Genomic DNA, 54424 nt, shown 5'->3' on the forward strand with positions numbered 1-54424 from the left:
AAAATTTATCGAAGGTATAATAACTAATTTATGTCATATACCCTATCACAACATAAGATTTACCTTAGTAACTAGAGAGTAAAGCTCTGGCTACTAAGGTAAAATATAAACTGGAATGTCCCCTATAAAATAGACAGACATGTCACATCTTGCTTTTACTGTTGCATTTAAAGACCTAATTTACTCCTTTTTATAATTAGATCACAATATAACATTATTTTAGTGAGTTAGGCACTAAGATAAATACTCTATAAGAATATAGATTAAATATATTTCATGGGGTGCATATGTCTAACTTAGATTAAGAGGGTAAACTACAAAAAGTGGAGATTCACTCACAGGGTTTTAATTTTTGATGCTGTTACTATTATACATATATCAAAAGAATTTGTAAATTTATATGATTATTTGTAGTAATAAAGTAGCTATAAGGCCCTAATATAGGGTTCTATGTGGTGGTGGAGAAGGAGAGATTCGAACTCTCGGTAGAATTGCTCCTACGTGCCCTTAGCAGGGGCATGGATTCGGCCACTCTCCCACTTCTCCATTTGAAGAACGTAATTATAGTAATAATTTCATAATACTTAGCTTAAAAAGTTAAAATATGTCATTATAAATATAAAAGAACAGGATAATTACGATTAAAGTTGTTCTAAAATCCTTTGTACTACATCAGCAGGATTTTTAGACTGATAAATAGGACGACCGACAACTATAAAGTCAACACGAGCTTCTTTTGCAAATGCAACGTCAGCTACTCTCTTTTGATCTCCAGCATCTTCACCAAATGGTCTTATGCCAGGAGTTAGAGTCATAAACTCTTTAGAAGTAATATCTTTGACTGAAGCTGATTCGTAAGCCGAGCATACAACACCATCAAGCCCACTGTCCATTGCATCTTTTGAAAACTGGTCAGCTTTGTCTGCAATACCTTTTTCATATACATCTTGAAATTCATCTTCACTAAACGATGTAAGAGCTGTTACAGCTAAAACTATAGGACGAGACTTATATGAGCTCAAACGCTCCATTACAGTCTGCATAGCTCTCTTACCTGCACTAGCATGAACATTAAACATATCAACACCGAGTCCCATTATTGATTCAGCAGAATCAGCCATAGTATTTGGAATATCATAAAGTTTTAGGTCTAAAAATATTTTAAAGTCAGGGTTGATTTGTTTGATAGCTTTGAGAAAATCTTCGCCATCACGTATGTACGTACGAAGCCCGACTTTTAGCCAGACATCGTGTTCTTTAATCTTCTCAATTAAAGCTAGATTTTCTTCTTGTGTAGATAAATCAAGTGCAACACATAATTCCATAATTTTCTCTCTATTTTTTAATTACAAAATTATAACATTTCTAATCTTTTAAAGACTAGCACTCAACCATTGATTCTATTTTAGCAACTATAGCTGGATCTTCAAGTGTTGATATATCTTGAGTAATCTCTTCACCCTTAGCAATAGCTCTTAGAATACGACGCATAATTTTACCTGAACGAGTTTTTGGTAAACCTGGTACAAAAACTATATGATCGCACATAGCTATGGTTCCAATCTCTTGTTTTATAATATTATTGATAGCTTTTACTTCCTCAGCTGTATCTGTAATATGATCATCGGACTTAAGTACAATGTATGCAAAGATACATTCACCTTTAAGACCATGTGGTTTTCCCACAACTGCAACCTCTGCCACATTTTCATCTTCATTTATAACTGCTTCAACTTCAGCAGTTCCCATACGGTGACCGGAGACATTTATAACATCATCTGTACGACCCGTAATCGTGATATATCCATCTTCGTCATATCTTGCACCGTCACCTGTAAAGTAAACAGCTTTACCATCTTTTTTAACATCACCAAAGTATGACTTAACATAGCGTTCTTTATCACCCCAAACGCTACGAATCTGTGCTGGCCAAGGTTTGCTGATACACATATAACCAGTCTCCCCTACTTCAGATTTCTCTCCAGTTATTGGGTCTAAAATCTCAGCAATTATCCCAGGAACAGGAAGTGTTGCACAACCAGGTTTAATAGGAGTAGCACCTGGAAGTGGTGAAATAACATGCCCACCAGTTTCAGTCTGCCAGTAAGTATCTACGATTGCACATTTAGAATTTCCAACTTCTTCATAGTACCATCCCCAGGCAGGAGGGTCTATCGGCTCACCTACAGTTCCAAGAACTTTTAGAGATGACAGGTCATATTTTTTAGGTTCATCTTCACCCATTTTATGTAAAACGCGAATAGCCGTAGGAGCTGTATAAAATTGATTAATTCTATGTTTCTCAACCATTGCCCAAGGACGTCCTGCATCTGGGTATGTAATAACACCTTCAAACATCAGTGTTGTCGCACCCATTGCAAGTGGTCCATAAACTATGTAAGTGTGACCTGTAATCCAACCAACATCTGCTGTACACCAAAAGGTATCGTTCTCTTTAACATCAAATACCCATTCCATAGTCATCTGAGCCCATAAAATATAACCAGCAGAATTGTGCTGAACACCTTTTGGTTTACCCGTAGAACCTGAAGTATAAAGTAAAAATAGTGGGTCTTCTGAGTCCATAACTTCAGCTTCACATTCAGAGGATTTGCTTTTAATAAGCTCGTGGTAAGAATAATCACGTCCCTCTTTCCAAGTTACATCTTCATTATTTCTCTCTACAACAAGAACTTTTTCAACCGGTGTGTCACCTTCTAATGCAGCATCAACAACAGGTTTTAACATATATGGTTTACTCTTACGAAATGCACCATCTGCAGTTATAACTACTTTTGCATCTGCATCTTCTATTCTATCTTTAAGAGCCGCAGAAGAGAAACCACCAAATACTATAGAATGGATAGCCCCTATTCTTGCACAAGCTAACATTGCATATGCAGCTTCTGGGATCATAGGCATATAGATAACAACTCTATCACCTTTTTTTACTCCAAAGTCTTCTTTTAAAAGATTTGCAAAACGATTTACATTTCTATACAGCTCAAGATAAGTAATAGTTTCAACATCACCTCTATCACCTTCAAAAATTATGGCAGCTTTGTTTTTTCGAGTATCTAAATGTCGGTCAATACACTGAGCAGATACATTAAGCTTACCGCCATCAAACCACTTTACAAATGGAGCTTCTGACTCATCTAAAACATTAGTAAATGGTTCAATCCAATCAAGCTTTTCTTTTGCAAAATCTCCCCAAAAACCTTCATAATCATTTATAGCTCGGTTTTGAAGAGCATTATACTCATCCATACTACCTATATTGGCACTTTTTGAAAACTCTGGATTTGGTTGAAAGATTTGTTTTTCTGACATTGTGGATGTCCTTATTGTTTTAATTAATTAAGAAAATTATATCAAGAGAAAATTATTCTCTCCTTCGAGATATAATATATAATATTTAGTTAATGCTCAGTAGCACCTTCAGCGCCTATTCCTGTCTGACTTCTAATAAACTGAGCTTCAAAAGCTTCGCGCTCTTTTTGTGCAGACTGACTATTATCAGTTATAGAAATGAGATAAATAGAGATAAAGGCAACACTTACCGAAAAGAGTGCTGGATACTTATATGGAAAAATTGCTTCTGCATTTGCTAAAATATCTACCCATACAATAGGGCCAACTACCACCAGAACAACCGCCGTTGCAAGTCCTAAAGAACCTCCAACAACAGCACCTCTTGTTGTAAGATTTTTCCAGTACATAGAAAGAATAAGTACAGGAAAATTAGCAGAGGCTGCAATAGCAAACGCAAGTCCAACAACAAATGCAATGTTTTGCGTTTCAAACATAATCCCCATAATAATAGCTACTATACCAAGTACAACTGTCGCTATCTTAGATACTTGCATCTCTTTGTGATGATCAGCATCACCATCTTTTATAACTGAAGCATAGAGGTCATGACTAATTGCCGACGCACCTGCAAGTGTAAGCCCTGAAACTACAGCAAGTATAGTAGCAAATGCGACTGCAGAGATAAAGCCAAGAAAAAGATTTCCACCTACTGCGTGCGAAAGATGGATTGCTGCCATATTATTTCCACCAAGGATTGGACTTCCTCCATTTATCGCTTGTTTTGCCACATCTAAATACTCTGGATTTTGATATACCATTACAATAGCACCAAAACCGATTATGAATGTAAGCATATAGAAGTAACCTATGAAACCTGTCGCATAAAAAACTGATTTTCTAGCTTCCTTTGCATCACTAACTGTAAAAAAACGCATAAGTATGTGTGGTAAACCAGCTGTACCAAACATAAGTGCTACTGCAAGAGAAATAGCAGATATAGGGTCACTTACAAGTCCTCCTGGACTCATAATTTCTATACCTTTTAGTTCTACCGCATGAGAAAAGAGTGATTCAAAGCTAAAATCATAGTAACTCATAACAGCTAATGCCATAAAGGTAGCACCCAACAGAAGCAAAAATGCCTTAATAATTTGCACCCATGTGGTGGCAAGCATTCCCCCAAATGTAACATATAAAATCATGAGTACACCAACTAAAATAACAGCTATCTCATACTCAAGTCCAAAAAGAAGTTGAATAAGCTTTCCGCTTCCAACCATCTGTGCAATAAGGTAAAGAATAACTGTAGCGATAGAACCAAATGCAGAGAGAATACGAATCGGTGTTTGGCGAAGTCTGTATGATGCAACATCTGCAAACGAGTACTTACCTAAGTTACGAAGAGGCTCAGCAATCATAAATAAAATAATAGGCCAACCCACTAAAAACCCTATGGAGTAGATGAGTCCATCATACCCTTTTAGATACACAAGTCCAGAGATACCTAAAAATGAAGCAGCAGACATATAGTCACCAGCTATAGCCATACCATTTTGAAGGCCTGTAATACCTCCACCTGCCGTGTAAAAATCTTTGGGACTTTTTGTGCGTTTTGCTGCCCAGTAAGTTATGCCAAGTGTAGCCCCAACAAAGATGACAAACATCGCAATTGCCGAAATATTTAGAGATTGCTTAGTTATCTCTCCTTCAATAGTTCCAGATGCAAATACCACTACCGACCCTAGAATTAAAAATAAAAATGATCTTGTTATATTCATATTAGTCTTCTTTTATTGTGTTTTTAATTTTATTTGTCAAATCATCAAACTCATGATTTGCTCGTCGAGTATATATTCCTGTAAGGATAAATGCCAAGACAATAACAGAAATTCCAATAGGAATTCCTATACTTGTTACTCCGTCTGAAAATAAGGGAGTAGCTAATAGAGTTGGATTAAATGCTATTGTTAATATAAAACTAAAATAGACAACGAGTATCAAAATAGATAATTTTATTGCAAAACTGCTTCTTGTTTTTACAAGTTTTTGATAATCAGGATTTAACTTAATTTTTTCAACGAGTTCTTTATTCATGTTCTATCCTTAAAAAGTGTAGTTAGCAATGACTCTGTATTCATCCCAACCTTTATCACCTGTAGCTGTTTCATAATACTTTCGTGGAAAGTTTCCACGAAGATGTAATGATAAGTTATCTACAGAAACAGGAGAGTACTTAATATGAAAACCGTGTTCTGTTGCCGTTCGAGCAATCCCGTAACCACTATGTTCATGCATCTCAAATGCTATATAATATATACTAGTAGATAAATTAGCACCTAGATCTTTAAAATTATAAGAAGCTGCAACTTTACTCGTTTTTGTACCTGCAATAAATTGATGACGAGTAACCATTCCGTGAGTATAAGATGGATTACCACCCCATGGTGTTATGATTGCATTTGCAGTTCCAATTTTGCCACCGGCTAAATCACCTGCACTATTCTCAGTTGTTTGAGAGTATGCTATATGAGCATTAAAGTTTTCCACTTTAGCACCAAACATCACTCCTCCATATAATCCATTTACGTCTCCAACTAAATTATCACCAACACCATTTTCACTTATGATTTGTCCAGATACATAAGGATGTACTTTATCACTTAATAAACAAGTCCAAGAGTAGTCTACTTGTCCATACACTATATTTACCATATCGTATGCATAATAATCCCAAAGTTGTGCTTTAAAGGCCCCATCTTTATAAGTAGCTGAAGCGACTGAAACACCTGCTGTATCTTGACCTATTGCATAGCCACCCATATTTAAAAATTTTCCAGTCTGATTTTTAGTATCTACTGCCGAGTAACCTGAAGTAACTGCAAGAAGTGAGTTCTCATTATCTTGTGCAGGGTTATATACACCACCAAATGTACCTTGAGCAAAACCATTTATATGCCCAACTACTAAAGTTGTATTTGGAATATCTTTATTTACTACTAAATATGCATTAAATAGGTTGTGTATCATTCTAACATCATCAGAACCAGCCATTGGAGTGTTGAGTTTTTGGCGACCACCTTTAAAGGTAGTTTTTTCATACTTATATTTTATATATGCTTCACCAAGCATTGAGTATGACTCATTGTTTATTCCAAAAAGTGTTGGGTCTTTATCTGTATAGTTTAATACTGGAATCTCATTTGTTGTGTAAAATGCACTTGCAAAACTCAGACCTTTATAGTCTGCTGTTTCAAACTTTAAGTGTCCACCAAGGGCAGTTGCATTACGATGAGTATCTACTCCCGAAGAACCTTGATATTGTCTATCTATATAAAATGCACGAATCTCACCGCTTGCTTTACCCTTACTAAACATACTACTTAAATCATCTGCCCCACTCAATGATATGGAACTAATGAAGGTCATTACACCCATTGCTATATTTCTTTTCATTTTTTTTTCCTAGATTGAATTATATTTTGTTTTAAACTTACTTTAAAGAGATGTAATCATCAATAGCTATAAAAACATCTTCAGTAACTTCAAGATACATATCTAAAAGCGATAGTGGGAATCCAAAGGATTCTAACTTCACGAAATCTTTATATGTCACCAACAAAGAATCACAATCATCCCTTTTAAAAATATCTTCAATTTCACTTTTAATAAATGTATGATGATCTTCAAAGTAGTTTTTACTGACTACTTCTGGTAAGTACTCATCTAAACGTGCTGGTCGAGCAATAGCTGTTACAAGAGACATTTTACTAGTGTCGTCTTTGAGATTCACTATACGTTTGCAGTCAATGCCATCTCTTAAAATCACACACTCTTTTGATTTCCACAATCTTTCTCTAAATGGTCCAGCAGGTAAACAAAAATTATTTTCACTATTTACTTCTATAAGTAAATCTAGTTTTTTTATAGAGTGCTTTGAGTATCCATCGTCTAAGAATACTATCTCTGCACCCATCTCTTTGGCTCGTCGTATAGCTATTTTTCTATCTTCACTTACTATGACTATGGCATTTTTAACTAATTTAGCATATATCATAGCTTCATCGCCGCTGGTTTTCACATCACAAAGTATATTGTCAAAGTCTTTGACGATATGCAAGCCTTTAGACTCACGACCATAGCCACGTAAAATTATTGCTGCATTTTCATACTTTAAAGATAAAGCCGTTACAAGTGGTGTTTTTCCACTTCCTCCGACATTTAAATTTCCAACACTTATAATTTTTATGCCGAAGTCTTCTTCTGTTTGAATTTTAAAACGAAGAAACATCATAATGCAATATAAAAAACTAATAGGGGATAATATAGATGAAACTATTTTCTGAAAAAGGTTTGGATTGTAGAAATATTCTTCAACCCAAAATACGAAAGACTTTTTCAAGAGAATTTATACTCTTGTTTTTGCTATTTTTTTGATCTTATCAACAACTGTTTTAACATCTGAATCACTCATACTCGAGTAAATTGGAAGTGATAAAACTTGTTGATATGCACGAAGTGCAACTGGAAAATCATTAACACGTAAAGAGTATTTAGCCTTATAATATGTAAGTAAATGTATTGGTATATAATGTAAGCCTGTTCCAATCCCATTTTTATTTAATTCTACAGCAAATGAATCTCTATTTTTATCAACTTTAATAACATATAAAGAAAAAGGATTCTCATCTCTAAAAAGTTGTGGCACTGTAATGTGATCAATATTTTCTAGAGCTTTAGTATAAATCGCGGCTATCGCTTGTTGTCTTGAAATTTTATTATCTTGTTCAGCCACAATCGCTCTTATGTAAGCTGCGTTTAACTCACTCATAGAGTAATCATTTCCAATATCTACAACATTATAAATATATTCCAGAGCATTTTCATCACGTACTATTGCATGGTTTGCTAAGAGTCTTGCCCTATCAATAATCTCTTCGTTATTTGTTACCAGCATACCACCAGTACAGATATTTTTCTTCATATATGGGGAAAAGTTAAAACAGACTATGTCTGCGCCATTAGAACCTATCTTTTCACCATTATATGTAGCTCCTAATGCATCACATGCATCTTCTACAATTTTCACCTTATAGATTTTTGCCATATTATATACTCTGTCTAAATCAACACTTAAACCACCTAAATGTGTAATGATAACTGCTTTAAGTTTTTTTGACTTATTGTCTTCGAGATATGCTTCTAGTTTATCAAGGTCAATGTTATAACTTGCTTCATCAATGTCAATAAAAACTGGTTCTGCATCAAAATGACGTACAACTTCAGGAACATTAGGATGTGCATTTACACAACATACAACCTTATCTCCGCGTTTTAAGTCAAGTGCAAGCATTGCAAGATGCAATGCCGAAGTACCATGAGAAGTTGCAAGAGCATACTCTGATCCTGTATACTCAGCAAAGTCTACTTCTAATTGTTCTACTTGGTTTACCTCTTCGCCATCAAGTGCATCACTTACATTTGAGTGTGCATCTCGGCTACTTTCGTACTTATTAAATGGTATTTTCATAATATTTCCTTTATAAAGTTATATCTCTTGGATAATTAAAATCATGGTTTAGTGTCCTTGATGTTAATTTTGCGATCACTGGCATTTTACGCTTAAAGTGATTTCTAAAAATTCTTTTTATTATCATGTCTAGCATATTTGCATCAACACCTATTTTAACTATTTCATCACGAGTATGTCTATCTTCTACATAAAGCTTCATCGCTTTATCTAACTGGGCATATGTATAGCCCAAATCATCTTCATCACTTTGTCCATCCCATAAATCAGCAGATGGTGGTTTAGAGATAATACACTGACTGACATTTAAATACTCTGCAAGTTCAAAGACCTCACTTTTATACAAATCTCCAATGGGATTTATAGCAGAAGAAAGATCTCCATATAAAGTACCATAACCAAGCATAAGTTCACTTTTATTACTTGTTCCTAGAACTAAAGCATTTTCACGAGCAGAAATATCAAAGAGAGTAGACATTCTCATTCGAGACGAAAAATTTCCTTTTCTAAGATTATCTAACTTCGGATTCATATCTTCATAGGCTTTTAACAAAGGCTCTATTGAAGCTGTTTCTATATTTAATGAAAAGTCTTTACATAATGTATCTGCATCATCCAATGAACTCTGAGAAGAATAATGTGAAGGCATTTTAACACAAAGTAAATCATTTCCAAATACCTTATGTGCCAAAACTGCAACTACTGCAGAGTCAAGTCCACCACTCAAACCAAGTACAACTTTTTTGATACCTGTTTTCTTTACTTCATCATTTAAAAAATGCTGTAAATAATTTGAAATTTGTGAATATTTATTCATACTATTGTCTTTAACCTTTAAAAAATATTAAATTTTCTTATTATAACTAAGTTTTGTTACAAATAATCATTTAAGCTAATAAGCAATACTATATCAATAATAAATGAAATTTCTGGAGCTTATTATGCCACTAAAAATCATTATTTTCATTTACTTTCATTTTGCGACAATGATACTAGCAAATGACACTATAGGAAAAGAACTTTTTGCAGAGGCAAATTGTATGGCATGTCATATTGAGGATGATTTTTCCAAGAGAAAAGACAAATCAAAGAACTTTGTAAAACTCCACAATTCAGTAACGGCATGTGCATTTGGAAATGATGTAGGTTGGTTTGATGATGAAGCCTTAGATGTATCAAAATATTTAAACAAAAAGTATTATAACTTTAAAGAGAAAGATTAAAACTTCTCCCATTATAGTCAGATTTATTGACATTAATCAACTTAACAGTTATACTATTCCCTAATACTGCTTTAATGGATAATAGATTATATGAAAAACACTCGAAAAAAAATTCTAATTGTTGATGACAGCAAAGTTGTGCGAAGTATGGTTAAAAAAGCCCTTGATGAATGTCAAGAAATTGATGCAGATCTCATTTTTACAGAGTCTTATGCTCAAACACAAGAGATTGTACAAAAACACAGATTTCACATTGCAATTTTAGATGTCACACTTCCGGATGCTCAAAATGGAGAGGTCATTGACCTCTTAACTGAACAAGATGTGCCAGTAGTTGTTTTAACGGGAGGCATAAGTAATGCCAGTAAAAATATAATCCTCAAAAAAAATATTATGGAATATATTACTAAAAGTAACCCTCAGAGTCTTGACTACATTGTTACTATCGCGAAACGTATTCTTAAAAATTATGATGCACATGTATTAATTATCGATGCTTCTAAGTCTTTACGTTTATTAACAAAATTAAGTTTAGAAAAATTAAATCTTTGTGTACTAGAAGCAAAAAGTGCTAAAGAAGCGATAGAAATTCTACGAACTAGTGAACAATACATTCCTCTTGTAATTACTGATTATTCGCTGCCTGATATGGATGGTATGGAACTAACTATGGAACTTCGTCAAATCTATAGTAAAGATAAACTTTCTATTATAGCACTGAGTGGTAGTAACGATCCTATTATCGCCAGTAAATTCCTACGTCATGGAGCCAATGATTTTATAAAAAAACCCTATACACATGAAGAGTTTTCTCTTCGTATTAATGTGAATCTTGAACTAATTGATCTCTTTAGACAAAGCAAAGAAACAGCAAGTAAAGATTTTTTAACAGGATTATACAATCGTCGTTTTTTCTTTGAAAGTGGTATTCCAATTTTAGAAAAAACAAAACGTAAAAGTCTCTCCATTGCTGTTGCAACTATTGATATAGACTTCTTTAAAAAAATAAATGATACATATGGACATGATATTGGTGATGTTGCAATTAAAGAAGTCGCTAATATTCTAAAAAAACATTTGCGAAGTAGTGACCTAATTGCTAGATTTGGTGGAGAAGAGTTTTGTATACTCCTTGATGATATATCAGAAGAAAAAGCTTTAAATAAATTTGAAGATATCCGTGCCGCTTTTGAATCAAATATTTTATCTGTTTCAGGGGCAACTATCTCTTACACTGTTTCAATAGGATTATATTATGGTAACGCTTGTTCTCTTGAAGATATGCTAACTTTATCAGATAAAGCACTCTATGAAGCTAAAGAAACAGGTAGAAATAAAGTAATTATTCACAAAAAATCTTAAATATTATAATTTATACTTATTTATTAGCATAACATATAATATTTTAGCTAAACTTATTACCAAATTACATAAAAGACAGGAATTGAAATGATTAGATACAACGATATATCAATAAAAATAAAAATGTTACTATTGGAAGTAGTCCCTTTGATCGGACTAGTCTACTTCTCTAGTTCTCTCATTATACAGAGTTATGACGAGAAAATGAATATGCATGGTATTACTAAAATTGTTCACCTAACTACAAAAATGAGTTCATTGGTGCATGCTATACAGACTGAACGAAGTGTTACTACTGGTTTTCTTGCTACAAACGGGAAACAATTTACTCGAGCACTACATGTAGATAGGATGCATGTAAATGAAGAACTCCTTTCTTTTAAAGAATATGTAGACACATTAAATATGAATGACTATACAACAAAATTTCGTACGACAATAAAAGATACACTGAGTCAGCTAACTCAGCTTAATATAGTTCGTCCTGAAGTAACAAATAACAACATTAAGTTAAACGATATTATGCACTATTTCTCAAATATAAATGGTGCATTTTTAAGCTCTATCGCTGAAATAGCTAAAATGTCTACAGATGCAAAAATCTCTATGGAACTTAATGGATACAGTGCTTATGCTTTAGCAAAAGAAAGAGCTGCTGCTCAAGAAGCAGTACTTAATTTTGTGCTAATTAAAGATGCTTATCCAACCGGTGTGAAAGATCAGGTAATTTCCCTAAAAGCGCAAGAAGAAAGATATATGAACTCTTTTCTTAAAAGAACAGATGATTCTAATGTCCTTGTTTATCAACAAAAAGTTTTATCATCACATATAACTGATGCTGAAAAACTCTATGTTAAAGCTACTGAGAAAACAAAAAACTTTGGTGTTGATAGCGATGAATCCTTCAACATTCTTCAAGAAAAAATCAATATTTTAAAAGATATTGATGATCATATTATTAACTACCTTTTAACAGAAACTACAAATAAGATGGAAAAAGCTAACTCAAAATATTATACTTATCTAATTATAATGATAATTGTATTTTTAACCACATTGTTAATTCCTATTTATATAGCTAGAAGTATCACGTCTTCACTTCATAACTTTAAAATAGGACTTACCTCTTATTTTGCTTTTGTTCGCCGGGAACAAGACAACACTCAGCCGATAGATATCGACTCAAAAGATGAGTTCGGTCTTTTAGCCAAAATGGTAAATAGTAACCTTGAAAGTATTCAAGCTGAGCTAAATAATGACTCACTTTGCACAGATGAAGCTGTAAGTGTTTTAGCGCAAGCAGAATCGGGTTATATGAACCACAGAATATCTTCCAGAACGGAAAATCCACAAATTGGAACATTTATAGAGTCTATAAACAACTTAATGGATACATTTGAAGAACGTATTGGAAAAGATATCACTAAAGTTTTGGAAGAAATTTCAAACGGAAACCTTAAAGCAAGAATAGAAAATGAGTACGAAGGGCTTTTCTCAGAACTCAAAGAATCTACAAATAATATTGCTCAAACAATAGAAGATTTATTTAGTGAATCTGGAAAAGCTTTAAATAATATCGCTAAAGGTAATTTAGAAACTCGTATCACAGGTAATTACCATGGTGATTTTGAAATTGTAAAAACTTCTATCAATGACCTAGTTAAAAAACTCTCAGAGATTATTGAAGGCATAAATATTGGTTCAACTCAGATGCAACTCTCTTCATCAGAAGTAAATTCATCGAGTCAGTCTATTTCTCGTGGTGCAATTTCACAGGCATCTTCACTAGAAGAGACAACAGCTGCTATTGAAGAAATGAGTGGTGCAGTAAGTGAAACTTCAAAGAATGCAAACTTAACAAATAGTATAGCAGAGTCATCTGCTGCACTATCAATAAAGGGTGCAGATGCTGTTGAAAAAACAGTGAATGCGATGCAGACGATAGCAACACGTATACAAGTTATAGAAGACATAGCCTACCAAACAAACCTTCTTGCACTAAATGCTGCTATTGAAGCAGCTCGTGCTGGTCAACATGGAAAAGGCTTTGCTGTTGTTGCGGCAGAAGTTCGTAAGTTAGCTAAACGCTCACAAATAGCAGCGACACAGATTAGTAAAATCACTAAGGAGAGTGTTATAGTCTCTGTTGAAGCAGGTGATATGATTAAAAGTGTAGTCCCTAAAATAGAAGAGACAGCAAAACTTATAAAACAGATTGCTACTGCGGCTAAAGAACAAGACATTGGAATTGGACAGATTAATCAAGCTATGAATGAACTTGATAAAATAACACAAATTAATGCCACATCTTCACAAGAACTTTTAACTGCATCTGAACAACTTAGTATTCAAGCAAGTGAACAAAATGATCAAATGAGCTTTTTTACACTTTCAAGTACAGCGAATACACATCAAAAGCCACTTAAATTAGCGAATCAAATGAACACGAAAAGTTTAAACACAACTACAGATAAATTAATTTCTGCCGAAGAAAGTGATATTGATCTTCGTGAATTTGATATATTTGATTAAATAAAAAAGGAATAATATGAAACTATTAGTAGTCGATGATGCAAAATTAATACACTTTATGGTGAAAAAAATTTTGAAAGAAGCTGGAATTGATGGTATAGAAATTCAAGATGCCTTTGATGGAAATCAGGCTGCAGATATTGCTAAAGAATTTAAACCAGACTTAGTTTTACTTGATGTTGTAATGCCAGAAAAAGATGGAATTGAAGCTCTTAGAAGCATAAAAGAAGATAACCCTGATGTAAAAGTAATCATGTTAAGTTCAATGGGGACAAGTCAAAAAGTTTCTGAGGCATTGAAACTTGGTGCAAACGCTTTTATTCAAAAACCTTTTGATGAAGAAGAACTTTGTGCTCTTTTTAGAAAGGAAATGTAATGGGAATTAAATTTTTTGGGCATCACCTACTTGATGAGGGAAAATTAACTGCAGAACAACTTTCAGAGGCTGTAGATTATCAGAATTCTAAAAATCTTTCTCTTGGTCAAATTGCAGTCAGAGAAAAATTACTCACTGCAAAGGAAGCGGAACTGATTAACAATAAACAGCAAACTCTAGATAAACCTTTTGGAGAAATAGCAATATCACTTGGCTTACTATCAGAAATAGATACTGATGAGATCTTAGAAACACAAAAGCAGGAAAAAGTATACTTTGGAGAAGTACTTATTCTTAAAGGATTTATGAGCGAAGAACTAATGAATAAAGAGCTCAATAAATTTAATCAAGAACAAGAAGAAGAAAGTATAGAACTTAATGAAGATGTAGATGATATTGATCAAGATGCTGTTATAAAAAACACTATTATTGTTTTAAAAACACTTTATACTCGTGTAATACATGACCATATTAAACTAGTCGCTATTAATGATAAGTATAAAGAAAGAAGTGGTCTAATAGCTCTTCAAAAAATGAGAGGTAATCTTAATTTAGACTTTGCAATACAGACGGAAGACTCTCTTTCCTTTGCTATATCTAAAGAGTTACTCAGAACTGAATTTCATGAAATTGATGATATCGTTCAAGATATTATATGTGAATTTGCAAATATAGTTCTTGGAAATATCGCTGTTAAGTTTAATGAGTGGAGTGTAGATGTAGACCTAACTCCCCCCTCTATAATCCCTGAAGAAATATTTCATATGCAAGAATACAACACTTTTGACTTTACTACAACACATGGAAATTTAACACTTTATCTAAAAATATAAGCTATTAATATTTATTAATAGCTTTAATTATCTCATAAATGGAGAGTTCTTCCTTAGCACTCCCCATATCCCATGCAATTTTTGCCATTCCATATACAACTGATGTTTGTTTATTCTGAACATAAGTATTTGCTCCGCTATCAAGCATATTTTTTAATCCTTTTGCCCCATCATTTCCCATGCCTGTTAGTAAAAAACCTATGGCATTAGTTCTAGCGGACTTTGAAATTGAATTAAAAAACACATTAATACTTGGACGATGCGAATTTACTTTTGGAAAATATTTAAGCCTTATGAAGTACTTACGATCCCTTTTCTCAACCTCTAAGTGAACACCACCAGGAGCTATATATATAGTTCCCATCATGACTATGTCACCATCTTCTGCCTCTTTAACAAGACTGTTTTCACAAAGTTCATTTAATCGTTTTGCTAATGAAGATGAGAAACTTCTAGGGATATGTTGGACAACAACAATAGCTTGGTGGTTCAAATCTAGATGAGTAAATATTTCTTCTAAGACCTGCACCCCTCCCGTTGATGATCCAATAGCAATAATTTTAGCAGCTTGTATTTGGGAATTATTATTATTTTTTTTTATTACATTATTTTCAACGAATACTTCATCTCTATAGTTATTATTTGCATTGACTGCAACTCTTATCTTGGCAATTAATTCTTCTTTATAAGTAATAAAAAGTTTATTAACATTACTTTTTGGCTTTTCAATTATATCGATAGCACCTAATCTAAGAGACTCAATAAGTTTATTGGAACCTGCACCCACAAGTGTAGAACATATAATTACAGGAGTCGGTCTTTGACTATTAATTTTTTTCAAAAATGTTAAGCCATCCATTTTAGGCATTTCAATATCCAATATAAAAAGGTCAGGTAAACCTACTTCGCTAAACTTTTTTATTGCATCTATTGGATTTTCCGCTTCACCCAAAAGAACAATATCATCCATTTGCTCTATTAAATTTTTAAAACCGTTTCTGACAGTAAGCGAATCGTCTATTACAAACACTTTAGTCATTAAAAAACAAGACCTCACTTCCATCGTCTGCATCAGTACTATCTACATCCAATAAGTACGCCGATTTTAAGAAATTAATAGAATTATATAGGGAATCTTGAAAAAGATATACATCACTAAAAATTCTACTTATAAAATACTGATTTATATAAACATTTATATCAGATACAATATCGTAAAGGTACGACATTGTATCTTTATTTTTTACTAGTTCATCAGTATTAATAGTACTTAATAGATCAGTAAATTCCATGAAAGTTGGTGCAACTTGCTGTGTATACCGTGAAGATAAAAAAACATCATGAACTTCTGTAATATTATCTGAGAGAAAATTCTTTTTCTCCTCTGAAAAATTACAATTTAAAATATCTTTACGAATATTTTCTAAATCTTGCGATAAAAACATAACATCGCCCTCATAAGTATCTAAAAATTCTTCTGTTATTAATTTATCTGACATAAGTTATCCTTTTTAGCAGAACGTATTTCATGAAATACGTTTAAAAATTGATGGATGAATTTGCTCTAAACAAGCTAGATCCAAACTATTTAAGTTCTCCGTTTGACTTATAATAAGTAAGCTTCCTATCCTCATATTTCCCATGATAGATTTTAGTACCTTTTGTCTTGTTTGTGTATTAAAGTAAATAAGAACATTACGTAAAAATACAATATCAAAAACACCTAAATCACTATTTGTTTCCATTAAGTTTGATATTTGAAACTTAACATTTTTTGCAAATTCTTTCGTAATTAGGAACTTGCCTTCGAACTTTCCTTTACCTTTGAGACAGTACTTTAACTTAAACTCTGAAGGAATTTTCTCTGCCCAAGAAATATTATAAAGTCTCATACGAGCTTTTTTTATAACATCTGTATTTATATCTGTTCCTATGATTTCCCATTTATTTGGTGGAAGTATATTATCGCACACCATTGCAATAGAATATGCTTCGACACCAACTGAAGATGCAGCACTCCAAATTCTAAGCTTACTTTCCATACCATACTCTTGCACATACTCTTTTAAGAATCTAAAGTGTTCTTCTTCTCTGAAAAAATAAGTCTCATTCGTAGTAATAATATCTAACATCTGAGTTTTTTCACTAGAGTCAGCCATGCATATATTATAATACTCCTCAAAGCATTCAGTATTATGATAAAGCATTCTTTTATAAAAACGAGACTCAATAAGCGACATTTTAGTCTCATTGAGTGTTATGCCAATCTCATTATAAATGAGTTCTTGAAACTTTTGATATTCTGTGCTACTTATCTTTCTCGTACTCATCTTGTTAGCTCTTGAATTATAATATTTCCTAAATTCACTGTATCCATCTTACTCACAATACCGTTTCCTCCAGCTTCCATCACTTCCCTTTCCATAGATTCATTAGACATATTCGTATGCACCATAATGGGAATATTCTTGTGTATAGGGAATTTACGAATATTACATATTACTTCTTGTCCACCCATTTGAGGCATCTCAAGATCAGTAATAAATAGATCTACTTTTTCATTAGGATGAGACTTTAAATACTTTATTAATTCTGCTCCATCAATAAATATCCTATATGATATACAAAGACTTTTAAATAATTTTTCAATTAAATTACGAACACAACGACTATCATCAGCAAAATATACTACTTTATCTTGTATATTTTTAATATCTAGTGCATTGAAATTGTATGTTACATCATCTTTTATAGTATTAAAAACATCTAAAAGCATTTGGTCACCATCATAAATAGTACAAATCCTTTCTTCCATTTCTATTATTACCTTCGCAATAAATGTAGATTTATAATTATTTGTAGAGTTTTCTGTCATATCACTAGAATCTATAATATTTATAGTCGACACTTCTTTAACAATAATTCCTAACTTATGCCCTCCATAATTCGTAAGTATTATAAGTTGATATTCACTATCATCAAGACGCTCATTCCCGTACCAATCATCAAAGTAAATCAATGTAGTCATTTCATCTCGAAGATTAGCAGTTCCACAAACTACATTCGATTCATCATTATTTGTTGCGATTTCAATTTCTTTATTAAAGACTACTACTTCTTCAATATTGACTACATTCATTGCATACCATTCAAAGTTAGAGCCATTAAACACTAAATACTGATTTAAATCATTTGAGTCCGTGGATACAAGCTTAAAGAGGTCAAGCTCATACTCTTCATTCTCTTCTTCACTTTCAAAAAACTCATCCTCTAATATACTTTGATTCATTTGCTAGCTCTTTTTTGAGATATTTCTTTAATATTTAAAACTTCATCACAATCTAAAATTACAATATGTGTGTTATTATAGCTCGCCATATTTTTAACGAATCTTCGCTCAATTTTTACACCAAAATTTATTGACTCTTTAAGATTACTTTCTTCAACACTTGTTACTTCATGTACTTCATCAATGATAAGAGCGATATTATTAGTAATCACTAAAGATGTTTTATAGTTTAATTTTGTTTCACCTAATCCGAAACGTTCACGTAAATCTAAAACTGTAATAATTTTCCCTCTAACATTAGTAACCCCTTTAATATAAGGAAGCATTAGTGGAACTTTAGTTATGGCTTGATACTCTATCATCTCACTTATATTATTTACATCAATTGCGTATATATCTCCAGCTAATATAAAAAATAAATACTGCTGAGAATCACCAATTACTAAGAGATCATCATCCATATCATCAAGATTCATCTCTGTATCTAAGTCTAACTCCATGTTGCTATCCTTCATTTCGTAACTCAATCAATCTTGCTACATCAAAGATAAGAGCTATCTCGCCACTACCAAGTACAGAAGCACCACTAATACCAGATAATTGATCAAAAACTATGCCTAACGACTTTATAACTGTCTGATGTTCACCTAATAACTCATCCACTAAGAGACCTACTATTTTCTTTCCAAAGTATACAATAACGATATTCTGTCTTTCTGTAATACTTTTATTTTCGCCTAAAAGAAGTCGTATATCTAAAAGAGGAAGTACTTCACCTCGAACATTAATAAACTCATTACCATTTAAGCTTTCCTGCTCTATTGTTGTAAGTTCAATACATTCTTTAATATTTTCTAAAGGTATAATGTACTTTGTGTCACCTACTTGAAGCAAAAAACCGTCAATAACTGCTAAGGTCAATGGTAATCGTATAGTGATTTTACTACCTTGGCCAATAGTTGATTCTATTTCTACACTGCCCCGTAAATCCTCAATATTTCTTTTTACAACATCCATGCCAACACCACGTCCAGATATAGCTGAAACTGTTTCTGCAGTAGATAAACCAGCTGAAAAAATCAACTTATATATCTCTGAATCGCTAAGGTTATTGTTCTTTTTAACTGATCCATTTTCAATAGCCTTAGCCAGAATCCTATCTCTATCTAATCCCTTGCCATTATCTTCAATCTCAATGACAATTGTACCGGAGTCTTGATATGCTCTTAAGTCTACTCTACCCTGAGCAGGTTTTCCACAAGCTACTCTATCTTCTGGAAGTTCAACACCATGGTCTATTGAATTTCGTAACATATGGAGTAAAGGGTCTGAAATACGTTCAACAACTGTTTTATCAAGTTCCGTGTCTTCACCACTGATAACAAAGTCTACATCTTTACCAATCTTTTTAGCGGTATCACTTACGATTCTACGAAACTTATTAAAAGAGTCTCCTACTTTCACCATTCTCATATCCATGATTCCATCACTAACAAACTCTAAAAGCTGTTTCATATGAATTACAGTTTCCCCAATTTCAGAACCTTCATCATCTATTAGAGTTAATATTCTAGAATTAGTTATGGATATCTCACTCATATAGTTTATAAGTATATCAATCTTAGAAGAATCAACTCTCAGAGAAGAAACTGCTTTTTTCTTTGGTTCACTACTTTCTTCTTTTTTATTGAGAACTATCTCTTCTTCTTCTTTTTGATTGAGAACTATCTCTTCTTCTTCTTCTTTTTGATTGAGAACTATCTCTTCTTCTTCTTCTTTTTGATTGAGAACTATCTCTTCTTCTTCTTCTTCTTTTTGATTAAGAACTATCTCTTCTTCTTTTTGATTAAGAACTATCTCTTCTTCTTTTTGATTGAGAACTATCTCTTCTTTTTCCTCTACAGTAGGAATTATCAACTCTGGTTCTATTAAAGTATCTTCATCTATAAATTTTGCATTTATAAGTTCATTCTTGAGTTCAGGTTCCTTACGTATAGAGACAAGAGTATTATATTCATCGCTATCATCACATAAAAAAATGTATAAATCTACATCTTCTTGAATAAATTCAAAAATATCTTCAACCTCAGACTTACTTAAATCTGCCAAAAGACATACTTCGAAGCCAATATAAGGATGAAGAGGATTGATATCCTCTATACTAGGAATGTTATAAATTATGGGTTGGATTTTTAAAACTTTTCCAACCTTATTAAAAAATTTAAAAACAGAGTTTATACTCATACCGGTAGTGAAAAAATCTTTGTGAAATCTAATAGATATATGCCATTTAGCTGCTTCTATCACTATAGTACTTGGAATATCTTCGATATTTTCTTCTTTTATCTGAGCTCTAGGAAGGTATCCTTCTAGACGTTGAATTAAATTATGGCCAACTTCTTTTTGGGCAGCACTTAACTCTTTGTCCTCAGTAAGAAGATTAATTAATACCTCCATGTGATCTTTGCATAAAAGAAATAAAGAGATCATCTCCTCACAAACTCCTACATCACCTTGACGGATACTATCAAAAAGGTTTTCACCGGTATGGGCAAATGTCACAATATCATCAAAACCAAACATTCCTGCACTGCCTTTGATTGTATGTACAGCTCTAAAGATTGTTCCTATTGTGCTTTCACTCGCACCATTACTTTGCATATCAACAAGAGCATCTTCCATCATCTGAAGTTGATCATCACAATCTTCTAAAAATATTTCTAATTCTTCAGTCATACGTCTAATCCTAAAGCAATCTGAGTATTGGATATCTTAATCTGTTGTAATACAGTGTCCTTTACATTTATCAATTTAATTGTTTTTTGTGAAGCTTTAACAGTACTGACCATGGAAAGAAGTAATTGAATACCGACGATATCTATTTTATCTATTTTTGCCATATCTAATAAAATATTTTCCTGTTCTTTTAAGGCTAGAATAAAAATATCTTGTAGTGTTTCAACTTCATATATTGTTAGTGCAGTTAAATTATCTAAAATCATTAGCTATCCAAGTATCTTGCTTAACACTAATAGAAACTTATCTTTATTAAAAGGTTTAACTAACCATGCTTTAACACCAAGTTCTTTTGCTTCATTTTGTAGTTCCATTTTTGTCTCAGTTGTAAGCATTACAATAGGAATAAAACGATATTTATCATTTTTTCTAACTCTACGAACCATTTCCATACCAGACATAATTGGCATATTTATATCTGAAAATATAAAATCTATCTCGTGCTGTTCTAGAACATTTAATCCTTCTTGTCCATTTGAAGCTAAAACAGCTTCAAATCCAGCTTCTTTAAGTGCTTTCGCAGCCACATGTCTTATTAAACTTGCATCATCTACTACCAATATTTTTTTTGACATATTTTCTCACTATTATAATTTCTTTAAATACTTAGCTATTCTATAGTAAGTGTTCTAAAATAAAGATAAATTCAATCAATCTATACAGATACTTTGAATTTTTTAAGAATTTCAAAAGCATCTGTAAGAATTTGAAATTTTTTTGTACTAGTTGTTTCATGGAGTGTAGAGATATCAGGATGAAATGTTTTCGCGAGTTTTTTATAGTTTTTCTTTATATCACGAAGAGAATCTTCACTCTTAACATTTAGTATACGACATGCCTTTTCTAATTCATCTATTTTACTCATTTTAAAAAAATAATTAAATGCATTAGCATCATATTGAAACTTCACATTTACTCCACCTAGTTGTGTTTTACTAAAAAATATTTTAAGAAGTTCTTTCTTTTTTGATTCACTTACATTTACATCATATAAATTAAAATTTTCACTTATGAGAGTTATAACTCCCCGAAAGTGTTTATGCAAATATAAGTCACACGTGGCATTCCTTTCATTTAAACCAAGTTGGCACACAGAGTTTTCATAGAATGTTGCAGAAATTGTTATGATATTTTCTTGTGGAAGCAAATAAAGATGTATAGGATTTTCTAGTCGTTTAGTGAGCTCATATTTCAATTTTTTAGATACATTTGACGAATTTTTCTTGTAGTATGAGTAAAGCCATTTCATCAAAAGTATACGTTTATTCCTATTATTAGCAGCTGAGACAGGAATATATAAAACATTTTTTTTGACATAAGTTGCATTGAAATTTACTTCTATATATTCTAAAAGCTCCCCATAATCTTCCTGGGAGTCCTTTACTTTAAAGATAGTATGTTCAGGGCCTAATAATACTTGCATACCTATCCTATAAATTATATATATATATAAAAAGTATAGCAAGTTGTATACCAAAAAAAGATAAACTGTCATAAACTATAAGAGAGTCTATCTTGCAAAACCCATTCGAATCAGGACATATTAAAAATTATGTTCTTTTATATGCTAGTGTTGTTCTTATTATGATACTTTTTTTTATTGCAACTTCACTTTTTCATGAAGCCCAAGATGTAGAAAAAAAAGTATTTAATACTGAGCTAAAAAAGAGTGAAGAGAGTAAGGATATAAAACTAGAAAAGAAATTTACCCTTGAGTTTAAGTTGATGGAGAGTAGTTACTAACTACTCTTTAGTAATAATATAAAGCTGCTCGTGGCGAAGCTTTTTGAGTATACCCATAACACTTACAAAGTCTTGAAAACGCGACTCCTTGTCGCTTCTAAGTACAACTGTCTGTGTTTTTTCTATTGAAGATAGTTTTTCTTCTAAAACAGCTAAACTAACATTCTCTTTTTCAAAGAAAAGCTCACCTTTCGCGTTTACATAAATTGTAACCTCTTTCTTAAGCTCTTTTTTATCTACTGATGAAGAATTTGGTAAGTCTACGGGAATAACACCCTGCTTTATAAATGTAGCAGTTGTTAAAACCATAACAAGAAGAACAAGCATAATGTCAATAAATGGAATGACATTTATCTCATCAAACCTCTTTGGGGGTTTTTTACACTTTGACATTATTTATTTTCATCTCTCGAGTTACATCATACTTAGTGAGAAGTCTTTCAACTTTTCTTAGTGCAATTGTATATGACATAATAGCTGGCATGGCTACTATAAGACCCATTGCGGTAGCTTTAAGAGCGAGTGCTAGACCGACCATAATCTGCTTAGCATCTACAGCACCAGCATCACCCATAGAATAAAACGTTATCATAATTCCAGCAACGGTACCAAGTAAACCAACATAGGGTGCATTTGATGCTATCGCACTTATAACACCTATATTATCAGTAAGTTCAAGCTCTAAATTGTCTCTATACTCATAATCATCGACATTGACACTTTTATAAAACATCATACGCTCGATGAATAGCCAAAGTGTTACTATACTCATCAACACTAATATTCCCATCACTCCATAATCAAGTAAGTTTTCTGCATATGCTAGTATGTTTGTCTCGTTCATTTATACATCCTATATTTTATTAAATTTTAATTCTACTGTTGTTCCAAGCTTGGGCTGGGACTTAAAATGGAGTTCAACACCATTTTTATCACAAAATCGTTTTACCATGCTTAGTCCGATTCCAAAGCCTAACATACTTTTATTTGACTGATAATAACTTTCAAATATATGTAAGATTTCCACCTCATCCATGCCTTTTCCATAATCTTTAATAAAAAGGGAGCTACCTCGATGTTGGATATCAATTTTTTTGGAATTTTGTGAGTATTTTACACCATTGTCTATTAAATTGTCAATAACTTTTCCGAGACCTTTTCTATCAGTATAAATTTCTAAACTCTCAAGTGAAAGTGAAAAATCAATTTTTGGATAAATTTTACATAAAAAAGCAACTCTCTCTTCTATGAGCTTATCAAGAAAAAACTTCTCCTTGACACCCTCTTCGCTTTGCATTTTTATCATATATTCTAGTTCATTATAGCGTTCTTGAAGCATTTCACAAGCACTTTGGATACGTCCTAATCTTTTTAGACTTTTCTCATCATCTAAACTCTTTTTTATCATTTGTGTATTTGTCATAATAGTATTTATTGGAAGGTTCAGTTCATGAAGTGTCTCTTTTGAGAGTTCTTGAAGATTTGCTACATATTCTTGGAGAGGATTTACTGCTAAACGCACCATCAATAAAGCAGAAACAGAGATAAAAGAAACAACAATGACAAACAGAGCATAAATATTTTGTATCTCTAAAATTGCTAAAAGGTAATAAGTAAAACCTAAAAATAGTAATACAGTTATGAAGTAATAGATAAAAATATTGACACGAAAACTAGTAAACAAGTTTATACCCTATACCACGTATATTTTCTATTTTAATCTCTGGCAAAATTTGTTTGAGTCTATTGATATACACACGAATTGCCCCATCGCTAATAGATTCAGCGGATGTCCATAGTGCGTCTGATATCAGTTCTTTTGGAACATTCTCATTTTGATGTTTGAGTAAAAGGACTAAGAGTGTGTACTCTTTATTTGAAAGTTCTAATAGATTACTTTTATAAGAGATGCTCTTATGTATTACATTATGTGTAAAATCACCTATACTTGTAGGAATACTAGAAGAGCTTCGTTTAATAAGTGCTTTAATCCGAAAAAGAAGTTCATCAGAATCAAAAGGTTTGTTTAGGTAATCATCACAACCACTTGAAAAGCCTTTTTCTAACATTGCTTTATCTTTATGTGATGTTAAAAAAATCGTAGGAGTATTATCATCTGCACTACGAAGCTCACTCAAAAGTGAAATACCATCTACTAGGGGTACATTGATATCTAGAAGGTATATATCAAACTTTCGCTCAAAAGTAGCATCAAGAGCATCTTGACCATTTGTAAAATGTGAGACTTCATAAGAAGACTCTTCTAGTAAGTCCACAAGAGTCTCTCCAAAAAGAGGGTCATCTTCTAAAAGAAGTATATTAATCAATACTCTCTATCGCCCAGTTAATTGTCTCACCTGCATACATAGGAACAACACCTGAATAGTTTGCTGGTACTACAAATGGACGTTTTTCAAGTACTACTTCTTTAAACTCAGGACAAATCCCATATATATTCTGTGCATTATCACTCACAAATGCTTGAAGATTATTTAGTTTATCATACTGTTCAAATATTTCACATAGAAGTTGTAGTGCTATTGGAGCCGTAAAAATACCAGCTGCACAACCACAAGACTCTTTCTTATGCTGAGGATGTGGTGCAGAATCACTACCAAACATCACTTTTGGGTGAGCTGCTAGGGCCACTGTAAGAAGTGCATCTAAATCTTCAGGACGCTTTGCTATTGGCTTACAAAATAGATGTGGCATCATCATACCACCAACTACATCATCAAGTGTTAAGATCAAGTGATGTACTGTTATAGTCGCATAAAGGTTCTCAAATTTATCTAACATATCCACAGCTTCTTTTGTTGTAATATGTTCCATAATAATTTTTAGTTTTGGGAAATTTGTCGCTAAAAGTTCATAAATTGACATAAACTCAGCTTCTCTATCCATCACAAAACCATCCGTCTCACCGTGAACACATAAAGGAATTTCCATATCACTCATAGCTTGAAGTGTAGGTCTCATCTCTTCTATATCAAATGATGAAACACCACCTTCTGAGTTTGTAGTTATGCCAGCAGGATAAAGTTTAATAGCCGTGATGTCATCAGCTACTGACTCTAAAAATGCTTTATCATAGTTTTTATAAAAGAGTGTCATATATGGTTCAAAGTAGTCATTTGGAACAGCCGCCATAATACGTTCTTTATAAGCAATAACATCTGCACGATTCTCAACAGGAGGTACAAGGTTTGGCATTACGATAGCTCCACTAAAAGAGTAAGCAGAAAGAGGTGCAACATTTTCCAACATTACAGCATCACGAAGATGTAAATGCATATCGAGTGGCATTAAAAGTGTTTGTGTCTTCATATTTTTTCCTTAATTTATAGAGATTTTTTTGCAGTTATTATAAGCTCATTAATAGCTTTTTCATAAACTTTAGCTTCGTTTTGATCAGTTGATTCAAAACGTGTCACTAGAACTGGTGTCGTGTTACTAGCTCTCACCAATCCCCATCCTTTTTCAAAGTTTATACGAACTCCATCTACATCTATTATATCTTTTATATTTGGGAAACTTGCAGGTGGTGATTTCAGGAGCTCTTTAACTCTGTCAATAATTTTAAATTTTTCTGCTTCTGTTGTTTCTACTTTTAACTCTTCAGTTGAGTACACAAGAGGAAGCTTTGCAAGTTCTGCATCTAAGTCTATACCATCATGCATGAGTTCTAGCATTCTGAGTGTTGCATAGATAGCATCATCATAACCGAAGTAACGATTTTTAAAGAAAACATGGCCACTTACTTCACAAGCTAGGTCTGCATTTGTCTCTCTCATCTTTACTTTTAGGTTCGAGTGCCCTGTTTTATACATGATGGCTTTACAACCACGGCGTTCAAGTTCATCATACATCACTTGTGAACATTTCACCTCACCTATAACAGTTGGTTTATCCATTTTCATAGAATATAAAAGAGCCATCATATCGCCCTTAATATTGTTTTTATGAGTAAGTACCGCTATACGGTCTGCATCGCCATCATAGGCAAACGCGATGTCACCTTCGTCTGTCAAAAGTTTTTTGATATCTACTAGGTTATGCTCATCTGAAGGGTCTGGATGGTGGTTTGGGAAAGTGCCATCAGGATCTATATAGATACCTTTTGTATTTAGTTCTAATGCAGCAAAAATATCTTCAGTTACAACACCGGCAACACCATTTCCACAATCATAAACTATGCGAGTATCCATACCTTTTAAATGCTGAAATTCTGAAACCAAAAACTTTATATATCTCTCTACTGCGTTTATCTTCGTTACATCGCATTTAACTTCTACTGGCATATCCATCACGTCACATTCACGACCTAGTGCATAAATGTCTTCACTAAAAAATGGTGCTTTGTCTACTGTTATTTTAAAACCATTGTATTCACTTGGATTGTGTGAGCCTGTTATCATGACTGAAGCTGATGGTGTTGCACCATCCCAATCATGATAATTTGTAAAGTAGTTTACAGGAGTAGGAACCAGTCCCATATCGAGAACTTTTTTTCCACCTGCGTTTAAACCACGAGTGAGGTATTCAAATAGTATAGGAGAATGGGAACGTGCATCGTATCCAACAGATACATATTCACCTGAAATCTTAGATGCTAAAGCATATCCAATGCGAACTACACTTTCTTCATTTAACTCTTTTTCATAAATTCCACGTATGTCATATTCTCTGTATATGCTCATTGAAATCTCCTGTAAATCTATTATTTAAATATATATAATGAAATAATACACTTTCTTAGATTAAAGAGTGCTAATGACCCATGTAGAACTAGTCTAAAACTTTATTATACATTCTAGTACTTTTTGAATATTCCTTCATACTAAAATAATTAACTAGTTCTATAAAAACTTGGTTTAATTTACTCGCTTGTATGTATATTTTAGTCCCTTCTGCATAGACATTACTTAAGTATATAAAAAGAGCTTTAGCATCATCAATACAGTCTGTATTTATGGATATTTTATATCCATCAATATACTTATAGGAAAAGGCATAAGAAGAAATCTTATTGTTTCTCACTATAGATTTATAATGAACTTCTTTACTTTGTAAAATTGATTTCATATAAACATCTTTTTTTACTAAAAACACTTCATCACTCAACTCAATAAATTTCACTTTACTTTCATCTTTTTTATTATTGAAACTAAGATGCATGTAATTAACTACATCAAAATAAGCTTTGAAGCCATATTCTTCGTATAAATAAATATCTTTTTGATTACTGTCTAGAGCGACTTGTCTATCTTCGAGATGAGACAGAGCATGATTAAAAAGATTTTTTCCATAACCTTCGCCACGATGTTCTTTTAAAACTAAAAATGTACTAATAAACCCAAAGTTATCGGTGTACTTAATTGCTAGTATAAAACCTATAAGTTTCTCAGCTTCATGTGCTACTAAAAAGTCATCTGGGTGAGCTTCGAACAAGGCCAATATATGCACCTTCTCAATATCCCACATCTCTACCTTTGCATAATAAAAAAGTAATTCTAACTCATTATAGTGTAGTGCTTTAATCTCCATTAGCTATTTTTTAATTTAAGCCTCAGAGTTTAATATAGAGTAGCCTAAGTCATGCATAGCTTTGTCTACCATTTCAATAGATTTCTGCATTGTTTGTTGAGAGATTTCGGGAAGTTCACCACCCCATAATTCTTCGGCTTCTTTAAAACCTTCTATCATTCCCTCTCTTCCTGCTCTCATCATATCTTCATCACCTCCAGAACCGTTAATAACAAAGTTTGCTATACGTTCTGATGTTTGCTTTATACCAAAGATTCCATCTTCACTTACAAGCTCTGCAGCTTCACTTTGAGAAAGCTCAGCTATTGGCTTACCTTCGTAACCTATATCTTTTAAAAAGCTAGTAAAACCTTCATACTCTTTTGTAAAGTTATCTTGCACTCCAAAAATATTATGTTGTACGGCATTTTCCTTGAATGTATAAGCATTTGTACTTCTTTGCACCTCTGCTTTTAATTCGCTAATTTGATCATTAGTGAGTTTTTCAGTAAATACTTTTTTTATACCATTTTCATTTGCAACAGGATTTGCCTGAGTCATATTAGATGAGATTTGCATTATGTTCCCTTTACTTTTTTTATATAACTATATCGGTATTATGGAAGGAATACTTAAGTCTTAACAAACATCTTTTTTAGCCATAAAGTTTAACTCTTTACAGCTAAATCCTGCTTCTTTTCTAGCCTCAGTATTTATATTTTTAGGACGTAAAAATCCTTGAGGGTAATACTTATCTATAATTTCAAAGTAAACATCTTTAGATAAACCCTCTTTTTCACAAGCATAGTTAAACCAAGTATCACCTTTTTTAACATGGTCTACTTCTTCTTCTAGTATGACACTTAAAACTGATATTATTTTTTCTATCATCGGAGTTTTTGGGAGCTTCTTTAGTTTTGTAAGTATCATTGGTGTCGCATCTAGTCCATTCGCTTCTAAGTACCTTGGAACCACTGCCATTCTCTCAACTAAAGTATTTGTTCTTTGGGAAGCTTCAAAGAGTGCATTATGTACTTCTATATCACCGTAACTAGCTCCCAGAGAGTGTAAAATTTCTTCTAGCATCAAAAAGTGTTGTATCTCATCATTTGCTACTTCTAACCAGTCCAAATAGTACTTTCTTGGCATGTTGACAAATCTATAGGCACCATCAAGTGCTAAGTCGATGGCAGAATACTCAATATGTGCAATAGCATGTATCAAGTTTATCTGTCCATCCTTTTGAGTGAGGCTACTGCGTTTAGGTACATCTTGAGGGGGAACCACTGTACACACTTCACTATATGAAGGTTCTTCAAAAAACTTTGCTTCATATGTCTTACTCATCTTGAGTGCATCATTTTTAAAGTCTTCAAAAAACTTTCTAAACATTTTAATTTTATTCTGAGGCTGTGAAGCTTTTAAGATTAGCTCTAATTCTTTATAAAAATTCATAAGCTAATAATGCTATAATCACACTAAAAAAGAGATTATAATGCAGATTAAAGTGCAACCAATGGGACCCTATCAGACTAACTGTTACATCGCGACCATTGATGGTAAAGATTTTATCATTGACCCAGGTATGAATGCGACCCAATGGGTCAAGAACAATGTTACCAACCCAGTAGCCATACTCAACACTCATGGACACTTTGACCATGTTTGGTCAAATACAGAACTTCAAGAAGATTTAGGCTTACTACTTTATACTCCTAAAGGTGATATTCCCTTCCTACAAGATAGTTCATGGATGCCTGACCTCCCACCGTCATTTCCCGATGTAGAAATAATTGGCGACACGGAACTTGACTTTGATGGTGTAAAAGTTAAGTTTCGTCATTTCCCCGGACACTGTCCTGGATGTTCAACTATAGAGATAGGCGATGCTATGTTTAGTGGAGACTTTATCTTCGAGCAAAGCATAGGAAGAACTGACTTCCCTATGTCAAACCCAGCAGACATGAAAGACTCGCTGGAGAGGTTTAAACTCCTTGATTACGACAAGACTATTTACCCAGGTCATGGAAACACTACAACGATAAAACAAGAACAAAAGAATACAGATTATTGGATAAAAACATTATGAGTCATTTTGACAAAAGAGCAGATGAGTGGGATAAAGGTGATATGCAGGTACAAGGTGCAAGAAAAATAGCAGAAGCTATCAATGTAAAAATAGCATTAAATTCAAAAATGGAAATACTAGACTTTGGCATAGGTACTGGGTTGCTTGGTTTTGAAATAGCAAAAAAAGTCAATAAAATTTTTGGGGTTGACACATCTGCTAAGATGCTTGAAAAAGTAGCACTTAAAAACACTCCTGAGTGCAGCATAACAACATATTGTCAAGATATTATAGAGGAACCTCTAATTATGCAATTTGATGGTTTAGTAAGCTCTATGACACTTCATCACATAAAAGATTTAGAAGCATATTTTACAACTATTTATAAAAATATTAAAGAAGGTGGTTTCATAGCCATTGCAGATTTGGAGAGTGAAGATGGAACTTTTCATTCTGATAACACAGGTGTTTTTCACTTTGGTTTTGATGAACATAAACTTTGTGATCTTGTAAAAAAATGTGGTTTTAAAGATGTTGTATTTGAAAATATCAACACCATTGAAAAACCCCAAAGGAATTTTGGTGTCTTTTTACTCAGTGCTCAAAGGTAATTCTTCTGCTATCTCTTTACTTTTGATACCATCTTTTTGGAGTTGAAGTTTTAAAACATGTTCTTCTGTTATGACAGTTTTAAACTCTCCACTGAAAACTTTAACATCATACACATATGCATTTACATGAACATTACGTTTTCTCCCCTCTTTATGTCGAACTTTCGCCTTAAAAACCACTTCATCATGAAACTTGACAGGTGAAAGGAACTGACATTCACTTCCGATAAGTACCACATTGGGTTCATTGACCGCTACCATTGCTGCATAATCAGCAGCAGAGAAGATAAATCCTCCATGAACTAAACCAAGGTCATCTGCGACCATTGCACTTGTTGTTTCAAGTTTTACCTCTACATTTCCACGTTCATGAAAAGTTATTTCACCCATTAATTCTTCATCAATTCTCTGATGAGTTTTAACAAAAAGCATTTTATTCTCTTCTTCCGTCTCTTGGAGAGGGTCTAGTGCTTCTTCATCCATTATGTTTTATCCTTTATTAGTCGTACATATACTCTTGCAGGTGCGGGGTAACCCTCTACTGTTCTTGTACTATCGTTAGGATCAAGAAAGTCTTCTAAAGACTGCCCCTCAATCCACTCAGTTTTTCTCTGCTCATTCGCTTGGGTAACTGAAGTCTCTAATACCTCAAACTCACAAAATCCCGCTCTTAAGCACCAGTTCTTTAAAGCTTTTATAGTGGGGACAAAGTATATGTTTGGTATCTTGGAGTAGCTAGACTCTGGACACAAACACATCTCTTCTTCTCCCTCTATATAAAAAGTGTCGAGAATAACCTCACCTTTTTTATCAAGACCTTTAAAAAGTTGTTTTAACATGGCTACAGGATCGCTTCTATGGTACAAAACACCAAGACAGAAGATAGTATCAAACTTCTCTTCATAAAACTCTACATGCTCAACTCCTAGGAGCTCATACACTATGGGAGTTTTTAGAAAATGGTTTATAAAATCAAACTGAGTTTTATAAACAGGTGATGGATCAAAACCTACTAATAATTTTGGTTCATCCTCTTGCATACGAAACATATAGTAACCATTGTTACAGCCTATATCGGCAACTCTCTTATCTTTTAAATTAAAATGTGGACGAAGTAGATTATATTTTATATTACTTTGCCACTCTGTGTCTATAAAAGTCTCGCCTATCTCGAAGGGGCCTTTTCTCCATGGCATTAAAAGCTTTGCCGTTTTGCTTATGCTTGTTTCATCGAATTTGCCTGATATTTTTACAATATCACCAAGTTTTACAGTAGTGGCAACGTCTGCTAAGGCATCTACAGATTCTCTCAGTGGAGCTACATTTTTCCAAGTCATCCACTTTTGTCTTTGTATTCTAAGTTCTTCAAGGTTCATTTTAATCACTATAATATATTTATTTTAATATAATTGTATCCAAATCTACAGAGGAAGTTAAATGCGCTTAGAAAAAAAGGCAACTGTCATCTCGACAAGTGTTGCTGCCCTTTTAGTCTTAATGAAAATGACTGTTGGTATGCTCAGTGGTTCCATCGCTGTTATTGCCTCTGCAATTGATAGTCTTTTAGACCTTGTTGTATCTCTTTTTAACTACTTTGCACTTCATACATCTGAGAAAAATCCAGATAAAGATTTTCATTTTGGTCGTACAAAAATAGAACCCCTTGCCGCAGTCATAGAAGGTACTGTTATCTCAATGTCTGCTCTATTTATATTCTATGAAGCAATTTCTAAGATAATGAACCCTAAAGTAATTTCACATATGAGTGAGAGTGTCTATGTTATGATCGTGTCTTTTATTATCACTGCGTTTTTAGTTCTATTTTTAAACTTTGTAGCAAAAAAAACGAACAACATGGTTATTAGAGCAGACGCACTTCACTATAAAACAGACCTCTTCTCAAATGGAGCAGTTCTTTTTGCGTTAACGGCTATTCACTACACTACAGAGCAACTTATAGACCCTATTCTCGGTATTGCTATTGCAATTTATATGGTTTATTCTGCTGTTCCTATCATAAAAGAGGGGCTTATGATGCTTCTTGATGCGGCTTTGGATGAAGAAGATATAAATAGTATAAAAAATATTTTAGAAAATGAGCCTATTATTAAGAACTACCATTTTCTTCAAACAAGAGAAGCCGGCTCACATATATTTATTTCTGTTCATGCTGTTTTTAATGTAAGCATATCACTCTATGATGCACATGTTATTTCAGACAAAATAGAACTTCAACTTCAAAATCACTTTAAAAACAAAAAAACCCATGTACTTATACATATGGACCCTTATGATGATTCAGAGTTAAATAATCAAGAGGAATGGTAGTAAAACCTAAAAAGCTGACTTTCCAAGTGCCTTTTGAGGTCTATTATCTTTTTGAGGTTTCTTTTTTATCTTCTTAGCCTTAAACATTTTTGAGGCAATGTTTTCTAAAAATACAGTCGCATAAGAACCTTTTGGAAGTGTAAACGCGATGCTCATTTTGTCGAACTTGTTATCATACTTCATCTCTATATCTTTTGGAAATATTATCGCCGCACGTCTCAGACCTTTTTCATATAAAAATCCATCGTCGTACTTTGATTCTATTTCTCCGGCTTCATCACGCGCACGGTAAACGCCACGACCACAAAGAAGTCCAGTAGGCACTACTTTTTTAGCTTCAAAATCTCGAAGTTGTGGTGTCTTTGGAGTGAACAACTTTCCATCTTTATCTTGATATAAGTCACCGTCTAAAAGAAGAAACTTTCCATTATTTTTCTCTCTACTCATCATTACACGTTCGCATAACCATTGGTTAAAACGGTCACTTTGATATATGGAGATTAAAAACTTTTTGATTTTAGAGTCTTCTATGTGAATATCTCCTGCTATCATCTTTTTAGCCTGTTCAACTGAATCTTCATCACGACCAAAACGCTGGTAACCAAAGTAGTTTGGAAGGCCAAGCTTTTCACTTTTTCGTGCGAGTTTTTCAATCTGTCCCGCTTGAATTTGATCTATTTCAAAAAGATTTATGCTAAATCTGTTTCCAACTAAATCTCCCATACGAATAGAGTGAGAATCTCTTGTCCATCTAATTATCTTGATCTGTGGATGTTTAAATTTTTTGAGCTCTTTTTCATATCTAGACTCTATAGAGATATACTGAGTAGTTGTCGCATGCTTATCTTTAAGTCCCCCGTAACCTACTTTCTCTGCATTTATGTTCAGAAAATCAGCAAAAGCCGCTATCATATCCCAGGTAGTAATCTCAACTTTTTTTATGTGTAAAATAGTGAAGTTTCCACTTCCTTTAAACTCTTTTACTATCTCATCTACGATGAAGTCATCTTGATTTTGCTCAAACTTAAAATGAATTGGTTCTTTGTCTTCTAAATATATTCTTTCCATGTTCTCTCTTTTATAATTGTAAAAATTTTAACTCTTTACTTGCTATTTTAATATCTGCTTTAATCGCATATTTGAGCTCTGTCAGTGTCTCAAACTTCTTGTTCTCACGGATAAATGCGACAAAAGATATCTCTACTTTTTCTTTACAGATTATCTCTCCATCGAGTATGTGTGATTCTATGGAAAAACTTCCATCTGTACTCTCTCTGTGACCTATAAAACTTACAGAAGGATGAAAGTGCTCTTCGTCGTCTAGGCGACTAAGTGATACATAAACACCCTCTTTTGGTATTAAAAATGCTTTTGCTTCAATGTTTATCGTAGCTACTAACTCTTTAGCACCTATGCCTTGACCTTTTATATGGTTGCCTAAGATAGTGTGGTTATGTCCAAGAAACTCATTAGCTCCTTTTACATCACCTATACTGAGTTTCTGACGAATCTTATGCGAGTGAACTGAATCTTTGTTGTGTTTTACTTCATCAACAACAACTACCTCTCCATCAAACATAGTTTTTAAATCATCATAAGAGTACTTTCTATCTTTTCCAAAATGAAAATCATAACCAACAACTATTTTACTTAACTGAGGGAAATTTGACTTTAAAAGGTCTATAAACCCATCTCCATCAAGATGGCGAATATCTTCAAGTTCTAGATAAAGTATGCTATGTTCGGAAAATCTTTCACGATAATGTTTTGGAGTAAGATTGGCATACCCTGTTTCTATAACAACGATAGTTCCACATTCTCCAAGTTCTCTAAAGAGTGCCTGATGACCTATGTGCATACCATCAAAACCACCTATGGCTATTGCTGTGGAGTTCTTTATACGATTCATTCCGTATTATAACAAGTTACGAGTTAGAAGCTTCTATGTTTTCAATCATTTTAAAATGCAGTTTTAACAGCCTCACATTCTAAATCCCCTTTTTTAAAACATTCACTATATAGCTTTGCTCTTTGGGTTCTTAGGATTGTTTTTGGGTGGGTAGAAATATACTCCATAGAGTCTTCATCAACATCATTATCATTTTGCATATATTTACTCATTTTATCCATTATACTTGAAAAAGCCACAGGGTCAATCTTATTATGAAGCATATGTTCAAAGGCATAATGCATTAATACTATAGGGTGTATATCAGTCGATGCTTTTAACCAGATATAGGATTTACTCTTAGTACTCTTATTCTTTTCATTTAAAACTTGTAGTGTTGTTTCATCTGCTTGTATGTAGCCAGAAGCTTGATAAACATTCAATCCACAGAAGTATTGAAAGTAAGGATTCTGTTTCCAGTGCTCAACAATAGATTCATCACTTAGATTTTTCTGCGATTTTTTCGACAATATGATTGTCCTATTATAGAGATTTGAAGTTTTTACGAGTGTTTTTGTTGTTGAAATTATAGCTAATTATAGGCTTCGAATTACTTAATTTAGGGAGTTATTTGGTTTTTGAGGACTGACTAAATATAAATAAATAAGAACTATTCACATCAAATACTTATGATAAAGTAGATTCTGAAGTAGTAATTGAATACTTTAATTTATTTACAAGTGAAATCACAAAAGAAACTGTAGCTGGTCTTGATTAAAGGGTTCATTATAGTAAGTATTAAAAATGTTATTTTAAGTAGTTTCATCATTTATGAATCTCTTTTAATTACTTTTTAAAGTAGTAGCAGTATTCTAAATTTCCCTCTTTTCCCATGAGTTTTGAAGGTGACTTTTGCACTAAAGTCCATGCCTTCAGTTCACATGCATCTTCAAACTTTTGCATTGTGTTTAATATAGCTTTTTTATCAAGAACAACACCATTTTTATCGCGCTTAACTTCACGTCCAACTTCAAACTGTGGTTTAAACAGAAGTATTATGTCATCAGTTGCAAGTCTGTCTACATCATTAAGAATGTGTAAAAGAGATATAAACGCGACATCACTCACGACGAGGTCAAACTTTTTTTGTGACTCAAATTTTCTTATGTCGCAGTTCTCATAAACATAAACACGACTATCGTCTCTTAGTGATTTATGAAGTTGGTCAGTTCCTACATCTACTGCACTTACCTCACTTACATTTCTTTGTAAAAGTACTTGAGTAAAACCACCTGTTGATGAACCTATATCTAATGCCACTCTACTTGAAACATCTAAGTCTAGTTCAATCAAAAACTCTTCAAGCTTATGTGCCGCACGCGAGACATACTTTTTATACTCTTGTACAGTAACCTCATCACCCTCTTCTATCTTCAAAGAACTCTTTGTAATACACTTCTCATTAACACTGACAAGACCTTCTTTAATAATGCTCTGAGCTTTGTTTCTACTATCAACAAACTCTTTTTCTAGAAGGTAATTATCTAGTCGCATTGCTCTCGTTCTTCATCATTTGCATCATACTCATCTTGCCCCTCATCACAAAGAGGCTCTTCATTTGTATAATCATATGCTTCTTCTATCTCATCTTCTATTATTTCACTTTCTTTAAAGTTTATCATCTTATTTCCTTTCTTCTGTCTAATGATAATTTATCCATTACATTTAGTAAAGCCGGTGTCAGTAGTAAGTCTGCTAGTAAAGCAAGGAACATAGTTGAAATGGTCATAACGGCAAAATGAATATTTGGAGTGAAATCACTCAACAAAAAGACTGAAAACGCAGCAGATAGGATTACGGTTGTAAAAACCATTGCACTTCCCGAATGCTCCAAAATATAATCAAATGTTTGAGTAGCGGATAAACCTAATTTTCTTGTTTCTTTGTATTTGTTGAAAAAATAAACCGTATCATCAACAGCGAGTCCAAGTACTACAACTGAAGCCACCGCAATACCCACATCTATCGAGATTCCCATCCATCCCATAAAACCAAGAGATATCATTAATGGTAAAAGGTTTGGAATCAGAAAAACAGATAGTAATTTAATGCTTCGTATAACAAAGAACATCAAAATTCCTATAATTGCAAATGTTTGAGTTAAAGAAGTAAGTAGTGTATCAGCAACCATCTCTTGCATTTGTGCAAACATAGCAACTTGTCCTTCGACATTAGCCTTTATCCCTTGTTTATCCCACCAAAGTCCACTCCACTCTATTATTTCTAAAGAGCGTGAAGAATTTGCAATATCAGCTTGAACACTCATTCTTAATTTTCTTTGTTTTAAATCCATTTTATCATTTATCTCCATTCCTTGTGGTAGAGATAGTGAGTACAACAGGAGATATTGAGCATTTATATTTTGAGTCTTGCCAACAATTTTACTTGGATCGTGGTCTGGATTCATTACATCTTCAAATCGCTTAATAACATCAAGAAGAGAGCTCGTATGACGAACCTCAGGAAATTCTTCTTTTAATTCTTTGTCAAATTTATCCACAAAAAGTAAAAATTCTGGATCTTTAATTCCATCGTCTTTGCCACTATCTATAATCACCTCATAAGTAGCTGGACCTGTAAGATGCTCCATAGTATAATATGCTGCTTCTGATACTTGTGTATCATTGTCAAAATACTTTAGACTATTACTATCAAATTTAGTATATATGATGCCAGAACCTACACCAAGAGCAATCGTTATTGAGACAACGAGAATCTTCCAATCATGGCGAACTACAAAACTAGCATAATTCATTTCTTGAATAATACATCTAACGGTACGTACTTTCATTGGAATAAAATCCGATTTAATACATAACAAAATAACAGGCATTAAAAATAGTGTCAAACCAAGTGCTGCTAATGAGCCAAGAGCAATAGTGTATCCTAATGTTGACATAGGGACTATATCACTCGTGATCAAGCTTCCAAATCCTATAGCAGTCGTTAAAGTTGTTAATAGCATTGGGGAAAAGTTTTTCTTAAATGCATGAGAAATCGCATCCACATTGCTATGTCCTTCATATCTCAAGCCAATCCAAGCAGTATAAAAATGGACTGCATCAGCAATACCTATCGCCGTAATAAAAATAGGAATATTAACTGAAAAATTATTGAGTTCGAGTCCCATAAATGTATATAAAGAAAGTGTAATAATAGACGTAAAAAGAACTGTTACGACAGGGATAAGAACACCCCAAATCGTTCTAAAAAATAGATATAAGACAATGATAATTATCAAAAAAGAGATAGGAATGTAAACCATTGCATCGTGACTTGCAATCATTGCTAAGGCAGTGTCAGTAACTGGTCCACCGCTAATATGAAACTCATATCCCGTTAGCTCAGCTTCTTTGTCTAAAATATCTTGAATACTTTTGACTAAATTAGCACTAGTATCTTTACTGAGTCCAGCGAATGAAGTGAGTTTTACTGAAACCATTGTACTTTTAGCATCTTTGCTAATAATATAATCACTAATCATTGGATCATTTAATGCAATATCACGACGACTTTCAAGTTCGTCTAAAGTTGTAGTAACAGGATTTTCAATGAAGTTTTCAACGATAATATCATCGACATTATCTGCTGATGCATATATGTACTGATAATTTAAAATAGAACTTACCTGAGAAACATTTGTAAGACTCTCTAGATTAGATGTAAGACGATGAATACTTTGTAAAGGTTTAGGGTTTAGAACTCCACTAGGGTCAGTAAAGACCACTAAAACTGTATCATCACTACCAAAAGTGGAACAAAATGCATCGTACTTTTTCAGTATTACTGATTCTTTACCAAACCAAATACGATAACTCCCATCAAATGTGAGGTGAAATATTTTAACACCAAGTAGAAGTATGGTACCCAGTATTAACGATAAAAGAATCCACTTAAAGCGGTTTAAAAAAGAGAGATAAATATCCAAATAAAATCCTAGAAAAAGTAGTTAGCACGAAAAGTTGCCTGATTAAACTGACCCATTCGACCAATAGCTGTATTACTATCATCACCGGGAATAAAAACCTTCCACTCCATAGAGAGTCGATAACTCTCTTTCATTCGTGTTCCAAAACTCAGAGCATAAGTCTGTTCCCTATTTTCTAAATCATAAAGTACCCCGCTCTTTATTTCGCTGGATCCAGCATCACCAAAACTACTTTGCACTCCTATAAAAATATCATTCTGAAACATTTCTGATAAATCTTTATTTTCACTTTTATCATCTTCGAAATATTGATACTGATAATATTCACTTAAAACTCGTAATTCAGCACCACCAATGGTTACTGATGGAACATACTCAAAACCAAGCCCGTAGTGAACATAGTCACTCATATTGGAGTAGTCTAAAACATCTGTATAAGCGGCCTCGAATTTATATATAACATCCCAATAAGTAACGCTTAAATATGCAACTGCTTTATTAACTAAGTATGCTATTTGTGTAACTTCTCCACTTGCTATAGAAGCCACAATATCACGTTTATTGTCATATCCATTCTGAAGAATTACAGTGTATTCGCTCTCTAGTGTATCTCCACTAAGACCACTGTACTTTAGATACACTGTAGGTCTGTACTCACCAGCCTTAGTGTCAAGTGCATCACCATAATTATAAAAGTTATAGACATTATCCTCAGCAGGATAAGGTTGCTTCATTTCTTCAGCTTTAATAAGGACTGAAAACTTATGATCATCTATTAGTTTTGTATACTCAGCATTAAATGCTCCATACTTGTTCGATGTGTCAAAAGAGTCGGAGAGATAATTTTTCGTGTTAAATATATCACTCATGCTATATCCCTCAAGTAGCCCCCACGTATTAATGCTGCGTCCAATCTGAACGATTGCTTCGTCCATATAGTACTTAGCATACAATTCATTCACAACTATATAACGGCGACGATTATCACTAAAGTCATATAAAAATACAAAATTTGAAGACACTGCTCCCCAGTCAAAACTTTTTGAGAGGTCTATGCTACCTTCAAGAGCAAGTGTATCTTCTGTTTTATCAGTTGAGTAACTATTAAAAATAGCTCCTACTGTTCCTCTATTTTTAAGAGAATCAAGGAACTCATCCATTCCATTATTTTTCTGATTAAGAACAGATGATGATATTTGTTCATCTTCCTCTATCTCTTTATTTTCATTTGAAGTTCTAGTTGTTCCCACTAAAGTAAGACTTGTTTTTTTTGGATTATAATTAATAAAATAAGCATCTTTAAAAGATTTAGAGCGATATTCTTGGAGTAAAGGTCTCAAAGCCCTACAATTTTCATCTTTTCCAGTTTGTCCTACCACCATTTCACTGTTCTTTATCGTAAATATTTCTATTTCATCCTGTAATTTAATAGAAAGACGAGACATTTCTAGCACTGCACTTTGAACACTATTAGTAGTAAAGAGTCTGATTGTACAGATTCTCTGTGCATCCCTTTTTTTGGAGGACTTTGAAGTACCAAATCCAAAAAGAGATGATGAAAAAAGTAATGCTATACAGATTAAAGCTAAATTATTCATTTTAAAACACCACATTGATTGCAGCACTTGCCGAATACTGTTCATTGCTAACACTCACATTTCCCAAACCAATGCTTTTAGCACTTACGGTAACTTCAGGACTCGTTGCAAAAGTAAGTGCGAGATCTCCACCCACAGCATTGTTAAACTGGTACCCTACACCAATCGTGTAATGAGTTTCTGTTATAGCCGGAAACATTACATGATTAAAAGTGTTAATCACATCTCCATTTGTAGCTGGGCTAGCTGGGCTAACAACTGTTGTATCATTATTAACTTTAATTGGGTTCTTTCCATAATTATATCCACAACGTAGTGCTAGCTCATTTATTCTGTATTCTCCACCTATAGAGTATACATCTTGGTTTTCCCAATTAAAATCTTTATAACCCTCTGCTTCGCCCCAAAGAATACTACGATAATCAGCAGTTACTGACAAATCTCCTCTAGTCCAGTCAATTCCTATTCCGTATTCTGCAGGTTGTTCCAGAGTATCGGACATAATCTCAAAGTTTGAATCTTGTGTGCCATATCCAAATGCTGTAGAGAGTGATGAGATTTGATCTTTGTAACTAAGTGATACAGGAGAATGATATACCATTCCAAAACTTAAGCCTAAAGGAGAGTAATTATATACACTACCTAACTCAAAACCAAATCCAGCATTACTTGAAGAGTTATTATCTACAAGACCTATAGTAGGTGATATAAAAGACATGTGTAAAGTACCAAACACCATAACAGGAGCAATTCCAAATGACCAATCATTCCACTTGTATGCAACAGGTGCTGAAATCTTTAACATTGTTAAACTACTTTTCATACTGTAAAGTCCGACATCACCTATCAAAGGATTACTAATTGCACCATCACCCTTCGTCCAGTCTGTTCCCATTCCAGCAGCACCAAAAATACTCCCTCCTACACTCCAACCATTATCTAGATTATGAGTCAAGGCCGCATAAGGAATAGTGTTTTTCTTGGCATCGCTCAATGCACTCAAGTCATTTGCTCCATTCGTGTCATTTGTTCTTACATTAACCGAGGGAGACAGATAAGTTGCCCCGAATGTAAATTCTCCCCCTTTAGAGAAGGTAATTAAAGCGGGATTTCCTGTTGCTGAAGAGCCTGCACTAAAGTGTGCAATGCCCGTCCCACCCATAGCTCTTGAAGATGTTCCTAATCCAATCAGGTTATCTCCATTTGTTGCAAACAGTGAAACAACACTAAGTAAAGTAAAAAGAGTAAATGATATTAATTTATTCATTAATCAACCAAATCAAAACTAAGCACTACAGAAAAATAGACTGAGAAAAGTCTCTTTTCTTCAAGCCCACTTTTATTTTTTCACTTTTCCAGTTGAGTGTTGTCTCTTTTTTTGTTTGAACATTTTTCATTATGATTTTAGAGACTCTCCAGATTCCTTTTATATTTGTATATGAAGGCATTAAAGCTGTTTTGAGAAAATTTCCTCTTTTGTCAAAGTAGTCAATACGTTGAATCAAAAAGTTTTTTGGTTCCACCCAGATAATCTCTTTAGAATACCCTGAATAATCTTCTTTTGGGATACGAACAGATTTATATACCTTAACACCATTTAAATCTACCTTTTGGGCATTTCCACTATATGCAAAACGATTATAATGTTGTCCAGATAAATCTTCATAGCTAAACTCACTTCCCATAAATGCACCTGACTTATTTTTAGAAACAATACGTTTTGTTCTTTTTAGTCCAGGTAAGTAGAGCCACTGTTTATCAGGCTTTCCTAAACGCTCGTGAGTTAGCAATTTAGTCCCTTTTACATCAGCAGGAGATCTGAATTCTAAAAGTGTTTTATCTCCATCTTTTCCCTCTAATTTTTTCATAATTAGATCTCTTTTATTAGTGGTGCCATTTGCATTTTTAAGTATCATCTCTAACTCTGCTAATTCACTTACATAATTTCCAGTCGCAGTATAAGCTTTGACAGAAACTTCTTCATTTGTTATAGCCATTAGAGTCATAGAACAGCACAATAAAAATGAACTTAATAATTTCTTCATATAAACACCTTCTAGATTAAAATAATAATGCTTTTATTCTATCAAAAAAAATATTAAACAAGAAAAAAAATACGGCTTATGTGATTATAATGGCTAAATTGAGTATTATTAGCTTATATTATTACTAATACTCACCTTAAATCATACTTTTCATCTCATTCTCTGCTAAACACGAGACGCCTAAGCTGATAGCTTTATCATACTTACTTCCAGCATCTTCACCATAAATCAAAAAGTCAGTTTTTTTACTAACACTGCCACTTACTTTGGAACCAAGAGTTTCAAGCATCTCTTTTATAGCACCACGAGATTCGCTCATAGTTCCTGTTAAAACTACAGTTTTAGCCTTAAAAGGGTTTTCTTCTGCTTCTTCGCGCTTAAGAGGTTCTGTTGGTTCTAGGATAGCTTGAAGTTTGACAATGGTCTCTGCGTTTACACGAACAAACTCTAACAGAGACTCTGCCATCTCTTCGCCTATTCCCTCGCACTCTACTATCTGCTCTTTAGTCGCGTTTACAAAAGAAAAACCAAAACTATCCGCTAGTGTTTTTGAGGCAACTTCTCCGATGTGTTCTATACCAAGGGAGTTTATAAAACGCCAGTAGTCTTTGCCTTTAGTATTCGCTAGAGCATTCAATAGATTCTGAGATTTTTTCTCTTTAAAACCCTCTAGTTCTAAAAGCTGCTCGAGGTTCAAGTCAAATAAATCTACAACACTGAGGACAAGACCACTCGTAAAAAGAGCCTCGACTATCTTCACTCCTAAACCGTCTATGTTAAGACATGGTTTTGATGCAAAGTACATTATGGAGTTTACGACGCGAGAAGCACATTTAAGGTTTTGGCACTTTATCAGTACCTCTTCTTGAAGTAGTTCACTTTCACAAACGGGACAGTTTGTTGGTTTAGCAAAAACCACCTCACTTCCGTCGCGTTCATGCGTCAAAACCTTTATTATTTTTGGTATAACATCCCCACTTCTAAGAATAATAACCTTGTCACCTAGTCTAATGTCTTTTCTCTGTATCTCATCAAAGTTATGAAGTGTTGCACGTTCAACTATTACACCATCGATATCAGTAGGCTCAACTATAGCTACTGGAGTTACAGCACCGCTCCGACCTACTTGAAGAATTATCTCTTTTACAGTAGTTATTTTCTCAACGGCTGGGAACTTGTATGCAACTGAGAAACGCGGTACTTTAACCGTATAGCCCATATCTATTTGTGAAGATATCTCGTTTACCTTTACAACCATCCCATCAAGCATCATAGAGTATGAGTCTCTATCTTTAACCATCTGCTTGTAAATATCTTCTATCTCATCGTAACCTTTACAGATTGCACGTTCTGGTGGTTTTCTAAAACCAAGAGAGTAAATATACTCCATCTTGTTACTCAGAAGCTTCTGGTCTAACTCATCTTCTCCCACACCATAAGGAAGAAAAACTAAGTTTCTCTTAGATGTTATGTTCGAGTCAAGTTGTCTTAAACTTCCAGCAGCTGCGTTTCTTGGATTTGCGAAGAGTGCTTCTCCCTCGGCTAGTCGCGTTTTGTTGATCTTTTCAAACTCATCTTTAAAGATGACGACTTCACCACGAATCTCAATTCTTTGTTTATAGTCTATCTCTAAGGGAATTGATTTTATGGTTTTAACATTTTGAGTAATTAATTCGCCGACTGTTCCATCACCACGAGTTATACCCTTTACAAGTTTCCCATCTTCATAGACGAGGTTCAAAGAAGCCCCATCGTACTTAGGCTCACAGTAAAAGCTAATGTTTTCATCGAGTTTGTAGGTTTTGGTAAGCCATTTTTGTAGCCCTGCAGAGTCAAATATATCTTCAAGTGACCACATACGAGAAAGGTGAGGCTCTTTTGTAAACCCTGAACTAACTAAATCTCCAACTCTTTGAGTAGGAGAGTTGTGTGATGTTAAAGTGGGATTATCTTCTTCGAAAGCGAGGACTTCATGATAAAGTTTATCGTAAACTTCATCAGTAGTTATTGGGTCGTCTAAAACATAATAATGTTTGGAGTAGAGGTTTAATTTAAGAATAGCATCAAGGTAGTCTAAATGCATCATTTACTCTATAGCACTCTACTTGGATTTTCTAAAGCAACTTCACGAACACTTTCATTCTCATCACCAATTAATCTTGTTAACGTTGCTGCTGGTGTTCTTGGGTTTTTGGCAACAGCTGCACGAACATTTTCGTCTAAATCATAACTGAGTGTATCTAGTGTATCTGTCGGTATACTTGGATTAACAGTAGCAGATATACGAACAAATTCATCTCTGTCACCACTAAGTTTATTTATAATTTCTACTGGTAAGTTTGGATTTCCTGCAACCCATGATGTAATGTATCTATCATTACTTAATGCAACAAGTGTTTGGGCAGATGTGCTAGGGTGTTCAGCAACAAACTCACGAACTAATCCACTCTCATCTGTACTTAACTTATCCAATGTACTAGCTAATGTGTTTATATTTGCAGCCACTTTAACTTTTACAAACTGGCTCTCATCACCACTTAATATATCTAATTGTTCTGGAGATAGGTTTGGATGTTGTGCAACTTCTCTTCTAACACTTTCACTTTCACTTGCGATTAATGTATCTAAATCTTCTGTAGGTGTATTTTCATTTCTTGCTAGTTCTATTTCAGTTGGGTTTTCCATTTTCTTGCCTTTATAATTTTTCATCTGTTTTATATAAATTTATTGGTCGAATTGTAGCTTTTATTCTCTTAAAAACTTACCCGTATTTTAGTCCACTACTTCCGCATAAGGGTCAAACTTTGCTAGTTCTTCTAGCGCCGCTTCAAATTGATCTGCACTGATTATAAAAGCATTTATATTCATATCTGCAAAGCCATAAACCTTATCTTCATCAGACTCATCTACAAAGACAAAGATTGACTGTGAAGGTTTTATATCTTGGAGTTGCTTCATAAACGCGATGTTCTCAGGTACTTTACTTAAGTCACCTATTACAATATCGTATTCATTACTATTAAAAAGTTTCAGTGAGTCTTCTCTATCAAGAGCTCTGTCTACTTTATTAAAGAGTTCGTCAAATGTCTTAATATTTAAATCGAACTCTGTATTCTCATCTTCTATAAAAAGTATATTCCATTTTTTATCTGTATTCATTCTTATCCTTTTATATATTTTTCGTTCTATTGAGAAACTGTTTGGAAAATTGAACACCTTTTTTCTTAAACTGTTCAGCTACACTTCCTATATAGACCTCATCTGCCGTTTGGGAAAAAAGCTCTAACCATCTCGCAAAGCTTTCTTTTTTTATATGAGGCATTTTAACATGTGCACCAACAAAGTTTCCATAATAGGTATCTTCTCCTAAAATTTTGGCCAACCAAAAATCTGCTAGAAGTTCTATGTGTTCGACCCAGTCTTCACTTTTTATATCATCACCTATTTCATCTATAAAAAAAGGGCCCAGAATGTCATCTTCCATGGCTTTTTCATAAAAAATAGTCATTAAGACTCTTAGGTTTTCTCTAGTAATATTATTATAAAGTTCTATCACTCATCCTTTTTATACAAATCATCTATTTTTTAATCAAATTATAGCATTTTTATAAAAGCTTTTAAGTGGACCTATTGTATAATCTTTAAAAGATGTTTATTTTTTTAGTAAAATTATGAAGGAAAATAATATGCCAATTACAATGAAGCCTCATTCTGCTATTAAGTTTGATACACAGAAACTATACATTATTACTCTTTACACTGATCGCCATATTTCATGGGAATTTTGTATGACAACCCTTATGAAAGTTTTTCATATGAACCTAGAAAGTGCAACTATTATTACTGATCAGATTCAAACTGACGGTGAAGGAATATGTGGAGGTTATTCACTAGAAATAGCCGAAACAAAAGCTACTTTAGTTGAAGAACTTGCGAAAAAACAGAACTTTGTTCTCCAATGTTTAGTTGAGGAAGTGTAAGCTTAATTTTTCAAATAAGGATTCATGTTCGAGATAGCTTCGAGGGCTTGGTCAAGTGCCTCAGGAATAAGTAAAAAAGTATTTATTCCAAGTTCAATTAATCCCCCAATTTTTTCTTCATCACTATCCAAGACTAAAGCAACTATGACCTGTGTAGGTTTCATTTGTTTGAGTTGTTTCATAAACTCAATGCCCTCTAAAGGATCCCCACTTATGTCACCAATAATAATATCGTAGTTGTTTTTATAAATCTGTTTTATTGCTTTTTGCTCACCTAAGGCATAATCGGCCTTATTAAATAACTCGCTAAATAATTTGTTTTTTGAATCAAAGAATGACTTATCAGTTTGAATAAAAAGTACATCCCATTTTTGATTTGCATCCATTCTTCTTTTTTCCTCTATATCTATTGTTTTTTTGAAAAATACTCAGCAGCTTCTGCATCCAGAGTCTCAACATGATGAAGTGACCATGCCACTAAGTTACCATGAATGTATGCAAGTATCGCGTTTGGCTCTCTATTACCATCAAAATACTTTATTAAATGGGCAAGTTCTTTTAGGTGTCTGTCATGCTCAGTTTTATGTTTTTGCATATCTGGAAATTCTGACTTTGTCATTATTTCTTCTTCATTATCAAAATGTATTTGTGTATGTGCTAACAGTTCTCTTAGCATTTGGGCTACTAAATCGAGTTCTTTATTTGTCGCAGCACCAGTAAGTTTATTTACAATGAGTGACTCTTCCATATGTGTGTCATTCATACTAGCAATTGCTACCATTGGAATTTGCTCTAATGTAATCATAATATTTGTTCCTTAATTAATTGAGGTAAAATTGTTTAATAAATGGCATTATATCTTTATCAGTTGAGATATTATAATAAGATAGGTCTTATCTCAATAGTTAAAGAAAAAAATAAAATTACAGTATTAATTTCTTCTATATATATTTAAATTTTTCAGAATCTATCAGTAAGTATAAACTTTTTATAGATATAATATCTTTACAAACCTTAATTTTACGGAGATAAAATGTTAATTCAATTAAACGAAATACAACAAGTGGCAAATGAAGTTATGAATATGTTACACGAAGAAGAGTTAGAGATTATAAATGATTTTTACGATGCAGTTAAAGCCAAAGACATAGAAAAGATAGATGAACTTTTTAAAGTTGTTTTATTTGATGTTGAAGATCATTTTAAAACCGAAGAAGATATGATGGAACAAGCTAATTATGTTAATTTTCAAACACATAAAAGTGACCATGACACTATGAGAGAAAAACTAAAAAAATTCCATGACCGTTGGGAAATACTTAAAAGCCCAAAAGAAGTACAAGGCTTTTTAGAAAAAGATTTTAAAAAATGGATAAAGCTTCACATTTCAAAATGGGATACTGAGACTGCTCTGCACCTTGGACACTCTTAGTAAATAATAAGTACTTAGTGGTTCTTAGCACAAGTCCCACAAAGTCCTGCTTTTGGCATAATAAGAAGACGCTCTAAATCAATCTCTCCCCCACATTCATTACATGCAAGCGAAATATTACTTTTAAGACGTTCTATAAAATAGAGGATTTTTCTTTTTCTCATGTAAATTCTTTTTAGTTTTCTTTGATTTACTTCTTCTTCACTGGCATTTTCAAAAGTTATCATGTCACTTAAAGTAGATTCAGGTGAGACGACATTTGTATGCAACTCTAGTTCTATTATTTGGATATTTGCTATCTCAACTTCTTTTTGGAGTTGATCTATTGTCATAAAACGACTCTTTTCATATAGGTATGCCTTATATTTAAATATTAAAATAATTAATTAACTTTTCTTTAATGTTATTTTATACTTTTTTAGCTCAAAAAAAGCTTTTTTATCGTTATGATATGGAAAATGAGATGTTTATAGGGGGATTAAAGAAGTCTCTTGCAAAGAGACTCCTGAGTAATAGAGTATTATTTAGTGAGTATCTTATTTAATTCATCAGCATATATAATTTCTTTTTCAAGAAGTAACTTAGATAAACTCTCAATTTTTTCCCAATGCTTATTTACTAAATTTGTTACATTTTTTTCACCTTCAAGCATCCATCTTTCAAGTGCCCCGTCAATCTTCTCATGGTAGTGTTCTGTATCCTTACTACTTCTAGACTTCTTTTGTGCATCCATTACACCATTAAGATTAATGTAACCAACTTCTTTGTCCATTCCATAATGAGCGATGGCAACATATGCATCACGTGTAGCTTGTTGTAAATCATTTGATGCACCAGAGTCCAAACCTTCTATTTCACCAAAGTTCTTAATCTGGGCTGCACGTCCGGCAAGTGAAACACATATTTTGTCTCTAAAGTCTTTGACCGTCATATTTTCTTGAACATCACTATAGTTATGTGAAATGAAGTGTTCATGGTTGTCTTTTGGTGTCAAACTCACATGTTCTATATTGATTTGAGGCATTAAAATTTTAGAAATAACTGCACGAGATGCTTCATAAATAGCTGTCTCTTCAAACATTTGTTCTAAAGACAAGTAAGACTGTCTATCACCATACTTAATCGCGTTTATTTGATCTATTAAAATCTCTTGAGTAATAGCAGGTAAGCTATGACGCAAGCAGTAAAAAGAAGCCTCTTTTCCTAGCATTTCAAGTTGAGAACCTGTAAAACCTGTCGTATACATCAAGAGCTTTTTCATATCAAAACTACCACTTGTAGGTTTCTTTTGAATTACACTATCTAAGAAATACTGTCTTGCATCTTTATCAAGATTGTTGATTTCAATGTGAATCTCAACGCGACCTGGTCTGATAATCGCAGCATCAATATTGTCTTTATAGTTAGTAGCTGCGATTACAAAGATATCTTCACCCTTTTTACCTGAAAAACCATCCATTTCGGAAAGAAGCTTATTGATAGGTACCTCTCTACCATTTTCACCATCACGTTTCCCAAGAGTATCTATCTCGTCAATAAATATAATCGCAGGTGCATAAGCTTTGGCCTTTGCGAAAATAAGTTTTGTTCTCTCAGGTTTAAGTAGTTCGAGTCCCGTAGTAGAGATAAAAGGCAACTCTGCTTCTTTAGCAAAAGCTTTTGCAAGCATCGTTTTACCAGTTCCAGGAGGTCCATACAGAAGCATGCCTTTTGGTGGTTCAATGTTAAAAGTGTCTAAGAGTTTGGGTTCTTTAAAAAAGTTAATAACTTCACCAAGTCTCTGTTTTGCTTTATGATGTCCTGCTATATCATCAAATGAAACATTAGGAATGTCAAACACAAGTCCATCTTCACTAAAGTCTTTAATTCTAATAACTTGTGAAAACTTACATGAATTAATTTTATATGTAATGACACCATTTTTATCACTAATAACATCATCAATATCAAGGGTAGTATTTTTTCTAAACAACTCTCTTACAAGAGTTTCACTTTCAATAAGTGGGTCTAGTCTATCTTTTATAAATGTAACTACTTCTTTTGAGACAACAATTTTTATCTGTTTAAAACTCATTATTGTTCTGTCTGTGTCTTGCATATATTGGGTTATTCTATTAAAAAAGAAAGTACTCACTTTTTCTTTAATACGCCTTGCATCTAACTCAGGGGCAAAATTAAGCATCTGTATTGTTAAAAAGTTGTCAAAATTTCTAGCAACTACAAACTCGATTTTATACTGTTTAAAAAAATCATCTTTAAAGCTAAGAAACACTCTTTTAGATATTTTTTCAAAAGCGTCATATTCAAGCTTATTAAACAGAACGATATTCGCTTTAGAAAATCTAGAAACAAGTTCAGGAACAATTGCTTCTTGCATACCGCCACTTCTAGTGTCTCTTTTCTGCTCACGTTTAATCGCTTCAAGAATCATAGATTCAGCTTGTATATAATCTTTTTTTACTAAGTCTTTAAACTTGTAGTCAAGATAAAGCTCTTTACCAACACTAGTAGTAATAACAAAAATTGTCTCTGTAAAATCTACCATATAATTAGCATTTTCGTCATTATATATTATATCTGGGTCTTCACTACACGGCTCATCGGTTATTTTATCCCAACCACAAGCATCACGCATTTTTCCACCTTCAAAGATAGAAAAAAGGTTGTTCTGAATAATATTATCACACTTCTCAAACGAGTCGAGTACGATGATAGACTTAGGGTTTCTATGAACAAAACCTGTTAACTGACCAACACCATAGCCTTTCCAACCATTAGGATAACCATATAGTTCTCCACCATTTTGTTGGTGATACTGAGTCATATCAAAAGTCATAATTCTATATTTTGGTATATGCTTTGCCATGAGTTCAGCAAGGTAAGTTTTTCCAGTTGCTGGAGAACCTAAGAACAAATAAGTAGACTTTGGACCTTTTTCATCCTTCATAGAAGTTTTCATACTATTTGTAACAATACTAATAGCTTGATCTTGTCCAAACAAATCTTTAGTGAGTTCTGCTTTAAATAACTTTACAAACTCTATGTTGTCTTGTGCCGCTTTAAGGGCAGATTCATCCCACTCAGCTCTTACTTCTAGCTTCTTGTGTTTCTCAATATTTGCTTTAACTCGTGCTTCATTTTCTGTCATGTTTTTGCTCTTTTAGTTCATTTGTTCGATTGAGTTGGGTTTTATTACTCAAGTATTATAATTATTTCCGTATAGTACTTGATTTTTCTTGAGTATAAGCATAAGCTAAAGGGGGGAGAAGGAAGATTTAAGGCTAAAGTAAACTCAGACTTTGTAAGAGTTTACTTCTTATTGAGCCTTAGAATCTTGTATACGTTTTAACATCGCCTCTAGGTTTCCAGTAGAGCGCACTTCTACGACTGCATTAACTACTCCATGTAATGATACATTTAGTAAATACTCTGTCATATCTTCACTACCACTTTCTTTCATATTTGCATCTATCCTCATTTTTTGTGCTTCGGTTACTTTAAACCCAAGTTCTTCAGAGGCCTCGTGCATTGATTCTATTTTATTTACAACATTAAATGGTTCTACTTTGATTGCTACTACTTTTAAATATGCAGGTATCTCGTCAAAGCCATTTTCTAAGGTTCTAAGGAGTATTGTCTCTTTTTGTGCTGGTGTTACTTTAAAATTTATTTGTATATCTGGATTCATAAGCTAATTTTTCCTTCTGCAGTTTTCGTGTGAAATAATATTGTAAACTCACTTAAAAACATACAATTGTGATTATGTTATAATAATTTTTATAAGGTAAAAACATGAAAAATAATGAAAATATTTTATTTATTGAAGATGCAAACAAACGAAAACTTTTTTATCGTTTTACACCAGCAGCTATAACTTCAAACTTTGTACCACTTGTTGTAGTCTTAGAAGACGAAGAAAAAGCTGCAGATATGAACTTCGAGTACAAAATGTGGAATATGCTCACACCCATTTACCCCTCTCATAAAAAAGAAGAATCTTGGGCTAAAGATCTTTTACAAGAGCTTATAAAAAAAATTGCCTATGACCTTGAATGTGAGGAGCATATTTATATGTATGGAAGTTCTACAGAAGGCTACAGAGCAATACTACACGGTATATTGGGTAAGGTGAATGCACTCTTTTCTAACACCTCTTATATAATGAAAGCTGATATTACTGATTTAAGTAATTTGCTAAATACTAAGGATACTTTTCCTATATTTTATCTCTGTACTGGTGAAACAAAAGTTTTTACTGATACCTGTAAAAAACATACACTAATATACCATTTGGACTTTTGTCCAGAGGCAAAAGAAAATGATGAAAAGTATATTTTAAAAGAGACTTTAGATATGTTTGAACGAATGACTTCTTAAATATTTATTCCTTTAAAGCTATACAAGGTATAGATTTGCTACACTCTTTTATTAAAATAAAAAAACTTTAAAGGATTTGAGATGAGCAGATTAGATATTAAGATACAAATGAAGCTTTTAAAAGAAGCTAAAGCATATCTAAAAGATGTAAAAGTAGCGGATGTAAGTACTCCTAAGAAACAAAAAGACGGTATTGTTTTAACAGAAGATCATATGATGGAGTGGCTTCAGGTATTTTTTGAAGACCGAATCATGCTAGATGGCTGTAATCAAAGTAAAGTAAAGTACTAAATAAAAAACTTCTTTAACTTTGTAGTTTAAAGAAAGTAGGTCCAGAACCAGAAAAGAACCAACCTTGCTTGGCTTCTTTTCTCAAGTCAGGGTATGCAATAATTGCAGCACTGTAGAGGTCATTTAGTATGGCTGGGTCTGAACTAAGTTCTAAAATACTTCTTGAGTTTAGTTTCTCCCAACCTGAAAATGAAGACAAAGAAATAGTGTCTAAGCAATTCTTTTTAAATGTCTTATAAACAACACTAGTATCACAGCCGATTGCTGGAGTATACAGTTCTAACTTTAGTGGTTCTTCTTCAAAAAACTCAACAACTTCTCCAAAACCTGAAACATTTGCCGATGGATAGTTATAGATAAAAAATGGAAAATCAGCACCAATTGTACTTCCTACTTTTGCTAATTCATCATTGCTTATTATGAGATTACAGACTTCTTTAACTAAACACATAAATGCAGCTCCATCAGAAGAACCTCCACCTAAGCCTGCCTGTGAAGGTATGCGTTTAGAAAGGACAACCTTGTGCTCTTTAAAGAAGTCTATTATTTCCGAATCAGCAGTATAGTCACAGAGTGCTTTATATGCCTTATAGATAGTGTTTGACTCTAAAGGTATGTTATCATACCCCTCTATGATAAAGGTGTCGCATATACATGGTACGAAGCTTACTGTGTCGTATAGATCTTCTACACGCATAAAACGCGATATAAGTGTATGATACCCATCTTTATGTCCAGTAATTTTTAAAAATATATTTACTTTTGCATGGGCTTGTATACTGTAACCTGAAGCATTTGTTTGTATAGATAGTTTTTCTCTCTTTATATGCTGAGACTTATTTTTATTCTGTTTGTCGATTAAAGTAGCAATACTATCTTCATCCCAAAATCCACCTTCGTCTCCACCTTCAAAACCACCCATATTTAAAGCCTTTTCTTGTAAATAATATTTTTATTATAGAGCCACTTGCAGATTCAATTTCTAAAAGTAGCTAATTTTTATTCATCGCCATTTTAAGTTTTAAAAAATGACTATAATTTGTTTATCATGAATTTTACACTAAACCTACTAAATTTCTTTAAATATCATTTTTTGACTCCGTACTGTATATTTTTTGTTCTAAAGTCTAAAAATATTTATTACTCTTTATAGCACTAGGTAAATCCGATGAAAAATAAAATAAACCTTATATACCTTCTTGCTCAAATAAATCATCAATAAAATCATCACGATATAGGCAATTTCTTTTGATTTCAGCCATTGCCGTTTTACCTGTTGGTAGAACTTTTTTATCT

General features: G+C 33.2%; 60 protein-coding genes, 1 tRNA gene and 1 pseudogene. 13 read left to right on the forward strand and 49 right to left on the reverse strand.

Annotated elements, in window-relative coordinates; all coding sequences use genetic code 11:
* Nucleotides 1-456: 456 nt before the first annotated feature.
* The 9 genes from HOG88_RS00005 to HOG88_RS00045 form a co-directional block, all read right to left on the reverse strand.
* A tRNA-Ser gene (locus HOG88_RS00005) sits at nucleotides 457-546 on the reverse strand.
* A gap of 95 nt (nucleotides 547-641) precedes the next feature.
* The gene (gene pyrF / locus HOG88_RS00010; RefSeq protein WP_295002000.1) at nucleotides 642-1325 is read right to left on the reverse strand and encodes an orotidine-5'-phosphate decarboxylase; all 684 of its coding nucleotides are present in this window, start codon (nucleotides 1323-1325) and stop codon (nucleotides 642-644) included.
* A gap of 55 nt (nucleotides 1326-1380) precedes the next feature.
* The gene (gene acs, locus HOG88_RS00015) at nucleotides 1381-3333 is read right to left on the reverse strand and encodes an acetate--CoA ligase (protein ID WP_295002001.1); all 1953 of its coding nucleotides are present in this window, start codon (nucleotides 3331-3333) and stop codon (nucleotides 1381-1383) included.
* Nucleotides 3334-3422: 89 nt separating this feature from the next.
* Nucleotides 3423-5093, reverse strand: a complete 1671-nt coding sequence (locus HOG88_RS00020; protein ID WP_295002002.1) for a cation acetate symporter — start codon at nucleotides 5091-5093, stop codon at nucleotides 3423-3425.
* Nucleotide 5094: 1 nt separating this feature from the next.
* Nucleotides 5095-5409, reverse strand: coding sequence for a DUF485 domain-containing protein (locus tag HOG88_RS00025; protein WP_295002003.1), 315 nt, complete (start codon nucleotides 5407-5409; stop codon nucleotides 5095-5097).
* A gap of 9 nt (nucleotides 5410-5418) precedes the next feature.
* A complete protein-coding gene (locus tag HOG88_RS00030) occupies nucleotides 5419-6768 on the reverse strand; it encodes an OprD family outer membrane porin (protein WP_295002004.1) in 1350 nt (449 codons plus the stop codon).
* Nucleotides 6769-6805: 37 nt separating this feature from the next.
* Nucleotides 6806-7714, reverse strand: coding sequence for a tetraacyldisaccharide 4'-kinase (locus HOG88_RS00035; protein WP_295002005.1), 909 nt, complete (start codon nucleotides 7712-7714; stop codon nucleotides 6806-6808).
* Nucleotides 7715-7720: 6 nt separating this feature from the next.
* The gene (locus tag HOG88_RS00040; RefSeq protein ID WP_295002006.1) at nucleotides 7721-8842 is read right to left on the reverse strand and encodes a DegT/DnrJ/EryC1/StrS aminotransferase family protein; all 1122 of its coding nucleotides are present in this window, start codon (nucleotides 8840-8842) and stop codon (nucleotides 7721-7723) included.
* Nucleotides 8843-8852: 10 nt separating this feature from the next.
* On the reverse strand, nucleotides 8853-9659 hold the full coding sequence (locus HOG88_RS00045; protein ID WP_295002007.1) for an NAD+ synthase: 807 nt from the start codon (nucleotides 9657-9659) through the stop codon (nucleotides 8853-8855).
* Between the two features lie 103 nt (nucleotides 9660-9762).
* On the opposite strand from HOG88_RS00045, the gene HOG88_RS00050 reads away from it, so the two are divergent.
* From HOG88_RS00050 to HOG88_RS00070, 5 genes are all read left to right on the forward strand, one after another.
* Nucleotides 9763-10065 carry a hypothetical protein gene (locus HOG88_RS00050; RefSeq protein ID WP_295002008.1) on the forward strand — a complete coding sequence of 101 codons (303 nt, stop codon included), beginning with the start codon at nucleotides 9763-9765 and terminating at the stop codon, nucleotides 10063-10065.
* Nucleotides 10066-10155: 90 nt separating this feature from the next.
* A complete protein-coding gene (locus HOG88_RS00055; RefSeq protein WP_295002009.1) occupies nucleotides 10156-11427 on the forward strand; it encodes a response regulator in 1272 nt (423 codons plus the stop codon).
* Between the two features lie 87 nt (nucleotides 11428-11514).
* On the forward strand, nucleotides 11515-13959 hold the full coding sequence (locus HOG88_RS00060; protein ID WP_295002010.1) for a nitrate- and nitrite sensing domain-containing protein: 2445 nt from the start codon (nucleotides 11515-11517) through the stop codon (nucleotides 13957-13959).
* 16 nt (nucleotides 13960-13975) lie between these two features.
* Nucleotides 13976-14335 (forward strand): response regulator, encoded by a 360-nt coding sequence (locus HOG88_RS00065; RefSeq protein ID WP_295002011.1) that lies wholly within the window; start codon nucleotides 13976-13978, stop codon nucleotides 14333-14335.
* The gene (locus HOG88_RS00070; RefSeq protein ID WP_295002012.1) at nucleotides 14335-15168 is read left to right on the forward strand and encodes a chemotaxis protein CheX; all 834 of its coding nucleotides are present in this window, start codon (nucleotides 14335-14337) and stop codon (nucleotides 15166-15168) included. The genes HOG88_RS00065 and HOG88_RS00070 overlap by 1 nt, the downstream gene beginning before the upstream one ends.
* A gap of 4 nt (nucleotides 15169-15172) precedes the next feature.
* Here HOG88_RS00070 and cheB read toward each other — a convergent pair whose 3' ends face one another.
* The 9 genes from cheB to HOG88_RS00115 form a co-directional block, all read right to left on the reverse strand.
* Nucleotides 15173-16207 carry a chemotaxis-specific protein-glutamate methyltransferase CheB gene (cheB, locus tag HOG88_RS00075; protein ID WP_295002013.1) on the reverse strand — a complete coding sequence of 345 codons (1035 nt, stop codon included), beginning with the start codon at nucleotides 16205-16207 and terminating at the stop codon, nucleotides 15173-15175.
* Complete coding sequence (locus tag HOG88_RS00080) at nucleotides 16200-16667, reverse strand: hypothetical protein (RefSeq protein ID WP_295002014.1); 468 nt, start codon at nucleotides 16665-16667, stop codon at nucleotides 16200-16202. The genes cheB and HOG88_RS00080 overlap by 8 nt, the downstream gene beginning before the upstream one ends.
* 27 nt (nucleotides 16668-16694) lie before the next feature.
* A complete protein-coding gene (locus tag HOG88_RS00085; RefSeq protein ID WP_295002015.1) occupies nucleotides 16695-17498 on the reverse strand; it encodes a protein-glutamate O-methyltransferase CheR in 804 nt (267 codons plus the stop codon).
* Nucleotides 17495-18457, reverse strand: a complete 963-nt coding sequence (locus HOG88_RS00090) for a chemotaxis protein CheV (protein WP_295002016.1) — start codon at nucleotides 18455-18457, stop codon at nucleotides 17495-17497. Before HOG88_RS00090 ends, HOG88_RS00085 begins: the two co-directional genes overlap by 4 nt.
* Nucleotides 18454-18957: a chemotaxis protein CheW gene (locus HOG88_RS00095; RefSeq protein ID WP_295002017.1), complete on the reverse strand. Its 504-nt coding sequence runs from the start codon at nucleotides 18955-18957 to the stop codon at nucleotides 18454-18456. The genes HOG88_RS00090 and HOG88_RS00095 overlap by 4 nt, the downstream gene beginning before the upstream one ends.
* Before the next feature lie 4 nt (nucleotides 18958-18961).
* Nucleotides 18962-21193, reverse strand: a complete 2232-nt coding sequence (locus HOG88_RS00100) for a chemotaxis protein CheA (RefSeq protein WP_295002018.1) — start codon at nucleotides 21191-21193, stop codon at nucleotides 18962-18964.
* A complete protein-coding gene (locus tag HOG88_RS00105) occupies nucleotides 21190-21459 on the reverse strand; it encodes an STAS domain-containing protein (RefSeq protein ID WP_295002019.1) in 270 nt (89 codons plus the stop codon). The genes HOG88_RS00100 and HOG88_RS00105 overlap by 4 nt, the downstream gene beginning before the upstream one ends.
* 3 nt (nucleotides 21460-21462) lie before the next feature.
* The gene (locus HOG88_RS00110; RefSeq protein WP_295002020.1) at nucleotides 21463-21828 is read right to left on the reverse strand and encodes a response regulator; all 366 of its coding nucleotides are present in this window, start codon (nucleotides 21826-21828) and stop codon (nucleotides 21463-21465) included.
* A gap of 80 nt (nucleotides 21829-21908) precedes the next feature.
* The gene (locus tag HOG88_RS00115) at nucleotides 21909-22676 is read right to left on the reverse strand and encodes a J domain-containing protein (protein WP_295002021.1); all 768 of its coding nucleotides are present in this window, start codon (nucleotides 22674-22676) and stop codon (nucleotides 21909-21911) included.
* A 92-nt stretch (nucleotides 22677-22768) separates the two neighbouring features.
* On the opposite strand from HOG88_RS00115, the gene HOG88_RS00120 reads away from it, so the two are divergent.
* Nucleotides 22769-22996, forward strand: coding sequence for a hypothetical protein (locus tag HOG88_RS00120; protein WP_295002022.1), 228 nt, complete (start codon nucleotides 22769-22771; stop codon nucleotides 22994-22996).
* Here HOG88_RS00120 and exbD read toward each other — a convergent pair whose 3' ends face one another.
* From exbD to HOG88_RS00165, 9 genes are all read right to left on the reverse strand, one after another.
* Nucleotides 22997-23389, reverse strand: coding sequence for a TonB system transport protein ExbD (gene exbD / locus HOG88_RS00125; protein WP_295002023.1), 393 nt, complete (start codon nucleotides 23387-23389; stop codon nucleotides 22997-22999).
* Nucleotides 23376-23840, reverse strand: a complete 465-nt coding sequence (exbB, locus tag HOG88_RS00130; RefSeq protein WP_295002024.1) for a TonB-system energizer ExbB — start codon at nucleotides 23838-23840, stop codon at nucleotides 23376-23378. The genes exbD and exbB overlap by 14 nt, the downstream gene beginning before the upstream one ends.
* Before the next feature lie 9 nt (nucleotides 23841-23849).
* Nucleotides 23850-24680 carry a HAMP domain-containing sensor histidine kinase gene (locus HOG88_RS00135; protein ID WP_295002025.1) on the reverse strand — a complete coding sequence of 277 codons (831 nt, stop codon included), beginning with the start codon at nucleotides 24678-24680 and terminating at the stop codon, nucleotides 23850-23852.
* Nucleotides 24670-25323, reverse strand: a complete 654-nt coding sequence (locus HOG88_RS00140; protein WP_295002026.1) for a response regulator transcription factor — start codon at nucleotides 25321-25323, stop codon at nucleotides 24670-24672. The genes HOG88_RS00135 and HOG88_RS00140 overlap by 11 nt, the downstream gene beginning before the upstream one ends.
* Entirely contained in the window at nucleotides 25316-26323 is a 1008-nt protein-coding gene (gene pyrC, locus HOG88_RS00145) for a dihydroorotase (RefSeq protein WP_295002027.1), read from the reverse strand. The genes HOG88_RS00140 and pyrC overlap by 8 nt, the downstream gene beginning before the upstream one ends.
* A 14-nt stretch (nucleotides 26324-26337) precedes the next feature.
* Complete coding sequence (locus tag HOG88_RS00150) at nucleotides 26338-27696, reverse strand: phosphomannomutase/phosphoglucomutase (protein ID WP_295002028.1); 1359 nt, start codon at nucleotides 27694-27696, stop codon at nucleotides 26338-26340.
* Nucleotides 27697-27784: 88 nt separating this feature from the next.
* The gene (locus tag HOG88_RS00155; protein ID WP_295002029.1) at nucleotides 27785-28543 is read right to left on the reverse strand and encodes a GNAT family N-acetyltransferase; all 759 of its coding nucleotides are present in this window, start codon (nucleotides 28541-28543) and stop codon (nucleotides 27785-27787) included.
* A 15-nt stretch (nucleotides 28544-28558) separates the two neighbouring features.
* Nucleotides 28559-29101 carry a hypothetical protein gene (locus HOG88_RS00160; protein WP_295002030.1) on the reverse strand — a complete coding sequence of 181 codons (543 nt, stop codon included), beginning with the start codon at nucleotides 29099-29101 and terminating at the stop codon, nucleotides 28559-28561.
* Between the two features lie 60 nt (nucleotides 29102-29161).
* Complete coding sequence (locus HOG88_RS00165) at nucleotides 29162-29977, reverse strand: ferritin-like domain-containing protein (RefSeq protein ID WP_295002031.1); 816 nt, start codon at nucleotides 29975-29977, stop codon at nucleotides 29162-29164.
* Between the two features lie 40 nt (nucleotides 29978-30017).
* Here HOG88_RS00165 and HOG88_RS00170 point away from each other — a divergent pair, with 40 nt between their 5' ends.
* Both HOG88_RS00170 and HOG88_RS00175 read left to right on the forward strand, forming a co-directional pair.
* A complete protein-coding gene (locus tag HOG88_RS00170) occupies nucleotides 30018-30611 on the forward strand; it encodes an MBL fold metallo-hydrolase (protein ID WP_295002032.1) in 594 nt (197 codons plus the stop codon).
* Nucleotides 30608-31201, forward strand: coding sequence for a class I SAM-dependent methyltransferase (locus HOG88_RS00175; RefSeq protein WP_295002033.1), 594 nt, complete (start codon nucleotides 30608-30610; stop codon nucleotides 31199-31201). Before HOG88_RS00170 ends, HOG88_RS00175 begins: the two co-directional genes overlap by 4 nt.
* Here the strand turns inward: HOG88_RS00175 and HOG88_RS00180 are convergent.
* Nucleotides 31181-31684, reverse strand: a complete 504-nt coding sequence (locus HOG88_RS00180) for a hotdog domain-containing protein (RefSeq protein WP_295002034.1) — start codon at nucleotides 31682-31684, stop codon at nucleotides 31181-31183. The two genes, HOG88_RS00175 and HOG88_RS00180, sit on opposite strands and share 21 nt — an antisense overlap.
* Nucleotides 31684-32577: a tRNA 5-methoxyuridine(34)/uridine 5-oxyacetic acid(34) synthase CmoB gene (cmoB, locus tag HOG88_RS00185; RefSeq protein ID WP_295002058.1), complete on the reverse strand. Its 894-nt coding sequence runs from the start codon at nucleotides 32575-32577 to the stop codon at nucleotides 31684-31686. Before cmoB ends, HOG88_RS00180 begins: the two co-directional genes overlap by 1 nt.
* A 61-nt stretch (nucleotides 32578-32638) precedes the next feature.
* On the opposite strand from cmoB, the gene HOG88_RS00190 reads away from it, so the two are divergent.
* Nucleotides 32639-33529 (forward strand): cation diffusion facilitator family transporter, encoded by an 891-nt coding sequence (locus HOG88_RS00190; RefSeq protein WP_295002035.1) that lies wholly within the window; start codon nucleotides 32639-32641, stop codon nucleotides 33527-33529.
* 6 nt (nucleotides 33530-33535) lie between these two features.
* Here the strand turns inward: HOG88_RS00190 and HOG88_RS00195 are convergent, their stop codons facing one another.
* The 14 genes and pseudogenes from HOG88_RS00195 to HOG88_RS00255 all read right to left on the reverse strand — a co-directional run bounded on the left by HOG88_RS00195 (nucleotide 33536) and on the right by HOG88_RS00255 (nucleotide 46556).
* Nucleotides 33536-34597, reverse strand: a complete 1062-nt coding sequence (locus tag HOG88_RS00195; RefSeq protein WP_295002036.1) for a tRNA pseudouridine(13) synthase TruD — start codon at nucleotides 34595-34597, stop codon at nucleotides 33536-33538.
* Nucleotides 34598-34607: 10 nt separating this feature from the next.
* Nucleotides 34608-35438 carry a bifunctional riboflavin kinase/FAD synthetase gene (locus tag HOG88_RS00200; RefSeq protein ID WP_295002037.1) on the reverse strand — a complete coding sequence of 277 codons (831 nt, stop codon included), beginning with the start codon at nucleotides 35436-35438 and terminating at the stop codon, nucleotides 34608-34610.
* A gap of 50 nt (nucleotides 35439-35488) precedes the next feature.
* Nucleotides 35489-35860: a transposase gene (locus HOG88_RS00205; RefSeq protein ID WP_348653080.1), complete on the reverse strand. Its 372-nt coding sequence runs from the start codon at nucleotides 35858-35860 to the stop codon at nucleotides 35489-35491.
* A pseudogene (locus HOG88_RS11860) lies at nucleotides 35858-35953 on the reverse strand (transposase); the annotation flags it as partial. The pseudogene HOG88_RS11860 and the gene HOG88_RS00205, both read right to left, overlap by 3 nt.
* Before the next feature lie 310 nt (nucleotides 35954-36263).
* The gene (locus HOG88_RS00210) at nucleotides 36264-36971 is read right to left on the reverse strand and encodes a TlyA family RNA methyltransferase (RefSeq protein ID WP_295002038.1); all 708 of its coding nucleotides are present in this window, start codon (nucleotides 36969-36971) and stop codon (nucleotides 36264-36266) included.
* Nucleotides 36962-37099 carry a hypothetical protein gene (locus HOG88_RS00215; protein ID WP_295002039.1) on the reverse strand — a complete coding sequence of 46 codons (138 nt, stop codon included), beginning with the start codon at nucleotides 37097-37099 and terminating at the stop codon, nucleotides 36962-36964. The genes HOG88_RS00210 and HOG88_RS00215 overlap by 10 nt, the downstream gene beginning before the upstream one ends.
* A complete protein-coding gene (locus tag HOG88_RS00220) occupies nucleotides 37096-39405 on the reverse strand; it encodes an MMPL family transporter (RefSeq protein WP_295002040.1) in 2310 nt (769 codons plus the stop codon). Before HOG88_RS00220 ends, HOG88_RS00215 begins: the two co-directional genes overlap by 4 nt.
* A gap of 8 nt (nucleotides 39406-39413) precedes the next feature.
* Complete coding sequence (locus tag HOG88_RS00225; RefSeq protein WP_295002041.1) at nucleotides 39414-41003, reverse strand: hypothetical protein; 1590 nt, start codon at nucleotides 41001-41003, stop codon at nucleotides 39414-39416.
* 1 nt (nucleotide 41004) lies between these two features.
* Complete coding sequence (locus HOG88_RS00230) at nucleotides 41005-42270, reverse strand: OmpP1/FadL family transporter (RefSeq protein WP_295002042.1); 1266 nt, start codon at nucleotides 42268-42270, stop codon at nucleotides 41005-41007.
* 25 nt (nucleotides 42271-42295) lie between these two features.
* Complete coding sequence (locus tag HOG88_RS00235; protein ID WP_295002043.1) at nucleotides 42296-43048, reverse strand: outer membrane lipoprotein-sorting protein; 753 nt, start codon at nucleotides 43046-43048, stop codon at nucleotides 42296-42298.
* A 136-nt stretch (nucleotides 43049-43184) separates the two neighbouring features.
* Nucleotides 43185-45134, reverse strand: a complete 1950-nt coding sequence (gene ligA / locus HOG88_RS00240; RefSeq protein WP_295002044.1) for an NAD-dependent DNA ligase LigA — start codon at nucleotides 45132-45134, stop codon at nucleotides 43185-43187.
* Between the two features lie 5 nt (nucleotides 45135-45139).
* The gene (locus HOG88_RS00245; RefSeq protein WP_295002045.1) at nucleotides 45140-45733 is read right to left on the reverse strand and encodes a hypothetical protein; all 594 of its coding nucleotides are present in this window, start codon (nucleotides 45731-45733) and stop codon (nucleotides 45140-45142) included.
* Between the two features lie 87 nt (nucleotides 45734-45820).
* Nucleotides 45821-46207 (reverse strand): hypothetical protein, encoded by a 387-nt coding sequence (locus HOG88_RS00250; RefSeq protein WP_295002046.1) that lies wholly within the window; start codon nucleotides 46205-46207, stop codon nucleotides 45821-45823.
* Between the two features lie 10 nt (nucleotides 46208-46217).
* Nucleotides 46218-46556 (reverse strand): group III truncated hemoglobin, encoded by a 339-nt coding sequence (locus tag HOG88_RS00255; protein WP_295002047.1) that lies wholly within the window; start codon nucleotides 46554-46556, stop codon nucleotides 46218-46220.
* Between the two features lie 178 nt (nucleotides 46557-46734).
* Between HOG88_RS00255 and HOG88_RS00260 the strand changes: the two genes are divergently transcribed.
* Complete coding sequence (locus tag HOG88_RS00260) at nucleotides 46735-47028, forward strand: ATP-dependent Clp protease adaptor ClpS (RefSeq protein ID WP_295002048.1); 294 nt, start codon at nucleotides 46735-46737, stop codon at nucleotides 47026-47028.
* 2 nt (nucleotides 47029-47030) lie between these two features.
* On the opposite strand, the gene HOG88_RS00265 is transcribed toward HOG88_RS00260, so the two are convergent.
* A complete protein-coding gene (locus tag HOG88_RS00265; RefSeq protein WP_295002049.1) occupies nucleotides 47031-47414 on the reverse strand; it encodes a response regulator in 384 nt (127 codons plus the stop codon).
* Nucleotides 47415-47434: 20 nt separating this feature from the next.
* Entirely contained in the window at nucleotides 47435-47833 is a 399-nt protein-coding gene (locus tag HOG88_RS00270) for a hemerythrin family protein (RefSeq protein WP_295002050.1), read from the reverse strand.
* Nucleotides 47834-48061: 228 nt separating this feature from the next.
* Here HOG88_RS00270 and HOG88_RS00275 point away from each other — a divergent pair, with 228 nt between their 5' ends.
* Nucleotides 48062-48460, forward strand: coding sequence for a hemerythrin family protein (locus HOG88_RS00275; RefSeq protein ID WP_295002051.1), 399 nt, complete (start codon nucleotides 48062-48064; stop codon nucleotides 48458-48460).
* Nucleotides 48461-48474: 14 nt separating this feature from the next.
* Here the strand turns inward: HOG88_RS00275 and HOG88_RS00280 are convergent, their stop codons facing one another.
* The 3 genes from HOG88_RS00280 to HOG88_RS00290 form a co-directional block, all read right to left on the reverse strand.
* Nucleotides 48475-48792: a hypothetical protein gene (locus HOG88_RS00280; protein WP_295002052.1), complete on the reverse strand. Its 318-nt coding sequence runs from the start codon at nucleotides 48790-48792 to the stop codon at nucleotides 48475-48477.
* Nucleotides 48793-48980: 188 nt separating this feature from the next.
* The gene (locus tag HOG88_RS00285; protein WP_295002053.1) at nucleotides 48981-51608 is read right to left on the reverse strand and encodes an AAA family ATPase; all 2628 of its coding nucleotides are present in this window, start codon (nucleotides 51606-51608) and stop codon (nucleotides 48981-48983) included.
* Nucleotides 51609-51776: 168 nt separating this feature from the next.
* On the reverse strand, nucleotides 51777-52148 hold the full coding sequence (locus tag HOG88_RS00290; protein WP_295002054.1) for a hypothetical protein: 372 nt from the start codon (nucleotides 52146-52148) through the stop codon (nucleotides 51777-51779).
* Between the two features lie 104 nt (nucleotides 52149-52252).
* On the opposite strand from HOG88_RS00290, the gene HOG88_RS00295 reads away from it, so the two are divergent.
* Together HOG88_RS00295 and HOG88_RS00300 are read left to right on the forward strand one after the other, a co-directional pair.
* On the forward strand, nucleotides 52253-52837 hold the full coding sequence (locus HOG88_RS00295; protein WP_295002055.1) for a hypothetical protein: 585 nt from the start codon (nucleotides 52253-52255) through the stop codon (nucleotides 52835-52837).
* A gap of 81 nt (nucleotides 52838-52918) precedes the next feature.
* A complete protein-coding gene (locus HOG88_RS00300) occupies nucleotides 52919-53128 on the forward strand; it encodes a hypothetical protein (protein WP_295002056.1) in 210 nt (69 codons plus the stop codon).
* A 13-nt stretch (nucleotides 53129-53141) separates the two neighbouring features.
* Here the strand turns inward: HOG88_RS00300 and HOG88_RS00305 are convergent, their stop codons facing one another.
* The gene (locus HOG88_RS00305) at nucleotides 53142-54050 is read right to left on the reverse strand and encodes a 4-(cytidine 5'-diphospho)-2-C-methyl-D-erythritol kinase (protein WP_295002057.1); all 909 of its coding nucleotides are present in this window, start codon (nucleotides 54048-54050) and stop codon (nucleotides 53142-53144) included.
* Nucleotides 54051-54424: the final 374 nt, after the last annotated feature.

It is taken from the genome of Sulfurimonas sp. (assembly GCF_018698455.1).
In the GTDB taxonomy this organism is placed as follows: domain Bacteria; phylum Campylobacterota; class Campylobacteria; order Campylobacterales; family Sulfurimonadaceae; genus Sulfurimonas.

Coding starts and splice junctions, on each gene's coding strand:
- pyrF (WP_295002000.1), bottom strand. CDS start 1,325: ATGGAATTATGTGTTGCACTTGATTTATCTACACAAGAAGAAAATCTA.
- acs (WP_295002001.1), bottom strand. CDS start 3,333: ATGTCAGAAAAACAAATCTTTCAACCAAATCCAGAGTTTTCAAAAAGT.
- HOG88_RS00020 (WP_295002002.1), bottom strand. CDS start 5,093: ATGAATATAACAAGATCATTTTTATTTTTAATTCTAGGGTCGGTAGTG.
- HOG88_RS00025 (WP_295002003.1), bottom strand. CDS start 5,409: ATGAATAAAGAACTCGTTGAAAAAATTAAGTTAAATCCTGATTATCAA.
- HOG88_RS00030 (WP_295002004.1), bottom strand. CDS start 6,768: ATGAAAAGAAATATAGCAATGGGTGTAATGACCTTCATTAGTTCCATA.
- HOG88_RS00040 (WP_295002006.1), bottom strand. CDS start 8,842: ATGAAAATACCATTTAATAAGTACGAAAGTAGCCGAGATGCACACTCA.
- HOG88_RS00045 (WP_295002007.1), bottom strand. CDS start 9,659: ATGAATAAATATTCACAAATTTCAAATTATTTACAGCATTTTTTAAAT.
- HOG88_RS00050 (WP_295002008.1), top strand. CDS start 9,763: ATGAAATTTCTGGAGCTTATTATGCCACTAAAAATCATTATTTTCATT.
- HOG88_RS00055 (WP_295002009.1), top strand. CDS start 10,156: ATGAAAAACACTCGAAAAAAAATTCTAATTGTTGATGACAGCAAAGTT.
- HOG88_RS00060 (WP_295002010.1), top strand. CDS start 11,515: ATGATTAGATACAACGATATATCAATAAAAATAAAAATGTTACTATTG.
- HOG88_RS00065 (WP_295002011.1), top strand. CDS start 13,976: ATGAAACTATTAGTAGTCGATGATGCAAAATTAATACACTTTATGGTG.
- HOG88_RS00070 (WP_295002012.1), top strand. CDS start 14,335: ATGGGAATTAAATTTTTTGGGCATCACCTACTTGATGAGGGAAAATTA.
- cheB (WP_295002013.1), bottom strand. CDS start 16,207: ATGACTAAAGTGTTTGTAATAGACGATTCGCTTACTGTCAGAAACGGT.
- HOG88_RS00080 (WP_295002014.1), bottom strand. CDS start 16,667: ATGTCAGATAAATTAATAACAGAAGAATTTTTAGATACTTATGAGGGC.
- HOG88_RS00085 (WP_295002015.1), bottom strand. CDS start 17,498: ATGAGTACGAGAAAGATAAGTAGCACAGAATATCAAAAGTTTCAAGAA.
- HOG88_RS00090 (WP_295002016.1), bottom strand. CDS start 18,457: ATGAATCAAAGTATATTAGAGGATGAGTTTTTTGAAAGTGAAGAAGAG.
- HOG88_RS00095 (WP_295002017.1), bottom strand. CDS start 18,957: ATGGAGTTAGACTTAGATACAGAGATGAATCTTGATGATATGGATGAT.
- HOG88_RS00100 (WP_295002018.1), bottom strand. CDS start 21,193: ATGACTGAAGAATTAGAAATATTTTTAGAAGATTGTGATGATCAACTT.
- HOG88_RS00105 (WP_295002019.1), bottom strand. CDS start 21,459: ATGATTTTAGATAATTTAACTGCACTAACAATATATGAAGTTGAAACA.
- HOG88_RS00110 (WP_295002020.1), bottom strand. CDS start 21,828: ATGTCAAAAAAAATATTGGTAGTAGATGATGCAAGTTTAATAAGACAT.
- HOG88_RS00115 (WP_295002021.1), bottom strand. CDS start 22,676: ATGCAAGTATTATTAGGCCCTGAACATACTATCTTTAAAGTAAAGGAC.
- exbD (WP_295002023.1), bottom strand. CDS start 23,389: ATGTCAAAGTGTAAAAAACCCCCAAAGAGGTTTGATGAGATAAATGTC.
- exbB (WP_295002024.1), bottom strand. CDS start 23,840: ATGAACGAGACAAACATACTAGCATATGCAGAAAACTTACTTGATTAT.
- pyrC (WP_295002027.1), bottom strand. CDS start 26,323: ATGAAGACACAAACACTTTTAATGCCACTCGATATGCATTTACATCTT.
- HOG88_RS00150 (WP_295002028.1), bottom strand. CDS start 27,696: ATGAGCATATACAGAGAATATGACATACGTGGAATTTATGAAAAAGAG.
- HOG88_RS00155 (WP_295002029.1), bottom strand. CDS start 28,543: ATGGAGATTAAAGCACTACACTATAATGAGTTAGAATTACTTTTTTAT.
- HOG88_RS00160 (WP_295002030.1), bottom strand. CDS start 29,101: ATGCAAATCTCATCTAATATGACTCAGGCAAATCCTGTTGCAAATGAA.
- HOG88_RS00165 (WP_295002031.1), bottom strand. CDS start 29,977: ATGAATTTTTATAAAGAATTAGAGCTAATCTTAAAAGCTTCACAGCCT.
- HOG88_RS00170 (WP_295002032.1), top strand. CDS start 30,018: ATGCAGATTAAAGTGCAACCAATGGGACCCTATCAGACTAACTGTTAC.
- HOG88_RS00175 (WP_295002033.1), top strand. CDS start 30,608: ATGAGTCATTTTGACAAAAGAGCAGATGAGTGGGATAAAGGTGATATG.
- HOG88_RS00180 (WP_295002034.1), bottom strand. CDS start 31,684: ATGGATGAAGAAGCACTAGACCCTCTCCAAGAGACGGAAGAAGAGAAT.
- cmoB (WP_295002058.1), bottom strand. CDS start 32,577: ATGAACCTTGAAGAACTTAGAATACAAAGACAAAAGTGGATGACTTGG.
- HOG88_RS00190 (WP_295002035.1), top strand. CDS start 32,639: ATGCGCTTAGAAAAAAAGGCAACTGTCATCTCGACAAGTGTTGCTGCC.
- HOG88_RS00195 (WP_295002036.1), bottom strand. CDS start 34,597: ATGGAAAGAATATATTTAGAAGACAAAGAACCAATTCATTTTAAGTTT.
- HOG88_RS00200 (WP_295002037.1), bottom strand. CDS start 35,438: ATGAATCGTATAAAGAACTCCACAGCAATAGCCATAGGTGGTTTTGAT.
- HOG88_RS00210 (WP_295002038.1), bottom strand. CDS start 36,971: ATGCGACTAGATAATTACCTTCTAGAAAAAGAGTTTGTTGATAGTAGA.
- HOG88_RS00215 (WP_295002039.1), bottom strand. CDS start 37,099: ATGATAAACTTTAAAGAAAGTGAAATAATAGAAGATGAGATAGAAGAA.
- HOG88_RS00225 (WP_295002041.1), bottom strand. CDS start 41,003: ATGAATAATTTAGCTTTAATCTGTATAGCATTACTTTTTTCATCATCT.
- HOG88_RS00230 (WP_295002042.1), bottom strand. CDS start 42,270: ATGAATAAATTAATATCATTTACTCTTTTTACTTTACTTAGTGTTGTT.
- HOG88_RS00235 (WP_295002043.1), bottom strand. CDS start 43,048: ATGAAGAAATTATTAAGTTCATTTTTATTGTGCTGTTCTATGACTCTA.
- ligA (WP_295002044.1), bottom strand. CDS start 45,134: ATGATGCATTTAGACTACCTTGATGCTATTCTTAAATTAAACCTCTAC.
- HOG88_RS00245 (WP_295002045.1), bottom strand. CDS start 45,733: ATGGAAAACCCAACTGAAATAGAACTAGCAAGAAATGAAAATACACCT.
- HOG88_RS00250 (WP_295002046.1), bottom strand. CDS start 46,207: ATGAATACAGATAAAAAATGGAATATACTTTTTATAGAAGATGAGAAT.
- HOG88_RS00255 (WP_295002047.1), bottom strand. CDS start 46,556: ATGACTATTTTTTATGAAAAAGCCATGGAAGATGACATTCTGGGCCCT.
- HOG88_RS00260 (WP_295002048.1), top strand. CDS start 46,735: ATGCCAATTACAATGAAGCCTCATTCTGCTATTAAGTTTGATACACAG.
- HOG88_RS00265 (WP_295002049.1), bottom strand. CDS start 47,414: ATGGATGCAAATCAAAAATGGGATGTACTTTTTATTCAAACTGATAAG.
- HOG88_RS00270 (WP_295002050.1), bottom strand. CDS start 47,833: ATGATTACATTAGAGCAAATTCCAATGGTAGCAATTGCTAGTATGAAT.
- HOG88_RS00275 (WP_295002051.1), top strand. CDS start 48,062: ATGTTAATTCAATTAAACGAAATACAACAAGTGGCAAATGAAGTTATG.
- HOG88_RS00280 (WP_295002052.1), bottom strand. CDS start 48,792: ATGACAATAGATCAACTCCAAAAAGAAGTTGAGATAGCAAATATCCAA.
- HOG88_RS00285 (WP_295002053.1), bottom strand. CDS start 51,608: ATGACAGAAAATGAAGCACGAGTTAAAGCAAATATTGAGAAACACAAG.
- HOG88_RS00290 (WP_295002054.1), bottom strand. CDS start 52,148: ATGAATCCAGATATACAAATAAATTTTAAAGTAACACCAGCACAAAAA.
- HOG88_RS00295 (WP_295002055.1), top strand. CDS start 52,253: ATGAAAAATAATGAAAATATTTTATTTATTGAAGATGCAAACAAACGA.
- HOG88_RS00300 (WP_295002056.1), top strand. CDS start 52,919: ATGAGCAGATTAGATATTAAGATACAAATGAAGCTTTTAAAAGAAGCT.
- HOG88_RS00305 (WP_295002057.1), bottom strand. CDS start 54,050: ATGGGTGGTTTTGAAGGTGGAGACGAAGGTGGATTTTGGGATGAAGAT.